63 protein-coding genes and 1 tRNA gene (1 of these 64 running past the window's edge) are annotated in these 57133 nt (G+C 40.6%); 38 read left to right on the top strand and 26 right to left on the bottom strand.

The window, feature by feature from the left end; genetic code table 11:
• Nucleotides 1-60: the 5' portion of a nickel-dependent lactate racemase family protein gene (gene larA, locus BLP52_RS05710; protein WP_238380737.1), read on the bottom strand. It extends 1215 nt beyond the left edge of the window; only the first 60 of its 1275 coding nucleotides appear in the window; it begins with the start codon at nt 58-60; the stop codon falls past the left edge of the window.
• Nucleotides 61-243: 183 nt separating this feature from the next.
• Between larA and BLP52_RS05705 the strand changes: the two genes are divergently transcribed.
• The 5 genes from BLP52_RS05705 to BLP52_RS05685 all read left to right on the top strand — a co-directional run bounded on the left by BLP52_RS05705 (nt 244) and on the right by BLP52_RS05685 (nt 4301).
• Complete coding sequence (locus BLP52_RS05705; protein WP_091709492.1) at nt 244-795, top strand: hemerythrin domain-containing protein; 552 nt, start codon at nt 244-246, stop codon at nt 793-795.
• Nucleotides 796-915: 120 nt separating this feature from the next.
• Nucleotides 916-1575: a LysE family translocator gene (locus BLP52_RS05700; RefSeq protein ID WP_238380736.1), complete on the top strand. Its 660-nt coding sequence runs from the start codon at nt 916-918 to the stop codon at nt 1573-1575.
• A 174-nt stretch (nt 1576-1749) separates the two neighbouring features.
• Nucleotides 1750-2403 carry a hypothetical protein gene (locus BLP52_RS05695; RefSeq protein WP_154717795.1) on the top strand — a complete coding sequence of 218 codons (654 nt, stop codon included), beginning with the start codon at nt 1750-1752 and terminating at the stop codon, nt 2401-2403.
• 94 nt (nt 2404-2497) lie between these two features.
• Nucleotides 2498-3673: an ABC transporter permease gene (locus tag BLP52_RS05690; protein ID WP_091709486.1), complete on the top strand. Its 1176-nt coding sequence runs from the start codon at nt 2498-2500 to the stop codon at nt 3671-3673.
• Nucleotides 3674-3884: 211 nt separating this feature from the next.
• On the top strand, nt 3885-4301 hold the full coding sequence (locus tag BLP52_RS05685; RefSeq protein ID WP_091709485.1) for an inorganic diphosphatase: 417 nt from the start codon (nt 3885-3887) through the stop codon (nt 4299-4301).
• A gap of 8 nt (nt 4302-4309) precedes the next feature.
• Here BLP52_RS05685 and BLP52_RS05680 read toward each other — a convergent pair whose 3' ends face one another.
• The 7 genes from BLP52_RS05680 to BLP52_RS14770 form a co-directional block, all read right to left on the bottom strand.
• Entirely contained in the window at nt 4310-5467 is a 1158-nt protein-coding gene (locus BLP52_RS05680) for an ABC transporter permease (RefSeq protein ID WP_091709483.1), read from the bottom strand.
• 12 nt (nt 5468-5479) lie between these two features.
• The gene (locus BLP52_RS05675) at nt 5480-6595 is read right to left on the bottom strand and encodes a hypothetical protein (protein WP_091709481.1); all 1116 of its coding nucleotides are present in this window, start codon (nt 6593-6595) and stop codon (nt 5480-5482) included.
• A 255-nt stretch (nt 6596-6850) separates the two neighbouring features.
• A complete protein-coding gene (locus tag BLP52_RS05670; RefSeq protein ID WP_238380735.1) occupies nt 6851-8038 on the bottom strand; it encodes an ABC transporter permease in 1188 nt (395 codons plus the stop codon).
• Nucleotides 8038-8805, bottom strand: a complete 768-nt coding sequence (locus BLP52_RS05665) for an ABC transporter ATP-binding protein (RefSeq protein ID WP_091709479.1) — start codon at nt 8803-8805, stop codon at nt 8038-8040. The genes BLP52_RS05670 and BLP52_RS05665 overlap by 1 nt, the downstream gene beginning before the upstream one ends.
• Nucleotides 8806-8816: 11 nt before the next feature.
• On the bottom strand, nt 8817-10112 hold the full coding sequence (locus BLP52_RS05660) for a COG1361 S-layer family protein (RefSeq protein WP_202905732.1): 1296 nt from the start codon (nt 10110-10112) through the stop codon (nt 8817-8819).
• A 9-nt stretch (nt 10113-10121) separates the two neighbouring features.
• Nucleotides 10122-10442, bottom strand: coding sequence for a YIP1 family protein (locus tag BLP52_RS14775; RefSeq protein WP_091709478.1), 321 nt, complete (start codon nt 10440-10442; stop codon nt 10122-10124).
• Between the two features lie 25 nt (nt 10443-10467).
• Nucleotides 10468-10752, bottom strand: a complete 285-nt coding sequence (locus tag BLP52_RS14770; protein ID WP_091709476.1) for a YIP1 family protein — start codon at nt 10750-10752, stop codon at nt 10468-10470.
• A 291-nt stretch (nt 10753-11043) separates the two neighbouring features.
• Here BLP52_RS14770 and BLP52_RS05645 point away from each other — a divergent pair, with 291 nt between their 5' ends.
• The 9 genes from BLP52_RS05645 (at nt 11044) to BLP52_RS05605 (ending at nt 19867) form a co-directional block, all read left to right on the top strand.
• The gene (locus tag BLP52_RS05645) at nt 11044-11757 is read left to right on the top strand and encodes an ABC transporter ATP-binding protein (protein WP_091709474.1); all 714 of its coding nucleotides are present in this window, start codon (nt 11044-11046) and stop codon (nt 11755-11757) included.
• A gap of 16 nt (nt 11758-11773) precedes the next feature.
• The gene (locus BLP52_RS05640) at nt 11774-13036 is read left to right on the top strand and encodes a COG1361 S-layer family protein (protein ID WP_238380734.1); all 1263 of its coding nucleotides are present in this window, start codon (nt 11774-11776) and stop codon (nt 13034-13036) included.
• A gap of 26 nt (nt 13037-13062) precedes the next feature.
• Nucleotides 13063-14277: an ABC transporter permease gene (locus BLP52_RS05635; protein WP_091709473.1), complete on the top strand. Its 1215-nt coding sequence runs from the start codon at nt 13063-13065 to the stop codon at nt 14275-14277.
• Nucleotides 14278-14279: 2 nt separating this feature from the next.
• Nucleotides 14280-15494 carry an ABC transporter permease gene (locus BLP52_RS05630; RefSeq protein WP_091709471.1) on the top strand — a complete coding sequence of 405 codons (1215 nt, stop codon included), beginning with the start codon at nt 14280-14282 and terminating at the stop codon, nt 15492-15494.
• A 171-nt stretch (nt 15495-15665) separates the two neighbouring features.
• Nucleotides 15666-16370 carry an ABC transporter ATP-binding protein gene (locus BLP52_RS05625; RefSeq protein WP_091709469.1) on the top strand — a complete coding sequence of 235 codons (705 nt, stop codon included), beginning with the start codon at nt 15666-15668 and terminating at the stop codon, nt 16368-16370.
• A gap of 12 nt (nt 16371-16382) precedes the next feature.
• Nucleotides 16383-17639, top strand: a complete 1257-nt coding sequence (locus BLP52_RS05620; protein ID WP_091709467.1) for a COG1361 S-layer family protein — start codon at nt 16383-16385, stop codon at nt 17637-17639.
• Between the two features lie 17 nt (nt 17640-17656).
• On the top strand, nt 17657-18871 hold the full coding sequence (locus BLP52_RS05615; RefSeq protein ID WP_091709465.1) for an ABC transporter permease: 1215 nt from the start codon (nt 17657-17659) through the stop codon (nt 18869-18871).
• A 41-nt stretch (nt 18872-18912) separates the two neighbouring features.
• Nucleotides 18913-19149 (top strand): PLDc N-terminal domain-containing protein, encoded by a 237-nt coding sequence (locus tag BLP52_RS05610; RefSeq protein ID WP_202905731.1) that lies wholly within the window; start codon nt 18913-18915, stop codon nt 19147-19149.
• Nucleotides 19150-19255: 106 nt separating this feature from the next.
• Complete coding sequence (locus BLP52_RS05605) at nt 19256-19867, top strand: sensor domain-containing protein (protein WP_162272942.1); 612 nt, start codon at nt 19256-19258, stop codon at nt 19865-19867.
• 48 nt (nt 19868-19915) lie between these two features.
• Here the strand turns inward: BLP52_RS05605 and BLP52_RS05600 are convergent, their stop codons facing one another.
• Nucleotides 19916-20194 carry a hypothetical protein gene (locus BLP52_RS05600; protein ID WP_091709461.1) on the bottom strand — a complete coding sequence of 93 codons (279 nt, stop codon included), beginning with the start codon at nt 20192-20194 and terminating at the stop codon, nt 19916-19918.
• Nucleotides 20195-20343: 149 nt separating this feature from the next.
• Between BLP52_RS05600 and BLP52_RS05595 the strand changes: the two genes are divergently transcribed.
• The 3 genes from BLP52_RS05595 to BLP52_RS05585 are packed head-to-tail and all read left to right on the top strand — an operon-like array spanning nt 20344 to nt 22959.
• The gene (locus tag BLP52_RS05595) at nt 20344-20856 is read left to right on the top strand and encodes a response regulator (protein ID WP_091709459.1); all 513 of its coding nucleotides are present in this window, start codon (nt 20344-20346) and stop codon (nt 20854-20856) included.
• Between the two features lie 17 nt (nt 20857-20873).
• Nucleotides 20874-22616 carry a sensor histidine kinase gene (locus tag BLP52_RS05590; RefSeq protein WP_091709457.1) on the top strand — a complete coding sequence of 581 codons (1743 nt, stop codon included), beginning with the start codon at nt 20874-20876 and terminating at the stop codon, nt 22614-22616.
• Nucleotides 22617-22635: 19 nt separating this feature from the next.
• Nucleotides 22636-22959: a YbjQ family protein gene (locus tag BLP52_RS05585; protein ID WP_091709455.1), complete on the top strand. Its 324-nt coding sequence runs from the start codon at nt 22636-22638 to the stop codon at nt 22957-22959.
• Between the two features lie 20 nt (nt 22960-22979).
• Here the strand turns inward: BLP52_RS05585 and BLP52_RS05580 are convergent, their stop codons facing one another.
• The 11 genes from BLP52_RS05580 to priS all read right to left on the bottom strand — a co-directional run bounded on the left by BLP52_RS05580 (nt 22980) and on the right by priS (nt 31286).
• Nucleotides 22980-24590 carry a PAS domain-containing sensor histidine kinase gene (locus tag BLP52_RS05580; RefSeq protein WP_162272941.1) on the bottom strand — a complete coding sequence of 537 codons (1611 nt, stop codon included), beginning with the start codon at nt 24588-24590 and terminating at the stop codon, nt 22980-22982.
• 384 nt (nt 24591-24974) lie between these two features.
• A complete protein-coding gene (locus tag BLP52_RS05575; protein ID WP_091709451.1) occupies nt 24975-25481 on the bottom strand; it encodes a PH domain-containing protein in 507 nt (168 codons plus the stop codon).
• A 303-nt stretch (nt 25482-25784) separates the two neighbouring features.
• Nucleotides 25785-25901, bottom strand: a tRNA-Ser gene (locus BLP52_RS05570).
• Between the two features lie 49 nt (nt 25902-25950).
• Nucleotides 25951-27171 (bottom strand): TIGR00375 family protein, encoded by a 1221-nt coding sequence (locus BLP52_RS05565; RefSeq protein ID WP_091709449.1) that lies wholly within the window; start codon nt 27169-27171, stop codon nt 25951-25953.
• A gap of 5 nt (nt 27172-27176) precedes the next feature.
• Nucleotides 27177-27953: a proteasome assembly chaperone family protein gene (locus BLP52_RS05560; protein WP_091709447.1), complete on the bottom strand. Its 777-nt coding sequence runs from the start codon at nt 27951-27953 to the stop codon at nt 27177-27179.
• Nucleotides 27950-28114 (bottom strand): RNA-protein complex protein Nop10, encoded by a 165-nt coding sequence (locus BLP52_RS05555; RefSeq protein WP_091709445.1) that lies wholly within the window; start codon nt 28112-28114, stop codon nt 27950-27952. Before BLP52_RS05555 ends, BLP52_RS05560 begins: the two co-directional genes overlap by 4 nt.
• Before the next feature lie 6 nt (nt 28115-28120).
• Nucleotides 28121-28918, bottom strand: a complete 798-nt coding sequence (locus BLP52_RS05550; RefSeq protein WP_091709443.1) for a translation initiation factor IF-2 subunit alpha — start codon at nt 28916-28918, stop codon at nt 28121-28123.
• Nucleotides 28919-28934: 16 nt separating this feature from the next.
• The gene (locus BLP52_RS05545; protein WP_023845697.1) at nt 28935-29114 is read right to left on the bottom strand and encodes a 30S ribosomal protein S27e; all 180 of its coding nucleotides are present in this window, start codon (nt 29112-29114) and stop codon (nt 28935-28937) included.
• Nucleotides 29115-29119: 5 nt separating this feature from the next.
• Complete coding sequence (locus BLP52_RS05540) at nt 29120-29398, bottom strand: 50S ribosomal protein L44e (protein ID WP_091709441.1); 279 nt, start codon at nt 29396-29398, stop codon at nt 29120-29122.
• 27 nt (nt 29399-29425) lie between these two features.
• The gene (locus BLP52_RS05535; protein WP_091709439.1) at nt 29426-30124 is read right to left on the bottom strand and encodes a hypothetical protein; all 699 of its coding nucleotides are present in this window, start codon (nt 30122-30124) and stop codon (nt 29426-29428) included.
• Nucleotides 30114-31286, bottom strand: a complete 1173-nt coding sequence (priS, locus tag BLP52_RS05530) for a DNA primase catalytic subunit PriS (protein WP_091709438.1) — start codon at nt 31284-31286, stop codon at nt 30114-30116. The genes BLP52_RS05535 and priS overlap by 11 nt, the downstream gene beginning before the upstream one ends.
• A gap of 98 nt (nt 31287-31384) precedes the next feature.
• On the opposite strand from priS, the gene rqcH reads away from it, so the two are divergent.
• The 3 genes from rqcH (at nt 31385) to BLP52_RS05515 (ending at nt 35503) form a co-directional block, all read left to right on the top strand.
• On the top strand, nt 31385-33376 hold the full coding sequence (rqcH, locus tag BLP52_RS05525; RefSeq protein WP_091709436.1) for a ribosome rescue protein RqcH: 1992 nt from the start codon (nt 31385-31387) through the stop codon (nt 33374-33376).
• A 16-nt stretch (nt 33377-33392) separates the two neighbouring features.
• Nucleotides 33393-34436, top strand: coding sequence for an mRNA surveillance protein pelota (locus tag BLP52_RS05520; protein ID WP_091709434.1), 1044 nt, complete (start codon nt 33393-33395; stop codon nt 34434-34436).
• Nucleotides 34437-34930: 494 nt separating this feature from the next.
• A complete protein-coding gene (locus BLP52_RS05515; RefSeq protein ID WP_091709432.1) occupies nt 34931-35503 on the top strand; it encodes an acetate uptake transporter in 573 nt (190 codons plus the stop codon).
• A gap of 182 nt (nt 35504-35685) precedes the next feature.
• Here the strand turns inward: BLP52_RS05515 and BLP52_RS05510 are convergent, their stop codons facing one another.
• Nucleotides 35686-36558, bottom strand: a complete 873-nt coding sequence (locus BLP52_RS05510) for a DNA integrity scanning protein DisA nucleotide-binding domain protein (protein WP_091709430.1) — start codon at nt 36556-36558, stop codon at nt 35686-35688.
• Nucleotides 36559-36697: 139 nt separating this feature from the next.
• Between BLP52_RS05510 and thpR the strand changes: the two genes are divergently transcribed.
• Entirely contained in the window at nt 36698-37240 is a 543-nt protein-coding gene (gene thpR, locus BLP52_RS05505; protein ID WP_091709428.1) for an RNA 2',3'-cyclic phosphodiesterase, read from the top strand.
• Nucleotides 37241-37259: 19 nt separating this feature from the next.
• On the opposite strand, the gene BLP52_RS05500 is transcribed toward thpR, so the two are convergent.
• Complete coding sequence (locus BLP52_RS05500) at nt 37260-38279, bottom strand: FAD:protein FMN transferase (RefSeq protein ID WP_091709426.1); 1020 nt, start codon at nt 38277-38279, stop codon at nt 37260-37262.
• Between the two features lie 107 nt (nt 38280-38386).
• Here BLP52_RS05500 and BLP52_RS05495 point away from each other — a divergent pair, with 107 nt between their 5' ends.
• The 11 genes from BLP52_RS05495 to BLP52_RS05445 all read left to right on the top strand — a co-directional run bounded on the left by BLP52_RS05495 (nt 38387) and on the right by BLP52_RS05445 (nt 47175).
• Entirely contained in the window at nt 38387-38791 is a 405-nt protein-coding gene (locus BLP52_RS05495; protein WP_091709423.1) for a hypothetical protein, read from the top strand.
• Between the two features lie 13 nt (nt 38792-38804).
• A complete protein-coding gene (gene mmcA, locus BLP52_RS05490; protein ID WP_091709422.1) occupies nt 38805-40292 on the top strand; it encodes a methanogenesis multiheme c-type cytochrome in 1488 nt (495 codons plus the stop codon).
• Nucleotides 40293-40304: 12 nt separating this feature from the next.
• A complete protein-coding gene (gene rnfC, locus BLP52_RS05485; protein ID WP_091709420.1) occupies nt 40305-41648 on the top strand; it encodes an Rnf electron transport complex subunit RnfC in 1344 nt (447 codons plus the stop codon).
• 6 nt (nt 41649-41654) lie between these two features.
• A complete protein-coding gene (gene rnfD / locus BLP52_RS05480; RefSeq protein WP_091709418.1) occupies nt 41655-42671 on the top strand; it encodes an Rnf electron transport complex subunit RnfD in 1017 nt (338 codons plus the stop codon).
• The gene (rnfG, locus tag BLP52_RS05475) at nt 42664-43239 is read left to right on the top strand and encodes an Rnf electron transport complex subunit RnfG (protein ID WP_091709416.1); all 576 of its coding nucleotides are present in this window, start codon (nt 42664-42666) and stop codon (nt 43237-43239) included. The genes rnfD and rnfG overlap by 8 nt, the downstream gene beginning before the upstream one ends.
• Before the next feature lie 7 nt (nt 43240-43246).
• Complete coding sequence (gene rnfE / locus BLP52_RS05470; RefSeq protein WP_091709414.1) at nt 43247-43861, top strand: Rnf electron transport complex subunit RnfE; 615 nt, start codon at nt 43247-43249, stop codon at nt 43859-43861.
• A 1-nt stretch (nt 43862) separates the two neighbouring features.
• A complete protein-coding gene (rnfA, locus tag BLP52_RS05465; RefSeq protein ID WP_091709413.1) occupies nt 43863-44450 on the top strand; it encodes an Rnf electron transport complex subunit RnfA in 588 nt (195 codons plus the stop codon).
• On the top strand, nt 44447-45250 hold the full coding sequence (gene rnfB / locus BLP52_RS05460; RefSeq protein ID WP_091709411.1) for an Rnf electron transport complex subunit RnfB: 804 nt from the start codon (nt 44447-44449) through the stop codon (nt 45248-45250). Before rnfA ends, rnfB begins: the two co-directional genes overlap by 4 nt.
• Nucleotides 45251-45254: 4 nt before the next feature.
• On the top strand, nt 45255-45587 hold the full coding sequence (locus BLP52_RS05455) for a DUF4870 domain-containing protein (RefSeq protein WP_091709410.1): 333 nt from the start codon (nt 45255-45257) through the stop codon (nt 45585-45587).
• A gap of 122 nt (nt 45588-45709) precedes the next feature.
• Complete coding sequence (locus BLP52_RS05450; protein ID WP_091709677.1) at nt 45710-46672, top strand: replication factor C small subunit; 963 nt, start codon at nt 45710-45712, stop codon at nt 46670-46672.
• Nucleotides 46669-47175 carry a COG2426 family protein gene (locus BLP52_RS05445; protein WP_091709408.1) on the top strand — a complete coding sequence of 169 codons (507 nt, stop codon included), beginning with the start codon at nt 46669-46671 and terminating at the stop codon, nt 47173-47175. Before BLP52_RS05450 ends, BLP52_RS05445 begins: the two co-directional genes overlap by 4 nt.
• Nucleotides 47176-47247: 72 nt before the next feature.
• Here BLP52_RS05445 and BLP52_RS05440 read toward each other — a convergent pair whose 3' ends face one another.
• Nucleotides 47248-47460, bottom strand: a complete 213-nt coding sequence (locus BLP52_RS05440; RefSeq protein ID WP_091709407.1) for a histone family protein — start codon at nt 47458-47460, stop codon at nt 47248-47250.
• Nucleotides 47461-47623: 163 nt separating this feature from the next.
• Nucleotides 47624-48061, bottom strand: coding sequence for a flavodoxin domain-containing protein (locus BLP52_RS05435; protein WP_091709405.1), 438 nt, complete (start codon nt 48059-48061; stop codon nt 47624-47626).
• A 161-nt stretch (nt 48062-48222) separates the two neighbouring features.
• Here BLP52_RS05435 and BLP52_RS05430 point away from each other — a divergent pair, with 161 nt between their 5' ends.
• From BLP52_RS05430 to BLP52_RS05420, 3 genes are all read left to right on the top strand, one after another.
• Entirely contained in the window at nt 48223-49530 is a 1308-nt protein-coding gene (locus BLP52_RS05430; protein ID WP_091709403.1) for a Single-stranded DNA binding protein, read from the top strand.
• Nucleotides 49527-50402: an RPA family protein gene (locus tag BLP52_RS05425; RefSeq protein WP_091709401.1), complete on the top strand. Its 876-nt coding sequence runs from the start codon at nt 49527-49529 to the stop codon at nt 50400-50402. The genes BLP52_RS05430 and BLP52_RS05425 overlap by 4 nt, the downstream gene beginning before the upstream one ends.
• 130 nt (nt 50403-50532) lie before the next feature.
• A complete protein-coding gene (locus tag BLP52_RS05420; RefSeq protein ID WP_091709399.1) occupies nt 50533-51120 on the top strand; it encodes a hypothetical protein in 588 nt (195 codons plus the stop codon).
• Between the two features lie 45 nt (nt 51121-51165).
• Here BLP52_RS05420 and BLP52_RS05415 read toward each other — a convergent pair whose 3' ends face one another.
• Together BLP52_RS05415 and BLP52_RS05410 are read right to left on the bottom strand one after the other, a co-directional pair.
• Nucleotides 51166-52143, bottom strand: a complete 978-nt coding sequence (locus BLP52_RS05415; protein ID WP_091709397.1) for a sensor histidine kinase — start codon at nt 52141-52143, stop codon at nt 51166-51168.
• Nucleotides 52144-52341: 198 nt separating this feature from the next.
• Nucleotides 52342-53265 carry a beta/alpha barrel domain-containing protein gene (locus BLP52_RS05410; protein WP_091709395.1) on the bottom strand — a complete coding sequence of 308 codons (924 nt, stop codon included), beginning with the start codon at nt 53263-53265 and terminating at the stop codon, nt 52342-52344.
• 316 nt (nt 53266-53581) lie between these two features.
• On the opposite strand from BLP52_RS05410, the gene BLP52_RS05405 reads away from it, so the two are divergent.
• The 3 genes from BLP52_RS05405 (at nt 53582) to BLP52_RS05395 (ending at nt 57107) form a co-directional block, all read left to right on the top strand.
• On the top strand, nt 53582-55417 hold the full coding sequence (locus BLP52_RS05405) for a cation:proton antiporter domain-containing protein (protein WP_091709394.1): 1836 nt from the start codon (nt 53582-53584) through the stop codon (nt 55415-55417).
• Nucleotides 55418-55612: 195 nt separating this feature from the next.
• Entirely contained in the window at nt 55613-56539 is a 927-nt protein-coding gene (locus tag BLP52_RS05400; RefSeq protein WP_091709392.1) for a replication factor A, read from the top strand.
• 1 nt (nt 56540) lies between these two features.
• Nucleotides 56541-57107: an RPA family protein gene (locus BLP52_RS05395; protein ID WP_091709391.1), complete on the top strand. Its 567-nt coding sequence runs from the start codon at nt 56541-56543 to the stop codon at nt 57105-57107.
• The last annotated feature ends 26 nt before the right edge of the window (nt 57108-57133 follow it).

The raw sequence follows: 57133 nt of genomic DNA, 5'->3' as shown, positions 1-57133 counted from the left end.
TACAAATTCTTTTCCATAAGGTATCGGTATTTTGATACAAATTCCTCCAAATAAGGTCAATAACTGGATAGTTCATAATAAGAAGCTTTATTTATAGTTTAGTTTTGCAAATGGAGTTTTATTTTTACACATGTCTAATGTTTTCCTGAAGTATCTGATACAGATACCGGATATTGTTGAAAATAGATACGTTTAACATGAAATTGCACATATGGATGAAGTAACGAATCGGGAGTGATAATAATGATGGGTATTGAGGATTTGAGACATGAGCACGATGAAATAAGTTTGATGCTCGATGTACTGGGAAGGATTTGTGAACGACTTGATTCTGGGGAAAATGTTGACCCTGTACACATTAAACAATTAAATGACTTTATGGTTGTTTTTGTGGATGGCTGCCATCATGGGAAGGAAGAAGAATTTTTGTTCCCTAAACTGGAATCTATAAACGGTGAGGAATCTAAGAAATTAATAGAGGTGCTAATAGCCGAGCATAAAGTTGGGCGTGAATACGCAAGTGCAATAGGTGAAGCTCTTTCCCATCATGAAAATATAGGTTCTGGGGATCGTTCAAAGATAATTAAGTATGGGGAGAACTATATCAAGCTCCTGGCTCAGCACTTTGATAAAGAAAATAAAGTGCTTTTCACAATGGCTGAAAAGAAACTTTCAGCTAAGGAAAACCAGGAGTTATTTGAAGAATTTGAGGTTCTGGTAAAGGAAAAGGTTGGAATGGACAAATATAAGCAATTAGATGAAATGCTTCACCAACTGGCTGATATTTATCTATGAACAAAGTTCGGTTCTGTCAAAGACATCCCGGTTTATTGGAATTTCATTCAATAGCAGAGGCTGGACGCTACAAAAAGAGCTCCTTATACCTTATACATTCAGGCATCAGCAATTTAACATTTGAGTTCCAACTTCCTGACAACAGGTGACAAATTGATAGACTCCACTCAATTATTCTACTTCATCGCAGCCTCGTTAGCTCTCACACTCCTGCCTGGCCCTGATATTCTCTTCGTGCTCACCCAGAGCATATCTCAGGGAAAGACCGCAGGCATGACAATTGCAACCGGTCTTTGCACCGGTCTTTTGTTCCATACAACTGCGGCAGCACTTGGAGTCTCTGCGATATTATACAGTTCTGCTGTGGCGTTCTCTCTTCTGAAATATGCAGGAGCAATTTATCTTCTCTACCTTGCCTACAAGGCAATACGTGAAAGAGGCAGCCTCACATCACTTGAATCTGTAAGAGAAAAGAACCTGCCACGACTTTACAGAAGAGGTATTTTCATGAATATTTTAAATCCTAAAGTTTCCCTGTTCTTCCTTGCATTCCTGCCTCAGTTCATAAATGCAGATTCCGGCAGCATCCCTCTGCAAATGATATTCCTGGGTGCAGTGTTCTTTGCGCAGGCGATTGTGGTCTTTTTCATAGTATCATTCTTTGCCGGAATGATAGGAACTAAGATTATGGAAAAGCCGGGTTTGGGTAAGAAGATCAACTGGGCGAAGGCTGGCATTTATTCTGTAATTGGGATCGAGCTTGCATTTGCACATCAGTGATTTCAATCTCTCTCCTATTTTTGGTTTTGAGTTATCGTTTATTTTCTTCAGTGCCGTTATCTGGATATTTGGAACATTAAACATTAATATGTATTTTAACTGCAAAAATTATATGTAGTGAATTCATATTTTAGAATGTTAAAAATATTTTGAAGGATTATGGAATGGGAATTTATGATCAAATGTAAACTTAAACTGGTATCGGGCATATTCGTAACAGTGTTCTTATTGGTTAATTTGGTAGTTGCCGCATCTGCAGTTTCAAACATGAGTGCGGATCAAACAGAATCGGATATTGATACAAAACCGGAACTTCCTGATTTCACTCCGCAGATATTCAAACAACTTGAAGAACAGGATGATAATTACATATTAGGTAAGGGTGAAGTTCCTTTAATAACAAGTGATTCCGGAAAAAGAAACTGGCTTAACTATTTAAGCACTGTTAAAGCAGGCATAAGAGAAGAAATGACGGCAGGATATATGAGACCAAATGGTTCTGTAATGTCATATGGCTATAATTATCAAGGTTATTTGTCAGTTCAATTTCCGGAAGGCACTGAAGTAAATGAATCTCTGATCAATGAAATTTATTCAATTTTCGACCAGGAAGCTATGAAGGATAATATCAGTGATGTTCCTGTCCTGTTTGAGTACAGCCCGGAAATAACAGTTGGTGAATCATTTAGCACAGTAGATTATGAGATTGATGATGAACCGGAAATTATCAATGAAAGTGTCAATAATACCGAACCATCTCATGATATTCCAGGTTTCAAGTTTTTTATTTCAGTATTGGCTTTCCTGATTGCCTCAGGAAAACGCTAATTTCTTTTTTTATTGTTGTTTGTCTTTTTATCTTATAGCTTCATAAATAGTTATATAATAACAGTCAAATCATTTCTATATTGGAAGCTGGTCAATGTTCGAACTGAGAATAGCCCTGAGGCATATAAGCGCACGAAAGCGACTCACGTTCTTTGCGGTATTTGCGGTAGCTTTGGCCATAGCTGTTATTGTAGTTCTCATGTCAATGATGACAGGGTTTACTGATGAGCTTATTTCAACCACTGTGGAAAACTCGCCTCATATTGTAGTGAGTTCTCCGATTCAGAAACAGAATGAGAACTATGTTCACTTTTACAGCTATTACTCTGAGCAGATAGCTGGCATGGATGGTGTCATGGCAGTATCTCCTGTTTTTGTCGGACAGGCGGCCATCAGTCACAAGGACAATGCAAAAGGTGTAAGTCTTAACGGTATAGATCCGGTTGCAGAGGATGCTGTAATGCATGTATCCGATCATATCGTATCTGGGAATTTCTTTGCCCTTGGCAGAAGCAACAATGGGATTGTCATAGGCTACAAGCTTGCCGATGATCTGAAAGTGAAAACAGGGGACACAGTGGATGTTGTTATGCCGGGTTTTGGTTCTTCTTCATTTAAGATTATAGGGATATTCAACACCGGAACACCGAAAGACGAAAGTCTTGCATACGTGCGTTTTGACTCTGCCCTTAGTTTCTTCCAAAAGAATGGTGTTGCCAGTGAGATTGATGTCAGAGTAATGGATCCTTTCCAGGCGGATGTCATAGCCAATTCAATTGAACAGGAAACAGGACTTAAGGCCGTAAGCTGGATAAAGGCAAACAGTGATATCCTTAACCTTCTCAATAGTCAGGTATTGATCGTATGGCTCTATTATGGCCTTATATACATGATAGCCGGATTTGGAATCGCAAATACCCTTTTTACAGTTGTCATGGACAAGAAAAAAGAGATAGGTATGTTAATGGCAATGGGAGCTTCAAAGCGAAATATAACAATGATATTCCTTTTCGAGTCACTGATACTGGGCACCATGGGTGTGTTGGTCGGATGTGTTCTGGGGTATTTGGCTTCCACAGCTCTTGCCTCCTACCAAATATCTCTGCCTCAGGACATGTACTTCGGACTGTCGACACTTCCGCTGAAGGCAGATGCCATGAACTATATCTACGCTATCATCTTCTCTTTCTTTATTAATATAGTTGCAGGTGTCTATCCGGCAAGGCGTGCGGCTTCACTTGATCCTGTAGAAGCTATCGAAAATGATTGAGGAATCAGATTTCTGACCTTCAGGCCAGATCATAGATTTCGTTCGTAACAATGCGAAAAGTATATATTCTGTAATATCGTTTGTATGTTTGCGAACGGGTCTGTTACTTAGTACCTCTCCAACCACTCCAATGTCACATACCTGTGCATTCAACCCCCTTTGCCCGTTCGCACCCCCTATGTTCTTTTATCAAGCGTGCCAATATGAGTGCATGAAGATTGTGATCGAGACTCCCAAATACAGTTTCATCAAATACAATAAGAAAGGCTCTTGTTTTGTCCGGGAATTTTTGTCTCCCATACCCACAATATTCAACTACGGTTTTATTGAAGGCAGCTTTGCTGCTGATGGTATGGAAAAAGATGTATTGGTAATAGGCTCTCGTATGCCTCAGGGCACTGTTATGGATGTGCCGGGAACAGATGGTGTTGTGAGATTCATCGATGATTCTATGGAGGATAATAAAGAGATCATCTATCAGGAGGGTTTCTTTTCAAAAACTGTATTCTACTTATATTTTCATCTCTACGCGATCTTCAAGGTAAGCTATTATCTCATTATCAAAAGAAAGATAGCAATTTGCAGGTTCGAAGGAATAGTATGGTATAACGCCGAACCGGAAAATTGAATAGAAGTTTATCTTGTTGATATGGCTTCCACCGGGTCAAGGCTGGCTGCCCTCTGTGCAGGATAAATACCAGCTATGAGATTCAACAGGAAGACGATCGTTATTATTATTATCACATCATTGGTTCTTACAAGAACCGGTATGTATGTAAGGCCGTACACTCCCTGGGGAAGCGGATATCCGCCAATAGAGAGTGCCAGTACAACACCTGCGGCGGTTCCCAGTAAAGCTCCTGCAAGGCCAAGCAGGCCGCTTTCGATAAGGAATATCAACCTGATATTGGATTTTCTGGCTCCCATTGCCAGCAGTATACCTATCTCTTTTATTTTTGCCATGACCACCATGTTCAGTGTACTTACAACCCCAAAAGATGCTATGAGAAGTATGAAGCCTATCGTAATATTGTTCGAGACACTTTCTATAGCAATGGTCCGCAATATCTCGGGGTTTGTATCCGACCAACCTGCGGCATTGTAACCATCATTCTTGATCATTTGTGCTATCTCTCTGTCCCTGTTAAAGTCGGCAAGTCTCAGAGATATGCCATTTATCACATCTCCTGTATCGTAGAAATCCTGTGCTGTCTGGAGTGAAGTATATGTGATACTTTCATCGAGTGCTGTTCCTGTGTCATATATGGCTATAACTTTTAGTGACATCGGATTTGCGTTAGGGAATGATATCTCCACACGGTCTCCCAGTTCAAGCTGCATATCATCTGCGAATTTCTGACCTATGACGATGCTTTTATCTGAATAGGCCAGCTCATCGAAGTTGCCCTTTACAATATCTTTCTTTATATGGGCTACAGCATCCTCCTGTGCGGGTATTATCCCCTTCAGGACAGCATTCTTCGTATTATCCTTGAATTTGAACGAAGCCTCTCCGGTAAGATGGGGGGATGATGCAATGACACCATCTATGTTATTGACCCTCAGGATTATATTCTTATAAAGATGTATATAGTCGTCACCGGTCTGTGGTGAAACTACGACATGGGGCAGATTGTTGACAGTCTTATCGTAAAGTTCCTGTGTGAAACCTGCCATAAAAGCCTGGGATACCATGAGGATCATGACGGCTATCCCAATGGCTGCAACCGAGAGAATTGTCTGTCTTTTTCTTGCTTTAATATGGCGCAGTGCAATGAACAATTCATATCGCATCGAACACACCTTTCAGTGTTCTCTCTTCCTGCCTGATATGAGGGCAGCGATTCCAATGGTGGCCAGCGCACCTGGGAGTATGAATCCAGGTGACTGGTTTGAGGTCTGTGATGTCGTTGTATTTGTCTGATTTACCACAGGCTGGTAACTCGATTCTATTACACTTTCTTCAACATCCAGTATATTTCCTTCATTTCCGATGACCTCAATGACAAGCATGTACATTCCTTCAGGAAGTCGTTCCTTCCATATTGTTTCTACAGTTTCGTCCTTCCCGTTGAGAATCACAGGGGATTTCTGTGTGGCAGATTCCACCGGAGTTGTAATATTTCCAATCTGTTTTGATACAATGAATCTTACAGATCCAGTGAAAGGTACCTGTGATAATCCGTAAATAGTAGCACTCGCCCCAACATCATCTTCATATGTATCACTTATGTAAACATCATCATGTGCCACGAAATCCTCTGTAAGGGCAATGTAGCTCACAGACGGAGAATATAATTTGACTTTTACCCTTGCGCTATATTTCTTATTGTTCTCAAGCAACACGTTCCAGTCTTTGCTCACTTCCAGAGGCAATGTACTTACAGGGACCTTTTTCTCTGTGCCTGAATATATCACGTTTGAACCATCTATTAGCATATATTCAACATCTACTACCACTGCTTGTTGTGGAGTTATCATCACACTGAATCCCTGTGAATTTGGTACAAGGTCATCAACGGTAATTCTTGGAAGGGTCTGTCTTCCGTTAACAAAATTGTATGTGTTTTCATAGATTGTGCATCCATCTTTTGATATGCTGCTTGTCACCGTATATCTTCCATCACTCTTGTCATCGGTATTCCATCTGAATGCCTTTGTAATATCAGAGTCTGGTGTGATGCTATCAATAGTAAAAGTCCTGCTGTCCAGCACAGTTCCATCATGTTTTAGAACCATATCAAGTTCCAGTCCACTTACATTTTCTGAGCTGTGAAGTGTGATATCACAGGTTTCCAGGTCAGAGTAGACATCTGTGACAGTCACATTATATTCATTTGATGAACAATCAAGTGCTGAACTAGGGATTATTAAAAAAACTACCATTACTATGGCTGTAAGTGACAAAAAAGCAGATCTCATATCAGGGCTCCTGTATTTTATTAAGTTATTTTTGATACTATTTATAGCAATCTGTAAATTCAATTAATATCTTCATACTGACTACAGAATATGATCACTGAAAATAAGAAGCAGGGATATGATATTTTCAGTTTCAGAACTATATGTTGGCATTATTTGTGAATTGGCTTCTAATTAAAGATCAGATTTAATTAAAGGAATGGAATAATAATATACAACTTCTGGAAAAAGCATGCATGTGAGTGATAAAAGATATCACTCATATCTCAGTGCATCCAGTGGTTTCATTCTTGAAGCCTTCCATGCAGGATACATGCCTCCCACAAGGCTTGTGGCAATTCCGAAAAAGAATCCTTCTGCAACATATAACATACTAGAAAAGGTAAACAGATATGATGCGTTCTTAACCAGCAGTTCCATAATAAGATAACTTCCGCCTATCGTGAGTATCGCGCCTGCTGTACTGGCAATGATGCCAAGGAACAATGCTTCAAGCAGGAACATCTTAAGAATATCTTTTCTTGAAGCTCCCACGGCTTTCATGATACCTATCTCTTTTGTACGCTCCATTGTTGACATGAGCATCACGTTCAGTATGCTCACACCTGCAACAAGCAACGAAATAGAGCCAATCCCCATGAGGAAAAGCGATATTGAGCTGAAAACACTGTCAAGGCTTTCAGTAATCATATTCGTGGCAAAGACCGTTACAAGTTCGTCCTTCTTGTTGATGCGTTCATCTATCTCATCAGAAACAGCATCTATCTCATTGAGGTCTTTGACAATGACTATTACCTGATTATACCCTTCATCTTCATCCGGATAGAGTTTATGGTACATTTCCGAGGACGTAAAAACACCGCTATCAGTGCTGATATCAAATCCCATTCCTCTTTCCTTTAAGATTCCAACTACCCTGAGTTTAGTATCATCTATTTCGATCTTCTGTCCAAGGGTTAGTTCCATATTTTCAGCAACACTATATCCAACAACACAATCGGTTGATCCGGGTTTGAAAAAGCGTCCATCTTCAAGTTCTACAAGTTTCTCCAGATCTTCCTTTTTTATATCATAGACCGAAACGTACGACTGGTAGGTAGTCCCACCTTCTTTATACTCAATAACTTCACCACTGGCAGAAACAGGTATTATGCTCTCAATGTTGCTTACTTTTCTAATCTGGTCTACCTGCTTGTCGGTGATGTAATCTTCACCGGGTGCAGGCGAGACTATAAGCTTGTCTCCGATGTCCGCAAAAGAGTCTGTAACAGAGAGTTTCAGGCTGTTACCGAGGATTCCCATGGAGGATATTGCAATAACTCCAATGATAATTCCGATAGCTGCAAGTACAGTACGCACAGATTGGCGTTTCAGGTTCCGTTTCGCCAACTCTGCGTACATATTATTGCTAATCATTGCGGAGAGTTTCTTCGTAAATTTCATTATATGATCTCTCCATCCTGTATCCTGATGGTCGTATGTGCATACTCTTCCAGCTTCGGATCGTGTGTGACAACAATAACTGTAGTTCCGGCAGCATTCAATTCCTTAAGCAGCTCCATTATATTATGACCGGTTCTAGTGTCAAGGTTTCCGGTAGGCTCATCTGCAAGTAATATTGGAGGATTGTTTGCCAGTGCCCTTGCAATCGCAACCCTCTGCTGCTGTCCACCTGACATCTCATTTGGTTTATGGTCAGCATATTCAAGAGGAAGGTCCGCTTTTTTAAGCATAGCAAGAGCTTTTTTCCTTCTTCTGACAGGGGACTCACCGTTGAATATCATTGGAATTTCCACGTTTTCCAGTGCTGTTAGTGTAGGAATGAGGTTGAACTGCTGGAAAATGAATCCTATATTGTTCCTGCGTATTTCAGTGAGCCCGTCATCATCAAGTTTTGAAAGGTCTACATTGTTGACTTTAACTTTGCCCGATGTTGGCAGATCAAGGCAACCGATCATGTTGAGAAGTGTACTCTTTCCGGAACCCGATGAACCCATGATGGTTACAAAATCACCTTTCTTAATTGCAAAGCTGACACCGTTCAGTGCATAGATCTTGTTTTCTCCAAGGGTATAAATGCGCTTTACATTCTGCAACTGTACAATGGGATATGTCGAAGTTTCGGCTTTCTTTGATATTTTACCGGAACCTGCAGTTGATGTTCTTCTTTTCTTCTTAATGATATCCGGGGAAGATTTTGACTGCTGCATGCAAGCACCGGTTATTCTATAATTTCATCATCTTCTTCGTCGACATACACATCGTCTGGTAACTCGTCCTCTTCATCAGCACCCTGATCATCTTCGTTCTCGTCATCCTTTCGCTTTTTCCAGGAATATCCAATGACTACCAGGATTGCAATAACAATAATGCTGGCACCAAGCCAGAGTCCAAGTGAACTACCTTCGTCATTATTACTGGAATATGAGACTCCTGATGTTGTATCAAGTGATATTTCCTGGGTAATTGCAGTGTATGCATTATCCGGGTCCCTGAATTCAATAATGATTGGAATTGATGTCACATTCTGTGATGTCACACGTGCACTCAGCTCAAAACTACTGAAATCATCTGCTTCCAGTGTTCCTATGAAGTAATTTGCATAAGGTTGCAAAGGTTCGATGCCTTCTGTGTCTTCGATTGAGACCATCACATTCTTTGCATCAGTTATGCCAAAGTTGTTCAGGTCACCTGAAAGAGTGTATTTGTTACCGGAACTTTCAATCTCTATTCCGGTAAAAACAAGCGGAGATTGTTTGATGATCCGTACTTCCTTGGATGCTGTGTTGGAATAGTGGAGGTTATCACCGTTAAAATATGAGGATGTGAATGTTACCTCTGTATTGCCTTCTTCACTGGACATGGTATTGAACGTGAAGGTTGCTGTGGATTTATTTCCTTTAGGTATGCTTCCTACAAAATAATCGGAAGGACTGAATGTCATGCCTTCGGCATAAGGAGTTACAATGACACTGGTGACATCGTTAGGTCTTCTGTTAACGACATCCACACTGATGGTAGATACCTCGTTCATCAGGGTTGACGGGAAATTGGACATTATGACCTTTACATTCCTGTCATCAACTTTTATGGGAATGCGGTAGTTGAGATCATACATATTACTGCCACCAACTATTGTCAGATCTACGAAATGCACTCCTGTTGTGGCATTGTCAAGCACTTTTACATTGAATGTGAGTTTTAGTGAATCTCCTGGACCGAGAAGACCGATGTCAGTATAGCTTGTATCAAGTATTTCCAGTTCACTGTTCCCATTTAGGCTAGCGCTGGCAATATATGCATTCATGTCAAGAGTCTCATCATCCTCTTTGACATATATCTCGCCGGTTGCCATATTGGACAGAGTGACGGCTATTGTTCCCACGTCTCCGGGCATGAAAACTCCCGGTTCAATACTGTAATCAAGAGTAAGTGTAGGTCTGATTTCCGTTGTTGCAGAACCTGTAAATGAAAATGTGGCCAAAAGAATCATGGCCACAGCAATTAATTTTATCATGTTTTTGCCTTATCTGAGTACGAACACTGTCAGTATGGTATAAAGTAAACCCAATCCGATTGGAATTCCCACAGTTATAACGGCATTTCTCAGACTAAGATCACGTGCATACTTGACTCCGAATATCCAGATGTTTGCACTCCAGAGCGTAAAGATTATTCCCAGTATACTTGCTATTTTCATTGAAGGGTCTGCAAATATCATATCCTGTACTGCCTGCGGATCTGCAACAGATGCAAAGTCTATGTTTGAAAATACTTTGTTTGTATAATATGCAGATATTAATGAACTTGCAATGTTTGGTATGAATCCATAGGATGTAAACTCCATAAGTCTTTTGAAGTCTCCTTCCCCGCTAAATATTTGAGATTATGTAAAATATGACTGTATACAGTAACCATGAAAATAATACTCCGATCATTGAACCAATGATCATGAAAATGATCACTATTATTTTACCGGTACCTTCAAGAAAATCCAGGCTCATTACCGATTGAAGAGTGCTCATCATTGTGGTATAGATCGTGACAGCTCCTACTATTGCCATCAATACCATAATTATAAGTGGATTTTTCCACTCGATATCTTCTTTAATCCTTTTTTTGAAAAACCCGTTAGGGTCAGTTAATACTTGTAACATCCTTTCCACATCCAGTATTATATCATCAAGACCACTTGTCAATATTCAAATTTGACGATATTTAGTCAATAGAGCATAGGATTGAGATTATTTATACTTTTTTACTTTTATGGCCAGAATCTTTTTGCATTATACATTTAGCAACCTGATTATATTCTACCTGTTCATATTTTTATAATAGTCTGTAAATAAGCTTTTTATAAGTTAAACCCCGAATTATTTAGAGTGCTGGATAATTTCTCCATCGATGAGAAAGTATGTCTTCTCAAGTGCGCTTTATAGGGGACTAATATGGATGCAAAAGCTGCCTATGATGAGAAAAACAGAGAATACACACCTGTAATTGAGCTTGTCAACATTTGTAAGAGCTATCATGTTGGGGATATGGATGTACCCATCCTCAAAAGTATTGATCTAAAGGTCATGCCGGGAGAATTTGTTGCAATCATGGGCCCTTCTGGATCTGGAAAAAGCACATTGATGAATATGATCGGCTGTCTTGACAGGCCAAACTGCGGACAGGTCCTTTTGATGGGAAAAGATGTTGACACACTTTCTGATCCTGAACTTGCAAAGTTGAGAGGAATGGAGATTGGTTTTGTATTCCAGAACTTCAACCTTGTTCCAAGACTCACAACACTCCAGAATGTGGAACTTCCTACTTATGCTAATAAAAAAGCCGGAGTAGATACCAGAAAAAAAGCAAAGGAGCTCGTGGAAATGGTTGGTTTGAAGGATCGCATGAATTACAAACCTTCGGAAATGTCGGGTGGGCAGCAGCAGAGGGTTGCAATTGCAAGGGCTTTGATAAACGATCCATCACTCATACTTGCCGATGAACCCACAGGTAACCTGGATTCAAAAACCGGTGATGAGATCATGAAGATATTTTCTAATCTTCATGAAAAGGGAAGGACAATAGTTATGATCACACACGACCCTGATCTTACAGAATATGCAGACAGGGTTGTCCATCTTAAAGACGGAATTATTGACAACAATTAAAAATGAGGGAATTATTATGTTGGTGTTGGGGAAGAATAAAAAAGGACTAAAAGTTGCTGCATCACTTATGTTGCGAGTATCGCTGATTCTGGTTTTGTTTATATCATTATCATCCGTTGGGTCTGCCGCAGAAGGTGCCGATCTTAAAGTAAGTGTACTCAGGTATGAGCCGGTACCAGCAGAGATCGGTGAATATGTGAGTGTCTGGGTCAAGGTGGAAAATCTGGGTTATGCAAAAGCCGATGATCTTACAATTAAAATAGTGCCGGATTATCCATTCTCAGTTGACAGTACTGAGAATGCTATTGTGAATGTCGGGATACTAACACCAGATAATGCGGCTGTCCACGAATACAGGCTTTACACGGATTCTGCTGCAAAGCAGGGAATAGGCACATTTGAAGTATGGTATCAGGAAGAATCTGGTGGTACCTGGTTCAAGAAAGAATTTGAATTGAGGGTTGGTTCAGAATCCTTTGACAGCAAAGGAACAATACAACTTCTAGGTGAGCCGGTAAAAGAACCGGAAGTTTTCATGCCAGGTGATAAAGGTACAATTTTATTTACACTCCAGAACAGTGCTACAGATTATAGTATAACTATTGATGGCGTGCAGTATGACACAAATGCCAGGATACAGTCTGCTTCTCTTGAAGGAACTGAGGGAATTAAAGTCACAACAGGTACTTACTATGGAAATGGTGTGATCGGTCCGGGAGAATCAGTTTATCTTACCTACAATATAGAGGTTGCAGAAGGTACTCCTGATGGTACCTATTATCTTGATTTCTCAATAGTTGGCAGTTCTCATTCTTATAATAGTAACTGGAGAATACCTCTCAAGGTAGATTCATCTTCTGTAAGGGTCATACCTTCAAAGCCATTAACACTTGAAAATGGAGAAGGAACATTGGAATTCGATGTCGCTAACATTCACCCCAATGCGCTTTCCTCTGTGAGTGTGAAACTTGAGGCAGAAGGTATTGAGTTCTCACCTTCTGAATACTTCATTGGTTCAATGGACTCAGATGAGCTGTTCACCATTGAGATCAATGCAAAAGCAGTTTCCAAAGACATCATCTTCCCTCTTGATCTTGTGGTTGTCGCAGATTACAGGAATGGCCTGAATGAACACACAGAAGAGATCACTACACGTCAGCTACAGCATCATGTTGTGGAATCCGGCGGCAGTTCTGGAATATATCTGGTAGTTCTCTTACTGGTAGTCGTAGGAGCCGGAGCTTACTATCTTTATAAGAAAAAGCAGGTGAAAGAATAAAGTAAGCAGTCCAGGATGGACATTTCATGTTAAGTCCGGCTCAGGCTATCAATATCGCATTGGGAAGTATTGGCAGTGCAAAGCTAAGGTCTGCCCTTACAACCCTTGGAATTATCATTGGTGTAGCGGCAGTTATAGCTAATGTGTCCCTTGGTGCTAGTTTTAACCAGTACTTCAATGATGAGATCGGAGCAGTTGGTTCGAATTTCATAGTGGTTTACAGTCAGAATATTGACGTTTTTTTTGACAAGGAACTTGAAATTATCAGGAATACTCCAGGTGTTGATGGTGTTTCCCCTATCAATCAGCAGATGGCGAAAGTCACCTATATGTCAACTTCCCGGCAGATAGACATTCAGGGTGTAACTCAGGACTATGATGAAGTTGCAAACTTCAAGATGGATTCAGGTACTTTTCTTACTGACAAGGACCGCTATGTTGCAGTAATAGGTGCTGAAGTCGCCTATGATAAATTCGATAAGAAAATATCAATAAAAAATCCAATCGACATTACATTTAGGCGTAAGGATGGTGGCGTTGTCACACAGACATTCATTGTAAAAGGCGTGATCCAGGACCCGAACACAACATTTGCTCAGACGGGAGTTGAACCTGAGATCCGTATCTTCATCCCAATAGATACAATGAACGAGATTCTTGGAAAAGATGACTATGGTGGCTTTTTCATAAAAGCAGAGAGTCTTGATGTTGTCCGCGAGACCTCAAATGAGATCGATAAAAGACTTGCACGCAGCCTGGGGGTTCCAAGCAGGGATCTAGAAAACGATGATGCAAAGCCCTATGTGGTCTTTGACCAAATCGAGATATTGGAAGAAACTAACCAGCTTTCTGCAGCTTTAACATCACTGCTGACATCAGTAGCTCTTATCTCTCTTATAGTTGGTTCCATTGGAATAATGAACATCATGCTTGTGACAGTTGCTGAAAGGACACCGGAAATTGGTCTTCTCAAATCCCTTGGTTATAATGAGCGTGACATCCTGTTACTTTTCATAATTGAATCAATGATCGTAGGTCTGATTGGTGGCATAATAGGAACGGTTGCAGGAATTGGAGCTGCATCAATTGCTAATGATCTTCTTGATGTACCGGATGTTTTTCCTGTAAGTTTGATTTTCCTTGGATTTTTTGTATCATTAATGGTAGGACTTGTAGCAGGTGTCTACCCCGCAAGAAAAGCTGCACGTATGAATCCAGTTGAAGCTTTGAGGAAGGAGTGAACATGATAGACCTTAGATATGCTTTTGTTCTGGCATTTGGAAGCATACGCAGTGCAAAGCTTCGCTCCACCTTAACGGCTCTGGGTATCATCATAGGTGTTGCTGCTGTTGTTGCAAACGTATCTGTCGGTGCAAGTTTCAACCAGTATTTCACCGATGAGCTTGGTTCTCTTGGTTCGAATTTCATAATTATCTACAGTCAGGATGTCAACATATTCTATGACAATGAACTTGAAATCATCAGAAACACTCCCGGAATAGAAGGGGCTTCAGCATTCAACCAGCAAACTGCACCCGTAACTTATCTTTCAGCTACCCGGCAGATAGATGTCCAGGGTGTGTCGGAAGATGCCCAGTATATTTCTAATCTCGGGGTTGAAAAGGGAAGTTTTCTCACAGACAAGGATAAGTACGTGGCCGTTATTGGTAAAGAGGTTGCAACTGAAAAGTTTGACAAGAATATCTCTGTGAAAAATTATATAGATATCACTATCAAACGTGATGATGGTACAAGCGTGACCCGCAAGTTCCGTGTAAAAGGTATTCTTGCAAGTGAGGATAATACTTTCGTAACTGGTGGTCCTGACCGTGATGTCACAATATATGTGCCAATTGTAACACTAAATGAGATGCTCAACGTTACTGATTATGGTGGTTTCTCTGCAAAGACCGGCTCTGCGGAATCTGTACAGGAAGTTTCAGATGAAGTTGATAAAAGACTTGCGAGGGATCTTGGTGTTCCAACAAGAGACCTTGATAATGATGATGCAAAACCTTACCGGATATTTAACCAGGCAGAAATTATTGAACAGCTTGATTCCCTGACAAATGCTTTTACCATACTTATCACGATGATTGCTGCTGTGGCACTTTTAGTAGGTTCAATAGGAATTATGAATATCATGCTCGTTACGGTGACTGAACGGACCAGTGAGATTGGTCTTTTGAAATCACTGGGTTACACCAAACCGGACATTATCGTACTTTTCATCATGGAATCCATCATTGTAGGTGTGATAGGTGGTATAATGGGAACTGTTCTTGGTATTGTGGGTTCCTATATTGTAGAAGTATATCTGGGTATTACTCCTGTGTTCCCGTTCTATCTGATAATTCTGGGTTTCTTCATATCGGTGTTTGTAGGACTTGTGGCTGGTGTGTATCCTGCAAACAAAGCTGCAAAACTGAATCCTGTGGAAGCACTTCGTCATGAATGAACTGAATTATCAGTTGTTGAATTCCTTTTTTCTGTTTTCTCATCCTGTCAATTCAGAGTTAAATATTCTACATAATCAAACTTGACTATTTATGGAAAGGTTTAAGTATTTTCTTCGCATTGACTGACTTGTCGATAAATAGTCGAGTTGGATGTACAAAGGTGAATTGCTATGGCTGGTTGTAATGTGCAAAACCCTGAAACTAACAATGTAATAGATATTCAGGGGCTGAAGAAGAGTTATTTCCTGGGAAATATGGAAGTGCCCATACTTCATGGAATAGACCTGTGTATCAAAAAAGGTGAATTTGTTGCGATCATGGGTCCGTCCGGTTCCGGGAAAAGTACTCTGATGAATATGATTGGCTGTCTTGACAGGCCTACAAGCGGAAAGGTGATGCTTATGGGTAAGGATACAAACGCCATCACAGACAACGAGCTTGCAGAGCTCAGAGGTTTTGAGATTGGTTTTGTTTTCCAGAATTTTAACCTCATACCACGACTCAGTGCTTATGAGAACGTGCTGCTTCCAACTTATTCCAATACAAAAAAAGGTATGGACACGTCAGGTCGGGCACAAGACCTGCTGAAACTGGTAGGTCTTGATGACCGTACAGAACACAAACCTACAGAATTATCAGGTGGGCAAAGACAGAGGGTTGCAATTGCAAGGTCTTTGATAAACGATCCTTCACTGATCCTTGCAGATGAACCTACGGGCAATCTTGATTCCAAGACAAGTGTTGAGATCATGGACATTTTTTCTGATCTACATCAGAAAGGACGCACTATCGTGATGATAACTCACGATCCTGAAATGGAGCAGTATGTTGACAGAGTTGTCCACATAAGGGACGGAAATATCGGCAACAATTGAGGGTGGTTTTACATGAATCTTATTAATTTTTCAGATATTGAAGAAATGATTAAAAGATCATTTTACATTTTACTCTGCATAGCTTTATTAGGTACTTCTTCCATTATGCCGGTCTCAGCAGATTCGGCACCTAACATGAAAATCGATATAATCGACTATGAGCCTTTCCCGGCTCAGATAGGTGAGTATGTAGATGTTAGTGTCAAAATTGAGAATACAGGTTTCGGACGTGCAGATGCAGTTTCCATTAAGATGGACCCTGAATATCCGTTCTCACTGGATTCCCAGAACAATGCTGTGGAATTCATAGGAATATTATCTCCTGATGATGCGGCGGTACACGAATACCGTCTATATGTGGACGAGAACGCAAAGGTGGGCACAGGCTCAGTTGATGTCTATTACCAGATCTATGAGGGTGGATCATGGTATAAGTCCTCCTTTGACCTAAACGTCGGTTCCAGCACATTTGACAGCAAAGGAACCATTGAACTAACCGATATCTCCTGTGATCCTGTAGTATTTATGCCGGGAGATATCGGAACAGTCAGTTTCACTCTTACCAATACAGCAACAGAAAGCTCTGTAACCATTGACGGTACAGACTATGATACAAATGCACGTGTTCAGTCTGCAATACTTCATGGTGACAACCATATTGATGTCATAAGTGAAAGTTATACAGGTTCAGGTGTAATGGGTCCGGGTGATTCTATTACTTTGAGCTACAACGTTGAAGTTGCAGATGATGCTGCCGATGGCACTTATTATCTGGACCTTTCTATGGTGGGAAATTCTCACTCATATAATAACAACTGGAGAATTCCTGTAAAAGTTGATTCAGCTTCTGTCAAGGTCATTCCTTCAAAACCAATGGAACTTACTAACGGAGAAGGGACTCTTGAGTTCGATGTTGCCAATATGCACCCAAACTCACTCAGTTCTGTAAGTGTAAAGCTGAGTGCTGATGGGGTTGATTTCTCTCCAGAGGAATACTTTGTTGGAGCAATGGATTCTGACGAGCTTTTCACCATTGAGGTAGACGCAAAAACAGATCTTAATGAAGAAGTTGTTCCTGTAACCATCACCGTGGAATACAGAAACGGAATTAATGAACACGATACTGAAGTTGCTGTCCGTGATGTGAAACTTAATACTGAAGAGAAAGGCAGCGGTGCAGGTATCGCCACTGCAGCAGTTGCAATTCTGTTGATGCTGGGTGTTCCTGCTGTTGTGTTCATGAAACGCAGAAAGCAGAACAATAACTAAGGCTTACAGGTGGAACAATGCTGAGTCTGAAACATTCATTCAGAATGGCTGTAGGAAGCATCAGCAGCTCAAAACTTAGGTCTGCTCTGACAACACTGGGAATTGTCATAGGTGTTGCTGCGGTTATTGCGAACGTATCACTGGGAGCCAGTTTCAACCAGTATTTCACACAAGAGATCGGCTCTGTAGGTAACAATTTCATTATAATTGAGGGTAAGACCTCAAACTTATTTCATGACCATGAAATGGAGATCATAAAAAATACTCCTGGTATTGTTGGAGTTTCTCCCTTGAGTCAGGAAGTTGCTGAGGTTACGTATCTCTCAACTGCAAGACAGATTACAGTGCAGGGAGTTTCCGAAGACTATGAGCAGGTTGGCAATATTCAGATGGAAAGTGGCACTTTCATTGACGACAAGGACAAGTACATGGCTGTCATAGGTCATGATGTTGCATATGATAAGTTTGACCGCAAGATATCTGACAAAAATACCATCGAGCTTAGTTTTACAAGACCTGATGGGGAAGTTATAACTCAGAAGTTCAAGGTAAAAGGTATTGTTGATAGTCCAGAAACAACATTCGTACAGAGTGGCATAGAGCCTGACAACAGGATATTCATTCCAATAGCAACTATGAATGAGATCATGGGTCAGGACTATTACTGGGGTTATTTTGCAGCCGCAACAAGTCTTGAATCTATAAATGATGTTACCGATGAGCTTGATAAGAGGCTTGCAAGGGATCTTGGAGTTCCTTTCAGGGATCTGGACAACGAGGATGCTAAACCATATTCACTTACAAATCAGGGAGAGATATTGGAACAGGTTAACCAGTTATCCGATGCACTTGGTTCACTCCTGACATCGGTTGCACTGATATCACTTATAGTTGGTTCCATTGGTATCATGAATATAATGCTTGTTACAGTAACTGAAAGAACAGGTGAGATAGGTATCATGAAGTCCCTTGGTTTCAAGAACCATGAGGTTCTGTCACTGTTCATGGTGGAATCTATAGTTGTAGGACTATTTGGTGGTGTGCTGGGTATTGTGCTTGGTGTGATCGGTGCATATGCTGCGGATACTGCAATGGGACTGCCATACGTGTTCCCGATTGATATGATCCTTATTGGAATGCTGGTTTCAGTAATAGTTGGTTTGCTTGCAGGTATTTATCCTGCCAATAAAGCAGCAAGGATGAATCCGGTAGATGCACTGCGTCATGAATAAAGGTTTTGTTGATCAAAAGGAGAAGCAAAGGAGATATTAAGATGTTCGATATGTTTGGAATAGCATTTTCATTCTTTATTTTAATCTTTTTCTTCGGATTTGGGATAATCGGAACTTTGTTCTGGTTGTGGATGCTCATTGATTGTGCCACAAAAGAACCATCCGAGGGAAATGACAAACTGATCTGGATCATAGTTATAGTTTTCACACATGTGATCGGTGCTCTTGTGTACTTTGTTGTCAGGAGACCAAAACGCATTCAGGAGTATGGGAAGTAAATCGGGATTAGTAACTCTGAAAGCTGGCAGTATTCAGGAATCATTAAATATTAATAAATTTCAGAGGACGCATGATTAGTTTAACAGATGTATGAGGAATAGAAAAATGGCGGAGGTAGATGGTGCTATTCGTGAATTTTTGATGGTTGCTTTTAAGAAGCAGACTTATCTTAATATCCTGTATCTGCTATTTTCTTTCCCACTGGGTACTGCTTATTTTATATTCCTTGTTACAGGTCTCTCATTTGGTTTCGGTCTGTTGCTTATTTGGGTCGGTATTCCTATTCTCATACTAATCTTCCTGGCATGGTGGGAGATTGCTTCATTTGAACGACAGATGGCTATATGGTTATTAGGGACTGAGATTGTTCCTATGAATACGCAGTCGGTTTCTGATAGTAGCATACTTCAAAGGTTCATGCGGAGGGTGAAAAGTCCTGTTACCTGGAAAGCCCTTGTATTTCTGCTGGTAAAGTTCCCACTGGGAATTTTTTCACTGGTGCTAATGACGCTGCTATTGTGCCTGACCATTGCAATGCTGTTTACTCCAGTACTCTATGTATTGGGTCTTAGTGAAGTAAGTTCACTCCTTGAAGCAATTATTGTTTCAATAGCAGGCATATTTACAGGCTTTTTGTCTTTGCATGTACTGAATGTACTGGCAGGCCTGTCAGGTGCTTTTGCAAAAAGGATGCTAAGTAGTTCTGAAAACAGATGAAATTAAGGTAGAAATCCCATATTTTTTTAAAAATTAAATCTGTGAATATTAATCCATATTATTCAGGCGGTCATAGAAATCAAGAATTAGCTTTGTTTTCTCATTATTCAGATTGAGCCTGAAAGTCCTTATTTGCTTACCAAGGGGTTTTTCAATTACAATATCACTTTTGATAAGTGGAGTTATGACCCTTGCAACACTGGAGTGTGATAATCCGGTTTCGTCTGCAATGCCGGAAAGATAGGTTGATTCTTCCTTATGTTCAATGAGGTTCTTTAATACCGTCATCTGGGCAGTTTTTCCAAATATCTCTTCCAGCGCGTCCATTGATATCCTAATTAAATATTCCGTTATGGCTTATAAGATTTTCTTTTATCGGACAGATTGTTCACAAAAACAGAAACCCTTTCATATTTAGAAAGGTTTTAATAATATCATCCAGCTATATTTTATGAGCTCATTCAGGTAGAATTATCATGCAAGCAGAAAATATTGGCGGAAAGATACTTTCACTCATGGAAGAGAATCCAGGGATAACTGCAAAGGAGATCGCAGATAAGTTATCAATGCCAGTGAACAAGGTTGAAAATGCACTGGAAAGTATGTCTGATACAAGGCAGAAGGTTCTCATTGTTGATGATGAGATGGATGCCCTGCTATCCCTGAAAGTTGTCCTTGAAGCTGAAGGTTATAATGTTGCTGAAGCAAAGGATGGTCATGAAGCTATAGATAAAGTACATTCTGAAAAACCGGATGTGATCCTGCTTGACCTGATGATACCTGGAATCGATGGTTTTGAGGTTTGCAACCAGTTAAAATCCGATGATATGTATCGTCATATTCCAATCATCATGCTTACAGCGCGTGGGGAGATCGATGATAAGGTAGAAGGTATTGAACTTGGTGCTGATGATTACGTTACCAAGCCTTTTAACCTGAAAGAACTGAAAGCACGTGTAAAAATGGTCCTGCGAAGGCAGGACATCTGAATATCTTAAAATGATCTATGTGGAACCGTAAAAGCAAATGGAACCTCATAATCTTTGCTGTAGTAGTTTTGCTTCTGATAAGTTCCATCTTTTTTCTCTGGATGAGGACCAACATAGAGGTCAGGTCTGTTGTTGAGGAACAATATCAGAATCAGCAGTTGTTACTTACAAGGCATGTTGCTGGTGGTATACAACAAACACTTAATGAAAGAGTATCTCTTCTGGAGGTCATCGCTAAAAAAGATTCAGGAGTTCCCGATGACAATTTCGAATCGGATCTAAAGAGTGTCTATGAAATTGCTAGATTGTTCTATGTGGTAGAATATGTTGCAGAGAATGGGACAATAGTTTCAGGTTATCCGGAAGAATCCGTTCCTTTAGGTTTCAACCTCTATGAGAATGATCAATCACGTGCTTTTGAATATGTGAAAACGAACAATGAAGTTTATATCACAGATCCTTTGAAACTCATGGAAGGAAATTATGGAGCTTTTATCTGGATTCCTGTTTATGAGGGAGATGAGTTCAGGGGAGCTTTTATTGCTATTATCAAAGAGTCTGATCTGAAAGACCGGTATGTAGTTGAATCCAATTCATCAAGTTATGCATATCTTATTGATGATCGTGGCAGGATACTTTATGAAGGTGACCATAACTATAAGCGAGGCGCCCTTTATGTTGATATTTTTGGTTCCAATGCATCCGGTTTACAGGAAATTGTAGCAGACCAGGTCAATGGTTCTGAAGGCAATGGTAAGTATTTACTGCTTGAAAATGGAACTATCTATGAAGAAAGACTCGTTTCCTATTCTCCGATTGAATGGTACAACCAGAAGTGGTCACTTGCACTGACAAGCCCCTCCTCTGAAGTTGACCGACTGATTGTTTCAGTTTACCTTAAGCTTTTCATTGTGGCAATGGTTTCAGTTCTTTTCATTATTTTTGTAAGTTCCTTTTTAGTGATCATTCTCTATAACTGGAGTAAAAGTCTTGAAAAGGAAGTAGGAGAAAAAACTCAGGAACTAAAAGAATCCAATGAATCCCTGAGGGCTGCAAATAAGAAACTCAAAGAACTGGACCGTCTTAAAACTGAGTTCCTGTCCATTGTATCACATGAACTTAAAACTCCTCTTACAGCCATGAGGACATCCAGTGAATTTTTGCGGGAAAGTGATGAATGTAGTATTCCTGTTAGAAGGCAGATGCTCGATATTATTATCAGGAATATAGACCGACAATCCAGAATGGTGGATGATCTTCTGGATATATCAAGGATCGAATCCAACCGCATGAAATTTCATAAAGAATCTCTGGATATTGAGGAAACAGTTAATACTTCTCTAGAGATGCTTTCCGCTGTCATCAAAGAGAAAAGTATGAATATACTGGTGGAAATTCCGGATGATCTTCCCCAGGTCTATACTGACAGGGACAAACTGGTTCAGGTTTTTGTTAATCTACTGAACAATGCCGCAAAATTCAGCAAAAAGAATGGTAATATCCGGATAACAGCGCAGGATGATTCTGATCTGGTGAGGATAAGTGTTAGTGACGATGGTATAGGCATGAGTCCGGAAGAGCTGGAGAAGATATTTGATAAATTCTACCAGATAGACAGTACTTCTACCCGCAAGGTAGGAGGAAGTGGCCTTGGTCTTTCCATAGTGAAAGGTATAATAGAAGGTCAGGGTGGAAGTATAGTTGCCACCAGTGAGCAAGGAAAAGGCAGTACTTTTATTTTTACATTGACTAAAGCATAATTCATGGAGAGTTGAATGTATGATAGTAACTACAACAGATGGGATTGATGGAAAAGAACTTGAGATTATTTCCGTGGTTTTTGGAAACACTGTTCGTGCCAAGCATATTGGCAGTGACATTGCAGCAGGCTTGAAGAATATTGTAGGTGGCGAGCTTAAAGGATATTCTGATATGCTAACCCAGGCCAGAAAGGAAGCATATGACCGCATGATAGAAAATGCAGAGCAGTTAAATGCTGATGCTATTGTGAATGTGAGGTTCACAACTTCACAGACAATGGCAGGAGCAGCAGAATTACTTGCATATGGAACTGCTGTGAAGATCCACGAAGTCGATCTATGATATTATGGATCTTGTGAGTTTCAGTTATTCTCGTTTAACAGCGGGATTGTAAAGCTGAAATTACTTCCTTTATTTATTTCGCTTTCAACATTTACATTCCCGCCATGCATTTCTACGAACTCCTTAACAATACTGAGTCCAAGCCCTGCTCCTTCAAATTTACGGTTAAGTGAAGAATCGATCTGCGAAAATGGCTGGAATAACTTCTCGATATTCTCTTGTTTGATCCCAATGCCGTCATCTTTGACTGAAACATTTATCATCTGCCTGTCTTTTGTAATATCTACTTTAATGTTTCCGCATTCGTTAGTGAATTTAATGGCATTATTTATGAGATTGTAAAGTACAGTTTTGAACTTGTTCTTATCTGCTTTTATTGTCTTTATATTTTCATCAATACAGAACTGCAGATCTATATGTTTTTTCTTTGCCATTGGAAGCGTAGAGTTCTTGATATCTTTGAGTATAACAGGTACTGAGAAATCTTTTAAATTCAGTTCGACTTTTCCTTCTTCAATGGCTGAGAGTTCTATCATTGAATTTAGCAAAAGAAGTAATCTGTTCCCACTTCTTTTGACGACTTCCAGGTACTCTTTTTGTTCTTTAGTTGTCGTACCCACATAGTCTTCGTATAAAAGATCAGAGTATCCAATTATAAGATTCAGGGGAGTTCTCAGTTCATGACTTATATTTGAAAGGAACTGTCTTTTAGTACGGTTTGCATTTTCAGATATTAGTTTGGCAAAAACAAGTGCTTGCTCTGCTTTCTTTCTTTCAGTAATGTCATTTCCAGATGATAGTACTCCTGTTATATTTCCATCTTTATCATTGATGCATCTGTTATGCCATGCAAATATCCTTTCTCCATCTTTTGTTTGTATGGTTGCTTCAAAATAAGGTTTGAATGCCTCTTTTCCCTGAATAAAACTGTTATAATCTTTTTTCCATACTTCTTTTTCTTCATCGGGATATGCGAGGTCAAACCAGTTACTTGATATGAGGTGGCATTCTTCCTTGCCGAATATTTCGCATCCTTTCTTATTTATAAGTTTGATATTGCCTTCAGTATCAATTGCAAGTATAATTACTCCTACAATATCGAGATAATTCTGTGCACGGTCTCTTTCTTCTTTGAGTCTGACCTCAACCTGTTTGAGTCGTGCAATATCAACCATTAAACCGTTGATTCCTTTGAGTTCTCCATTTATTACTATTGGTCTGGATGTGGTATGCACGTAACTTATGGCACCATCTTTTTTTACAATTCTGAACATATAGGGTTTATGTTTACCAGAAACAGTTTTTTCGATGTCATCCAGAAGGCCACAGATGTCATCAGGATGTACATGTTTTGTAAAATGAGTTCCCAGAACTTCTTCTATTGAATAACCTGTTATGTTTTCGATGGCCGGATTTATATAAGTGAAAAAACCTTCTGTATCTACTGAAAAAAGGACATCGTTAAGGTTATTGAGTCTTTCACAGTAGAACTCTTCTGTGTCTTTGAGTTTTGATTCGGCAACTTCTAATCTTGCAGTAAGATCAGCAATTTTTCCATTGAGCTCTTTTACTAACTCATGGTGATTTTGCTCCCTGTTTTTTTTCCCCAATGTGTTTTCTTTTGCTATCATCTGCCTAGAAACCGCCATAATTAGTAATTGTATCTGGGATGCTCAACCACCTAGTTATCATTAATTCAGTGGACGAATTATAGGGCATAGACATTGAATCAATTATAAAAGTATGTCTACTTTCCAGTCATACTACCCCCTGCACAGAACATATAAATTAATTACCTACTTCTTTGTAACCCATCAATCCCAGCTAATTAATATGCCTACAAAGTTCCCTTTAGTTCTTCGAACTCAGCCATCCCTCCATAATTAATTATCTTCTCTTTTATCTTGGAGCTATCTATATAAATATTTATGTGCAGCTTACGTATTTTGTAAAATGAGTTAATAAAAAAGAGGCAGACATTTAGTATTTAGCTTTTATTATATCATAATTTTATGTTATATTCCAAGGAGTTGCTTTTTCTTTGCGCTAAATTCTTCATTTGTTATAACTCCCTGTTTGTTCAGGCTGGATAACTTCTTGATCTGTTCTATTATGTCATGGCTACCTGTAACCTGGCATGTTTTATTGTGGATTATTTCATTTATGTATAATTTTGTCTTCCTGACAAATTCTTCGGCATTCTCATTTAAAGGTATAAGTGTGACCTTGAGGCTACTAATGCTGTTCTGCATTTGTATGTCCGCTCCAAGGATTCCTTTTTCAAAGTTGATATTACTGATCTCAACCAGTGGGTATATCTTAGATCGATAATAACCACTCTCTCGTTTATAATGGAATAGTACTCTTTGGGGTGTAAGTGCAAGTACACCACCAAGCTTTTCAGTTTTTTCTCCAAACAGTTTCCCATTGACAATACCGGACACTGCATCAATGATCTCTTCATTATTATCCAGTATTCTCTCTATTTTCCTCATCCTTCCTTCTGTACATTTGCTTATCATTTTGTATCCCACACAATAGAAGTCACTTCACAATATCATAGTAAGTTTATCAGTTCATCTGTTGACAATTTACACATTTAACATTCTTTTTATGTATAATCCCAATAATATAAAAAAATACTCTAATGTTTTTTTGAGCGTGTTATCGCCGTGAAGTGCAGCATACATATGTTTTTTTATAATCTTTGTTCACATCTAATTCAAAAAATGTCATAATCTCATGTATTCTGAATAATCAAAAAAGTAACATCTTATCTGGTAATACTCAATATTTAGATTCTCTGATTTTAAAAAAGCAAATGACGCCGAGGTTGGGATTCGAACCCAAGCACTCCTTCCGGAGAAACCGGTCTCGAGCCGGTCGCGTTTGGACTCCGGGGCTCTTCAGCCGGCCGGATTAGTCCGCTCTGCCACCTCGGCACATTGGATTTGAAGGCTGTAATATCTTAAAAAGCTATCGAGGAAAACTCTAAAAGTCAAAAAGGGAACTCTGGTTCTTTTTAGGAGCGATCTCTTCTTTATTATCAGTTTCCTTCGGAATCTCAATATGGCCGTATTGTCCACCGCCACCCGGATGGATTATAAGTCTCTTTTCCCGGAAGGCAAGTATTGCACTTGAAATACGTCCATCAAGAAATTCCATGTCATTGATCTCTGCATTAAGAAGAACGTTGAGTTCATTTCCATATCGTTCCATCAGGCCGTTCCATGCAGTGTGAACACCTTTCGTATTAATACTGGCATGCCCAAGTGCAGTCATAATAATTTCAGAAAGAGGCATCAAGTGAACATAAGGAGGCCTGTATTGTGGGTGTTTTGGAGTATCAAAATTAGCCAGCTCATTGACTCTATCCTTTACGCCTTTTTTGATAAGACCGCCACAATTACTGCACTTCCATTTCAAACTATGGCATTGTTCCAGTGTGTAATGTGTGTAGCACTTGATACATGCAGATTCGTTGTATTTTCCTTCCTGTGGATAGAAACCCGCATTGTATGTTACACCGTATCCTTCTTCTCTGAGTATGGCTGTTCGCAGTCCGTCAAAGGATATCTCCGGGACACTTATCTGGTTGAATTCCCGCGCCAGTTTGTTGGACCATGGTGAATGTGCATCTGAATTTGAGAGAAAAGTAAGTCGGTGAAGTTCCTCTATCCTGTCTGCATAGTCACTATCAGCACTTAGTCCGAGTTCAAGGAATGAAATATAGCCTGTCATGTCTCCATAGCAGCTTTCCAGTGAATCGTGGTAAGCATAAAGTGCGGTCCACGGAGTGAATGCATGGCATGGGCCGACGAGTGCTTCTACATCCTTTGCTATCTCAGCTATCTCGCAGCCGTTGAGCCTTACAGTGGGACGGCCATCCGCTGCAAGATTACAGTATTTGCCAATTCTTTCTGCAAGTTCTTCTGCCTTGGATATCGAGGGTAGCAATAAAAGATGGTGAACGCGGCTGCTATCCTCTATTTCAGTAGTGATTATAAAATTAGTTTTCCCGATGGCTATGGTCTCATCATCTATTGAGGCTTTTTTTATTTCCTTGAGCCACTGTGGATGGGTACAATCCCCTGTTGCAACCAGATCTATGCCTTTTTTTGCTGCTTCTTCTGCCATTACTGGCAGTTCCATTTTATTCGAGCAAGCCATCGAATATTTGGAATGCAGGTGAAGGTCGGCATTGATCAGCATTTTTATTAGCCAATGTATCTTAAGTCATCGTCTTTAACGGGGCTCACTTCCGGCATGCCTTTCTGTTGCTGCTCAACTTCCTTGAGCCTTGCAACTATCTTTTCCATTTCCTTGGCACGCTCTTCAAGTGGACCTACATCGATGTCAATGTTAAATATCTTGCATATGACCTTAAGAAGTGACTGTGCACTCTTTGGGTCTACGAGATATCCTGAAGTAAGTCCCATGAGGCAGGCAGCATCTATATTCTTGAACTTACAGAGTCCCAGCAGAAGGCCGGACGCTCCAACGATACCCCCTCCGGGTTCGTTCTCTTTGAAGTTGACCCCATATTCTTTTAGCTCTTCAACAAGTTCGATGTTATTGACAGCTCCAAGAACTTCGTCAGAATAAGTAAGTTGTCCTGTTGGGAATCCGCCCAAGGTGTATATTCTCTCAATTCCGAATTCCATTGCAAGATCAAGGTAAAGTGTGCAAAGTTTATAATGACCTTCAGTTGAAGAACTTTGATGGTCACCGATCAGTGCAACAATGTCGTGTTTTTCCGTGTGGCAGACAAACATCTCGTTGTTCACAAGCTGTATCTCACTGTTCTCATCAACAAGAACCTGAGGTGGGAAATGATGGGAATATATTTCCAGAAGTTTCTCTGCTTCAAGCTCTTCCACCAGATGCTCAGCAACAAGTTTTCCGACGTGTCCTACACCCGGTAGTCCAACAATAAGAACCGGATTGTTAAGCTGCACATCCTCTTTTATGCGTATTACTTCTATTTCCTTCACAGGTCTCCCTCTCTTCTTGCTATCCTGCGATATTTGCCATAAGGGTCCAGTGGGGAAAATCTTGCAGGTTGTGGCCTAAATGTGTTCGAACCACATTTCGGGCAGACAGTCTCCAATGTATATCTGCCGCAATTCCTGCATTTGAAGATCTTCTGTCCCAAAGGGTCTCACGCCTTAACGGTGTCGTTATGCCTGTGGAATTCGCCTTTTCCACCAAGCTTTTCAATAGTATCAATGGCTGCTTTTGCAGACTTTTTCAGCACGGACTCTGCTTTTTTGTAATCCGGGGCAATTACCTTGATTCTATATCTTGGTGCACCAGTGTAACTGATGTCTACTTTTACCCCTTCTTCCTCTATTTCATTTCCTGCTTCCAGAGCCATTTTTATGATCTCTATTCCGTCAGGCAGGTAACAATTGAGGTCTATGTATCCGGCAATGTCTACAAATGGCAGTTTTATATTGCTTTGAGCAACCTTTACAATGCTTGTGACAATCTTCTTCTTCATCTTAACATCGTTAAAAGCATCCTCGCCATTCATGGCTGCTTCTTCGAATGCAGAATAAAGACTGCCAAAACTATCCAGCAATTTGAGCTTGACCTTGTCCATCTCATCTTCACCGGTTCCAGTTTCCTCTGAAACGAACTGAAGCCATTTGAATGCCTTCTGCTCATTCTTCCAATCCTGGATCTTTGCACGTTTCTGGTGCTCATTGACATCTTTAAGGGACAGGTCGATGTGGCGACGTGAAGGGTCCACATTCAGAACTTTGCAGACTACCTTCTGCCCTTCGCGAACATGGTCTCTTACGTATTTGACCCATCCGGCCTTAATCTCGGATATGTGGATAAAACCTTCTTTTCCACCGAATTCTTCAAGGGTTGTGTATGCACCGAAATCAGTTACGTTCTTTACGGTACAAACAACAAAGTCCCCGCTTTCAGGCCAGTTGTTATCATCCATTATAAATCACTTTGATCTACTCAAGTACTTCGAGTATGTGTGTTGTGATTGTTGACTTGCCGCCGGTAGGTTCTGCGAGTGTCCTTCCGCATACAAGGCATGTTACCTTGCGGCTTGCACTGCCGAAAATTACCTGCTCGTTCTCACAATCATTGCATTTTACGCGTAAGAATCTGCTTTTTGGTTTGTTAATCATGATAATCACTCTGCGAAGTCGAATTTCTTTGCTCTGAAGCATGGTCTCTGGTGTGCCTTGTTACATTCTGTGCACCTGTACCTGAGCCATATTCTCTTTGTTGGTTTGTCTCCACCAGGAACCTTAGAGAACTTTCCACTGTTTCCAATTCCGGTCTGGCGTTTCTTCTGTCTCTCGATGTGTGTAAGTGTTGATGCCTTACCCTTCTTTACTCTCTCAACAACATGCTCTGTGTGTTTTTTGCATGAAGGGCAGTGTGTTCTGAATCTCTTTGGAATCTTCAATATCTTCACCTTGATAAGTTATTAATTTTACAGGATTATTTGTGCCACGTTGCGTTTGATCAGTCCCTTTGCATTCAGGGCAGGCAAAACAACAACATCTTCGGCATGTAATGTGTAATTGCGATTATCCATAGCCTTGAAAGTAGGCAGGTCCTCCAGTATTCGCACAACAACGAATTCTTTATTTATATTACTTTTGCCTATTTCATCTTTATTGCTGGTCTTAGATGGCATGTCCGCATTCATATGTTCTGAGCTTTCGGCATTGAATGTGTCTGGTATTTTTTCAGTAGCATCAGCTTTAATCTTTCTTGATGTCTCTTTTTCAACCTTATTGATTGCTGCCTGCGGATCAAGGATTGGTATCAGCAATTCTGAGCGTGCTGAATTTATTGCGGTGAGCACCGAATCATATACTTTTTTCTCTTCCGGAAGTAATTTGCTCATGTCCTGGGTAGGTGGCATGCTGGAAAAGGCGTTCGTTCTTGCATAGTCTATTATTTTACGGATACGACGCATGAAAATAATCTCAATGTCAGTAATGGCACTTTGTAACTCGTTGTCAAGCATTTTAAACTCAACTGAGCGAGGATTGTCTATTTTGGACAGTTCTTCTTCCAGCTCCTTGAGATACTTCTCAACATCCCTGTAAAAACCCGGGTGCAGTGATTTGAGTGTAGAACTACCTTCGTCTCTCAGTACATTCTTAAGCTCATTACCGTCCATATTCTGCAACACCTCTGCACATAAGGTATATTGCGGCGTATTCAGGAACTTCCTGTACGCCTTCCTCGACCATAAGGTCCTTCCCTTTCATTTGCACAGCAAACGGCTTTATTACTTTTATTTTTACCGACTTGTCGCTAAAGACAACTGCATCGTTCAGCGGTTCAAAAGTTTCAAGTTCATCAATTGAAAGAGCTGTGACTTTCATTCCAGATTTCCCGTGAAGCGAACCAGGAAGCCTGATAAGTCTCTTTATATCTGCAGTGACAGGTTCATCAACGCATGCTGCCATCTGCTCAACACCCTGACCTATAAAGGTCATAAGAATATCTTTCTTAATTCCACCAAGTGCATCCATTTTTCCTTTTTTCAATGCAGCAACTCTTGATTCATCCTGAAATGTATCCACAAGTTTCTCTGCAGTGGTCTTTCCAATTCCTTTGAATCCGCTTAGTATCTTAACAGCATTTTCGTCTTTTGCAATTGAACTGAGATATGATATTAGATAACGATTGATACGTCCCCCCCAACCTCCATCATCTTCAGATGGGAAAACTGACATCTTGGCAGATTCTGCACCAGCGTCACCGGATATGTCTTTCTTGGAAAATATCCTTTCAAGATTTAGTCCTTTTGAACTGACATAATCAACTATCTCCCTTCTTTCCGCACTTCCAAGTGACAGTACTGAATCCTCACTGATGTGGAAGTGATATCCTCTGCCTCCTGAGAACACTGCATGCACCTGTTCTTCCCTGAACCCGAAATCATCCATAAGGAACTCCAGAAGTTTCAATGTTTCTTTTTTTCCTTTCTCAAGCATATCAGCGTAGGAATTAATTCCTCCGGGCAGGTGGTCAGAATCAATATCAAAAATAAGGTCGGCTTTAAGCCAGTTCTTTTCCTTCATTTTAGGAGCGCCCGGATACTTGTAGTATGCAACAGAATAGTATGCATGTGCAGGTCCGATCCCGCGCAGGTAATCGTGAAGTTCTCCCTCGGAACCAAAAGCACGGTGTCTTTTCATGAAAGTATCCTGTCTGCTGGTAAACTCAATGAAACCCCATTCTCTTGAAGTGAATTCGGGTGGTAACTTTATGTCTGCCGTAGAATAATAGTTCTGGAAAGCAGATACCACGAACTGTCTTGTCCTTTCATCCATCTTATGCCTGTAGCTCCTATTTTGCAATCGCGCTTTGATATTAAATCTGCTTTATGCGTCATAAACCTTATAGTCACCGTCTACATTATAGTCCACGCATGAAGAAGGAAATGACGAGTGCTGATGTAGCTGCCCTTGCCCTTGAGCTAAGCTCAGGTGAGACATCTATAATAGATGCTAAGATCGCTAAGATTTACCAGCCTGCACCTGACGAGATAAGGATAAATCTCTTTGTCTACGAAAAAGGCAGGCATAACCTTGTGATCGAGGCAGGAAAGCGTGCTCATATGAGCCAGCATATCCGTCCAAGCCCAAAAATACCGCAATCATTCCCCATGATGCTCAGAAAACACATCATGGCAGGGCGCATCACTTTTGTTAAACAGTATGACTTTGACAGGATTCTTGAGATAGGTGTTGTACGTGGCGGAGTAGACACTGTTCTTGTTGTGGAACTGTTCTCCCCGGGAAATATTGTCCTTCTTGATTCCGAGAGAAAGATTATCCTTCCGATGAAGCCTGTGACCTTCAAGGGAAGAAGAATACGAAGCGGTGAAGTTTACCAGTACCCTGAAGCCCAGATCAGCCCGGTTGATGCCACCGCAAACGATCTTGAAAATGTATTCGCAGCATCGGATGCTGATGTTGTAAGGACCATTGCAACAAGGTTCAACCTTGGTGGAGTGCTTGCGGAAGAAGTATGTGCAAGGTCAGGAGTTAACAAGTCCGAGCCAGCAAAGGAAATAGGTTCCGATGGAATAGAGGCTATCATTTCTGCTCTTCAGAAATTATTCAAACCACTGTTATCAGGTGATTTGCAACCCTGTCTTGTGAAAAAAGAGGATAAGGGTGAGATGAAGCCATTTGATGTGCTTCCGCTTGAGTTATCTATATACAAGGATTCTGAAAAAGAATCATTTCCTACATTTAACGCTGCTCTTGATGAGTTCTTCGGAAAAGCTGCTGCAGAATCAGTGCAGGAAGCGGTCACAGCGGTCAAGAAAGAGAAGGTTGACATATTTGCCCGCCGTCTGCAAAAGCAGGAAGATGCCATTGATAAATTCGGAAAGGATGCAGATAAACAAACTCGAATTGCAGAAGTTATCTATGCAAATTATGTTGAGATAGAACAGATAATCAACGTCCTGAAACAGGCTCGTGACAAGGGCTATTCATGGGATGAGATCAAATCCATTGTGAAAAAGGCAAAGGATACTGTTCCTGCTGCAAAATGGATCGAGAATATCAATTCAGCAGAAGGGAATATTGTTCTGAATCTTGACGGCACAAGAGCTACTATAGATATTAAACTTACAATTCCTCAGAATGCACAGGTCTATTATGATAAGGCCAAGAAGCTCACCAAAAAGAAGGATGGTGCCCTGAAAGCCATAGAAGATACTAAACTTGCCATGCAGAAACGTGAAAAGAAAGTTTCTAACAGGCGCAAGGTCAGTAATAAGAAGTACTGGTACGAACGTTTCAGGTGGTTCATGTCCTCTGATGGATTCCTCGTGGTTGCAGGCAGGGATGCCGACACTAATGAGGAAATTGTTAAGAAATATATGGAAAAACGTGATATCGTATTCCATACACAGGACCCCGGAGCTCCTATTACAGTTATCAAGACAATAGGCAAGGATGTGCCTGAATCAACACTGCAGGAGACTGCTCAATTTGTGGTTTCTTATTCAAGTGTGTGGAAGTCAGGCCAGTTTAGCGGTGATTGTTACTGGATAAAACCTGAACAGGTTTCCAAGACCCCTGAAACCGGAGAATACCTTAAGAAAGGTTCCTTCGTAATACGTGGTGAGAGGAACTATTTCAGGGATGTTCAGGTTGCTGCAGCTATTGGCCTTGAACTTGAAGGAAGTACAAGGGTCATTGGCGGCCCGACATCTGCTGTCCGTAAACATGGTCAGCATGTGGTGGAAGTTGTTCCGGGTAAGTATAACCAGAATGATGTTGCTAAAAAGATATACAAGATATATGTCGAGAAATTAAAAGATACAAATTTTGTAAAGCAGATCGCATCACCTGATAAGATAGCAATGATGCTTCCACCAGGTGAATCTGATATCAAGGTGTGAAATTTAAGGTGTGAATATGCGGGTCGTAAAGAGAAATTTGAAAGGCAGAGAAGGTGAGATTAAGATAGTTCCTGAGACTCTGGATGATCTATGGCACCTGAAGTATATTATAGAGAAAGGTGACCTCATATTTGCTCTTACTAAAAGAAAGGCAGATACCTCTGCTGATAAACTACGACCTGAAAAAGTTGAGAAAAAAACAGTAAGACTGGGTATCCGTGTAGAAGAACTTGAATTCCATAAATTCTCAAATCGATTGAGGATACATGGTCTGATAGAACAGGGTATGGATGCAGGTCACTATCATACTTTTAATGTAGAGGAAGGACTTGATCTTTCAATAATCAAAACCTGGAAAAAAGACCAGATCGAACGTATAAATGAGGCTGAGGCTTCTTCCAAGCGTCCGAAGGTTGTTATCCTTGCTATTGAGGAAGGAGATGCTGATATTGGCCTGGTGCGTCATTATGGTATTGAGTTATATTCTCACATAAGCCAGTCTTCAGGAAAAAGGAGTGAAGGTACTTTAAGGGAAGTCTTTTTCCAGGAAATTATTGATCAGTTGCTGCATGCAGCATCAGAGTCTGAAGCTGTTGTTGTTGCAGGTCCGGGATTCATAAAAGATGATTTCATGAAGTACCTGAGAGCAAAAGAAGCGGATTTCTCGACCCGTGTTGTTACAGAGGATACTTCTTCCATAGGAATGTCCGGTTTCCAGGAAGTATTGAAGCGTGGGGCTGTGGACCGGATCATGGAGGAGTCCCGCATTGCCCGCGAGTCACGCTTAATGGATGACCTGTTAAAGGAAATTTCTGTGGACGGCAAGGTTGCCTACGGACTTGAGGAAGTAAAGATGGCTCTGGATTATGGCTCCATTGATACACTTCTGGTTGCTGATGAGATGTTGAGGATGGAACGTGAAAAAGGTGATATTGATTCATTTTTGCAAGCAGTAGAGCACTCGCAGGGTAAAATAGTTGTTTTCAGCACAATATTTGAACCTGGCCAGAAGCTGCTAGCCCTTGGTGGTATCGCTGCTTTGCTGCGTTTTAAAATTTAAGATCGCTGAATCTGCAATGTTTCTCTTATTTAAAAAAGCAAAAAGTATGCTATATTTTAATATTTAAACTTTTCGTGTTGATGTTGTATGTATTGTGCATAACATACAAACAGCAAACCTCTTCAAATAATATATTTTTTATTTTATATTTGAGTTTAGTTTTGCAGGTTTTTTTTAGTGTTTTATAGCAAAAAAAAGCTTTATTCTATTTTAAACTGGTTTTTAATCGATTATCTTTCTTTATTCATGAAAAAAACATCTAGTATCTAGTATTCTATTTTGTCATAATCAAAAATGATATATACTTCTATTTTAAAGTCATTAGCAGGAGGTGAAATAGGTAACACTTGATGGAGGTAGCAAGCAGTTACGTATTACAAGAATTGATGGTAAAGACTTTCTGACATTTAATTTTAAGGTCAGCATAAACAGTTATAATAATTTGAATATTATTTGATATTTATCCAATATTTATCTTAGGGAAGTGATAAACTATGGAAGGAGAAATTACAATTAAAGATTTGTCTGCAGCAAGTCCGGCAGCAGTAGGTTTCTACGGTCTTGGTTTTGCAGCAACATTTGCAGGATTATTGAACTCAGGCATGTTTTCAGATGCCCTTATGGTTATTTCAATGGCAATAACACTTGGTGGTGTCGCAGAAGTATTGGCAGGATGGCAACTCTGGCAGAAAGGTGACACCTTTGCTGCAACAGCATTCACAATATTCGGTCTCTGGTGGTTCGCATTCTCATACATCAACCTTGCACCAGCAGGACTTTTCAGTGCACCAGTAGAGGCAGCAAGTGCCTCATCAATGGGATTCTTCACACTCGTATGGGGTCTCATCGCAACCACACTCACAATTGCTACACTCAAGATCGGTGTGAAGATGATCACTCTGGTCTTCATAGTGCTTGACCTCACATTCTTCAGTCTTGCACTTGTATTCTTCGGAATGTTCCCACTGGCAATTGCAGGAATTATTACCCTGATCACAGGCATTGCAGCACTTTACCTTGCAACTGCACTTGTATTTGACTCAGTTGGAATAAAGTTGCCAATTTAAGTTTGAGTAGAAATAACAAGACTTACGTAAATGATCGGTAGTTTCTGCCGGTCAATTTATTTTTTTTTCAAAAAATCCAACCGATTTTTCTGAAATGTTGTTCTCGGATTAAGGAAATCGAATTAAAAAAGAGTTTAAGTAAAAAGTCCTATCATTTTTGTGATCTGTAACTCTTTAAGCTATTAGCGAAGGCGCACAGCCCTTTCAGTTGATTCTATATACATGAGCTCTTTCCCATCCATATAAATGTGAATGACTCCGCCTGATTGTGAAACAGTAATTGCAATGGACACGGTATCTCTGGTTATTGCCGCTGCTGATACATGACGTCCGCCAAGACCTTTTTCAACGGCTATCTCTCTTGCATCAACATCCAGGTATCTTCCGGCAGCTTCGACAATACCTTCTTCTGATATAACAAAAACACCATCAAGCTGGGCAAACTCTTTAACAGATTCCCAGTTCTTCCTATCTTTCAGGTCGCAATCTGAGTTTTCCTGGCCAGCGTAGGGATTTAAGATCATCTGGTGTGAGCGCATCATGACCTCTTCCACATCACCTATAATAAAAGCCGTACCAATCTGTTTACCTTCACGACCGGTGTTGGATATATCAAAAGCGATTTTCAGGACAGCGCGCAGAACATCCGGAGCAACCCTCTCTTCACATTCCTTCATTTTCTTCACAATAACATTATCTTCAAGGTTATGGACAACAATGGCATAAGAGTCCTTACTTTCTATTATGCCTATAATGGTTCCTTCGTTGATCTCTTCCATTATGAGTTCGATTGCAGAGACATTCTCCACCTGTTCGATCTTTCCGGCAGCCTGCTGACCTATCTTATCAAGGATCTCTTTTGTTTTTTCTTCCTTTGTTTTGCTGCTTGCCACCAGGTGATCTATTATATTCTTTTGTTTGCTGCTTGCAAAATATACAGGTATGCTTGTCTCAGGCTTCTCAAAATTAGCTTCTCCTGATATGATTATCGCCGTTGACTTAAGCTCTTCTGCAAGCTTGACAGCAGTGTTGACAACTACCTGTGCACTGTCCAAATTATCCCCTCTGTTTTTATATCAACAATAGAACTACTGAAACATAAGATATTATATATGCTCATTTTATAAATAACACATGTTTAGCAGCGATATTAATTTATGTCCTCAGTATAAATGGTAATTGGTGATATGTGTGGTGAGAGCTTTTGTTGCGGTAGATCTCCCTGTGGAGTTGCATGAAAAGATTACCGAAATTCAATTGAAGTTCAATGAATTCAAATTCAAGTTTGTCGATCCTGGTCTGGTGCATGTTACCATGAAATTCCTTGGTGAAGTGCCAGAAAATCAGCTTCCTGATATATCAAAGGCTCTTGACAATGTGAAATGTGAAGCATTCAGTTCTAATGTAAAAGGTATTGGTGTTTTCCCCAAACCAAAATTTGCCAAGGTCATCTGGCTTGGATGTGAAGGTAATTTTGATGCGCTTTATGAGCAGATAGAAAGTAGTCTCTCATCTTTTGAATTTGAGCCTACTCTTCACCGATTTAGTGCTCACGCCACTCTGGCAAGAGTAAAATATCTCCCTAAAAAGAAAAAAGCAGAATTCCTTGAACTGCTTGATGAGTTGAAGGATTTTGAGATCGGCTCTATGGATGTAACGTCCATCAAGTTAAAAAAGAGTACATTGACCCCTAAAGGGCCTATTTATGAAACCCTTCATGAGGTCAGCCTGCAATAATGCAGGCAAAACTTATTTTCTAATTGCTTTCGTAGGATGAGAATCCCGAAGACCTTATTATCTTTTTGTCATTAGTTATGATAAGACATTCCACACCGTCCAGTTTCTCAATCATCGCAAGTCCATCCTTTTCTCCAAGTATGAATACGGAAGTTGCAAGAGCATCTGCATCCATTGCAGTTTTAGCAATGACAGTACTGCTTATCAGGTTACTTGAAGGATATCCTGTTCTGGGATCTGCTATGTGTGAAACCTTTGCTTCATCGCTGAAATATCTTTCATAATTTCCGCTTGTTGCCACTGCAACATCCCGGATGTTCATGATAGTTACTGCGTCTCCACTCTTATCTGGGTTCTGCAAACCTACTCTCCACAGACTGCCGTCCGGCTTTGTACCAATGTATCTTCCGTCACCGCCTGCATTTACAAATCCTGAACTTATTCCGTCACTTTTCAAAGACTCTATAGCAACATCAACCGCATATCCTTTTGCGACACCACCCAGAGTTATTTTCATTCCTTCATTCATGGAAACATTGTTTCCTTCTACAATTATTGCTGAATAATTGACAAGTTTCAGTGTTTGATTGATTTCATCAGATGTAGGAGGCTGGTTTGTTCCACCTGGCGCATACTTGCTGGCCCAGAGGTCAAGAATCGGCTGAATTGATATGTCAAAGGCTCCATTGCTTTTTTCAGAATAATATATAGAGCGATCTATCACACTGACAAGTTCGGGATCAGCATCAGTTACTTTGTCATCTTTGTTGAGAATGCTGATCTCACTACTATTATCGTAGTTGTTCATTAATTCGTCAATATATTTTATTTTTTCAAAAGCATTATCGATTATCTCTATAGCAGATGTTTCGTTGGAACTTACTACCGTGATAGTTACCGTAGTGTCCATCAGGCTTCTGGTTTGTGAGTAAATTTGTTGTTCTGGAAGGCTATGTGAACCCATGTCCTGAACATAATTTATCATTAATAATCCTGTGAAAACCGCTATCAGTACAATGGCAACAGTTTTATACCTCATGTAGTATGAAAAGATATAACTAAATATTAAACCTATGTACCGCGGATAGGAAGGAAGCTAATTTCCTTCTGTTGTAATTATTATATTCATCCAAAGGAAGTAATAGAATGAGCAATCCCAGCACAGGATCAGGTACGGGAACAAGTTCAAGCAAGGATAAGTACCTTGTTGTCGCTCTTCATCAATTAATGGAAGAATACGGCTGGAGAGGTATAGAGAAGCACTTTGGTTTTGTGAAACATCATATTATTTACATAAAACCAGGTTCTCCTCTTGATAAAATTGAACTGAAAGCCAATGTACTTGGCAATCATATGGATGTAGACTTTTTAGGTGTAACTCCTCAAAAAGGTCTTCTTGATAAGGTTTTTGACTTTAATGTCAGAGTAGTGCGAAAGTCGTTCGAGATAAGCAAATACGTTTCTAATGACTTGAAAATAACAAATGAGCAGGACTTGAGAAACAACATTGTGGTTGTAATCAAACAACTTGAAGAAGTTGCAGAGGAATGACACGGGGTAAATTATGGCAAAATTAAATGTAATTCTTATAGGTATCCTCGTTGTGATGTTCGCTGCAGCCGGTGTGTATGCATATGTAGGAAGCACCGGAAACGAAGCTATGTCTGCTCACTATATGACCGAGCAGAAATGGTCTGACAGCTCATGCAGTGGTTGTCACGCAGGTGTATACGAGGAAGTGTCACAATCATCCCATGTTCAGCAGGATCTGAAAAAATGGACCTCACTCATGGATTATGGTGTTGATGTTGATAGCATTGATAAAAACACAATGGCTGTGACATACGGACAGGTTCAACCCGGCGGTGGCTACATGGCAGATTATGGTGTGGACATTGACTGTATGGCCTGCCACAATCAGGTGGGTTATGACTTCGAAGCACGCGCAGAAAGCATAGCTTCAGGTGATTTCGAGAATGCAAACAAGGCTGCAGTTGCAGAATCAAGTAAAGAAATACAGAGTGATACACTCCATATGGCAAGTTACATGCTTGATGTTCTGGCACCACTTCCACTTGTAACCGAAGTTCACGATGAAGTGAACGGTGCACCAAGCAAGGCACTTTGTGGTAGCAACTGTCACTCTGCTGACATAGAGACAACTGCTGTTGCATGGACCCTTGAAGATTCAGCATCTTACGATGTTCATTCTTCAGTGGACTGTCAGGACTGTCACGTGACAGAGAATCACAATATCAGCAGCCGTGAATACCTGTACACTTCCGGAACCTCACACATGGACTCTGAAGTTGGTGTAAAGGCATGTGATTCATCAGGATGTCACGAGGGTATCTCACACGGTGCGGTTGTAGACGGTCACCTTGAAACAGTAAGCTGTGAAACATGTCACATCCCGGCATTACCAGGATCTGATGCTACAGGAACTCCTGTAGTGCAATCATTCAGCTGGCAGAATGGTGTTCGTGAAGATGTAACGTATGATTCCGAGTTTACTCCGACAATCTCATGGTCATCGGGTGTAAATTATGATGCATTGCCAACAGCTCAGGAGCAGATCAACGGTTCCATGCTTAAACCATTCAATGTGATCACAGGTACCTGGTGGGACGAAGGAATTGATGCAGCAGTTGTTGCAGATCCGGATAACAGTTCATCAATCGGCAATCCGATAGCTCCGGCAGAAGTCCTGAAGGCAGATGCAAATGGTGACGGTATTGTTACAGAAGAGGAGATCCATTCATATGACGGAAATGCAGATGGAAATGCAGATTATCCAAATGCAGTCCTCAGGAATGTTGACATGTATTACCAGGTTAGCCACAATATTGTAAGTTCAAGTGTAGGTCTTGAAGCTCCTCTTGTATGTGCAGATTGTCACGGCAGCACTGCAACAGCTATCAACTGGACAGCTCTCGGATATGAGAAGGATCCGGCAGTGAGCGATCCTCAAACTGATTTCAGTACAAAGACAATTGAAGTGACCCTGACAAATGCGAAACCAACTGAAGTCGAAAGGGAGCCTGCATTCTAAGGAGTTGATAATGTGGAAATCAAAAAATTAGATACATTACCGGAAAAGATGATCATTCCGCTCAGGCAGCACAGGGGTGCTGTCTGTGAACCCCTTGTGAAGAAAGGCGACAGGGTTCTCATTGGACAGAAAATAGGTGAAAGTGCTGAATATCAGTCTTCTGCAGTTCATTCAAGCGTCTGTGGTGAGGTCATTGCCATAGAAGAGGCACCTCATCCGGACGGCAACAAGGTGATGAGTGTTATCATCCAGCCGGAAGACAGTAATGAAAGTGTTGAATTCTCAGCATGCAAGGATGTAAAATCCGACCAGCTTGCCCAGTTCATTAAGGAATCAGGTATAGTAGAACACTATGGAATGCCAACTCATGCAGTCTTAAGGCCAAAGGGTAAGAAGATTGACACTGTACTTATCAATGCAACCTCATCCGAATGGATTGGTGGTACTTTCAAGACTCCGGGAGATTATGCTTCCCAGATGATCGATGCATTAAAACTCTTGATGAAGGCAGCCGGCGCTAAAAAGGGTGCAATTGTTCTAAGAACCGATGATAAAGAGTCAATAAATGCTTTTGAAGGCATTGAAGTTGATAATAAAAAGCTGAAAGTCTCTCCTCTCATTGGAAGCCGAAATGTAGGCTATTATTTCAATGAACATAATTCTGATATTGTTATTGTTTCCCAGGAACGTATCTTCGGTAAGAAGATCCTTAATTTCTTCACTTACAGAGTGACAGGAAGAAATGTCAACATTGGATGTAGCCCAACGGATGTAGGAGTTGCAGTTTGTGGAATAAAATCTGCAAAAGCACTTTATGATGCTGTTCATGAAGGTGTTCCATTCTATGATACTGTTGTTTCAGTTGAAGGTGTTTCTAACAAGATGGAATATATTCTTGTGAGAATCGGTACGCCATTTAAGGATGTAATAGATTCATTCGGTTACACCGGTGCTATTGGCAAGATCATTGCCAATGGTGTAAGAACTGGTGTAGCACAATATACTGATCAGGTTCCTGTGACAAAGGGAACTACCAGAATAACCATCCAGAAACCTGAAGAGGTTATCAGAGATGAAGCAATAGAATGCATCCACTGTGCACGTTGTGTGGATGTCTGTCCTGTAGAACTTATACCAAGCCGTCTTGCTGTCATGGCAGATCAGGGTCGTTTTGACGAATGCAGGCAGATACACATTGAGAACTGCATTGAATGTGGTGATTGTGCAGCGGTCTGTCCTTCCAAGATACCAATATTACAGCTTATCAGGTATGCAAAGGATGCAATTGAGATGGCATACGAAGACTTGCCTGAAAAAGAATCATCCAATCTTAAAGTTGGATGTGGCTGTGGGTGAGTAAAAATGACATATACAATTTCAGCTCCTCCTCATAAGAAAACAAAATTTGATTTCAAGACATTAAACTATAGTAAAATAATTGCTCTGCTTCCACTTTGTCTTGCAGCAATATACTTCTTTGGCATCCCTGCCCTTGGTATTATTGTTGTATCAGTGGTGTCTGCTGTGGTAACCGAATTTGCTATACAGGGCATCTTTAAGCAGAAAGTGACAATTACAGATGGACATGCGGCCATGATGGGACTCATGCTGGCATTACTTATTCCGCCGGAAGCTCCATTATGGATTCCTGCCTTTGCAGCTTTCTTTTCAATATCTGTTGGTAAACACGTGTTTGGTGGAATTGGTTCTTACATATTCAATCCTGTTCTTGTGGGATGGATCTTTACCAGAAGCGCCTGGTCTGGATATATGACTGCCGCATCTATTCCTCACATAGGCCAGTTCTCTGATCTTATACTTGAGCATGGCGCAGGTCTTATGGTAGGTGTTTCTCCAATATTGCTTATTGGCGGTGTTTATCTTATCTACAAGAGATACATCGACTGGAGAGTTCCATTTTCATTCTTTGCAACAATGATTATACTGCCGCAAGCATTGCTTTTCATATCAGGTGTAATGGATCTGGTACATAAAGGCAGTCTGAACCCACTGATGTACATGTCACAGATGTTCGCACTTTTCAGTCCAAGCCCTGAGTTGTCTTATTCAATGATAGGGATTGTATTCTTTGGAATACTCTTCATGGCAACTGACACTGCAACGTCTCCGGTGACCAAAAAAGGAAGAATTATTTATGGAATAACATGCGGAGTACTAGTTTTCATCTATGGTCATTTTGCAAACTACGTTGATGGAGTTCTGTATGGTATATTCCTTGCAAACTGTGTAGCATCATTTATTGAGATCAACACAATGCCTGCTTCATTCGGAACAATGTCATGTGCCGAAAATGCATACAGACGTGTTATGGATAAGATTCCTTCATCCCTGAAATTCGAGGTGATCAACAATGAGTGAATCTGAATCGAATAAAGATACTATGATGGTCATAGCAAAAATTGTTATCATATCAGTTGTTGCAGCTTTGTTGCTGGGGATTACCTATGTTCCGACAAGTGAACAACTAAAAGTAAATGAGGCTAATGCAAAGACAGAGATTTTGGCTAAACTCATACCCGGTGATGTCACCTTTGAAGCGGTTGAAGGAACTGCTGTAGATGCTGAAGGAAACCCTGAGATCCTTTACTATCGTGCAACAGATGCTTCAGGTAATATCGTGGGATATGCTTTCTTCAAGGAACAGGCAGGTGCCCAGGGACCAATAGTCGTTGCTGGAGCCGTTGATCCGACGTTTACAACTCTTCTTGGTATGAGTGTGCTTAGTAATGAAGAGACTCCGGGTCTTGGTGCAAAGATCGTACAACCGGAGTTCCAGAACCAGTTCTTAAACCTTCCAATGGCTTCTCTTGCGCTTTCTAAGTCAGGCGGTTCAATTGATGCAATTACAGGTGCAACGATTTCCTCTACAGCGGTTGTAGATGCTCTTAATATTAAGATCGATGAAATAAAACAGGCGGAGGAGTAGTGGTAAAATGGATCCTTTAAGTGAATTTATACGTGGTATTACAAGGGACAACCCGACCTTCGGACTTGTCCTGGGTCTTTGTCCTACACTGGCAGTTACCACATCGGTGGAAAATGCCATAGGTATGGCCGCTGGTACTGCATTTGTACTGGTGTGTTCGAATATGCTTGTCTCGTCCCTGAGAAAACAGATTCCTTCAACAGTAAGACTTCCTATCTTCATCATAATTATTGCTACTTTTGTATCAATAGTAGATATGATAATGGAAGCTTATTCGCCGTCGATGTATGCGGCTCTGGGTGTTTTCATTCCCCTTATTGTAGTAAACTGTATCATCATCGGACGTGCTGAAGCATATGCAAACAAGAATAATGTCTTCTACTCATTCATTGATGGTCTTGGTACCTCAACAGGTTTCCTGCTGGTACTGATGCTTATAGGGGGCATAAGGGAACTTCTCGGTACAGGCCAGATAGTGACCTTTGGTTACACTCTGGTAAACCTGCCGATCAATCCTTCAATAACTACAATGATATTGCCTCCGGGCGCTTTCCTCACTATAGGAGCACTGATGGCAATTGTGAATTATCAGAAAGAAAAGAAGATGGCAAAGGGTGGTTAAGATGGCAGAAGATGCATTATTCTCAATTTTCATGGATGGTATTTTCATCAAGAACTTCCTGCTGATCCAGTTCCTTGGACTGTGCTCCTTTGTGGGTGTAACCAAGGATGTGAAAAGTGCGGCCGGAATGTCTGGAGCGGTGGTGTTTGTCATGGCTATGGCCTCCACTGTTTCATATATGATCTATACATACATCCTTGTGCCTACAAATATGCAATTCCTTGACCTTATCAGCTTTATTGTCGTTATTGCGGCACTTGTACAGCTGGTAGAATTTGTTGTAAGAAAGAACATACCTTCCCTTTACAGGTCACTTGGTATCTATCTCCCGCTTATCACTACAAACTGTGCGGTGCTAGGTGCTGTATTACTGAATGAGAATGCTGGTTACAACTTTATACAGAGTGTTGTTTTCGGTATCGCAGCAGGTCTTGGATATACTATTGTAATGCTAATGATGTCCGGTATCAGAGAACGTTCTACATTTGTGAACGTGCCATCTGCGATAAGAGGACTCCCGCAGGCATTTTTCATAGCACTGATGCTTTCTATGGCTTTTGTTAACTACTTCTGGGTGATTCCAATATGAGTGTAGGATTAAGCACTTTACTTATTGAAGCAGTGGCAATTCTTGGTGGTCTTGGACTGGCTGTTGGTGTCATGCTTGTCGTGGCATCCAAGAAATTTAAGGTAGAGACCAATCCTCTGGTAGATGAGATCGTTGAAGTTCTCCCAGGAGCAAACTGTGGTGCATGTGGTTACGCAGGTTGTTCAGACTTTGCAGAGCGTGTGGTTAACGAAGGTGCACCAATTAACGGTTGTCCTGTCGGAGGTTTTGATGTTGCCAAGGAAATTGGTGGCATTGTCGGGCAGGAAGTTGCAGAAGGTGAAGAGCAGTACCCATTCGTCAGATGTAACGGTGGTCTTAACTGTGTAGACCGTTTCGAGTATGTAGGCTTTGAGGACTGTAAGGCAGTTATGATGCTGTCAGACGGTGAAAAAGGCTGTAATTACGGCTGTATGGGCAGAGGTACCTGTGTACGTGCATGTCCTTTTGGTGCTCTTTCCATTGGTGAGGATCGCCTGCCACATGTGAACAAGAACCTTTGTACAAGTTGTGGACTTTGTATTGCATCCTGTCCAAATGATATACTTGTGTTTGCAAAGGAATCTGAAAATGTGCATGTACTTTGTATGTCACATGACAAAGGTAAGGCAGTTAAGGAATCCTGTACCGTTGGTTGCATTGGATGTAAGATATGTGAAAAGAACTGTCCGGAAGAAGCTATCACAGTAACCAAGTTCCTTGCGGAGATAGATCAGGAGAAATGTACTGCATGTGGAATATGCGTGGAGAAATGCCCACAGAACACAATTGCTATCAGGTGATCATATGACATATAAGACAAAGATTGGTCTGGACGAAAATATCGTGGCAGCCATTAGTTATGTAGGATTCTGGATCACAGGGATAATCTTCCTGCTCATAGAGCCGGACAACAAGTTTGTCAGGTTCCATGCGATGCAGTCATTATTGATATTCCTCCCACTTTCCCTTATTATCTTCATTCTGGGATGGATACCATACGTTGGCTGGATTATAGCTGATTTCCTTGGATTTGCTGCATTATTCTTCATATTGGTGCTTGTCGTAATGGCATACAAGGGTTTAATGCTCAAGATCCCTTTTGTGGGCAGTTACGCTTACAAGCTGATCTATCAGTAAATATGAATTTAGCAGGGTGCTGTGAGGCTAAATCCTGCTCATCTTTTTTTATCTACGAAAACTTAAAAAACTACATCTTCCTATTATTGCAGGCATGTACACTTTTATGCGGAGGGTTTGAAATTAAAGAAGAGATATGGATTGAAAAGTATAGGCCCTTTAAGCTTGACGACGTGGTCGGCCAGAAAGAGACTGTAGAAAGGCTCAAATCGTACATTAAAACGAGAAACCTTCCACATCTTTTGTTCTCAGGTCCTCCCGGAGTTGGAAAAACTGCAACTTCCGTGTCTATTGCACGTGAGCTTTTCGGGGAATCATGGCGTGAGAATTTCACCGAGCTTAATGCTTCTGATGAACGTGGTATCGATGTTGTAAGAACAAAGATCAAAAACTTTGCAAAAACAACACCAATTGGTGGTGCAGATTTCAAGATAATCTTCCTTGATGAGGCAGATGCTTTAACCTCTGACGCACAATCTGCGCTCAGACGTACCATGGAACGTTACACTAACAACTGTCGTTTCATTCTTTCGTGTAATTATTCATCCAAGATCATTGAGCCTATCCAGTCAAGATGTGCGGTCTACAGGTTCCGTCCGTTATCTGATGATGCAGTGGCAGAACGTGTGAGATTTGTAGCAAATAACGAGAATCTGGATATCGCAGACGATGGAGTGGATGCTATAAAATATGTTGCACAAGGCGATATGCGAAAAGCTATCAATGCTCTTCAGGCTGCAGCTCTTATTGCTGACACGATCCACAAGGATGCAATATACAAGATAACCGCAACAGCACGCCCTGAACAGGTGAAAGAACTAATCACAACTGCTCTGGAAGGAAGTTTCAGTGCTGCAAGAAAACATCTGGACAGTCTTCTGCTGGAGCAGGGTCTTTCCGGAGAGGACGTTGTGGGCCAGATATACAGGGCTATGTTTGACGTTGATATTCCTGAAAAGAAGATGGTCGAACTGATAGATGTCATCGGTGAGATCGATTTCAGGTTAACTGAAGGTGCCAATGAGAGAATACAGCTTGAATGCCTGCTGGCACACTTTGCATTATCAGGAAAGGAATGTAATTGAGTCTTGAAGCAACGGTACTGGAATTACTTTCCTCTTTTCCCCACTGGCTTGCAACCATTATAATTGGTGCTTTGCCGATATTTGAATTGAGGGGTGCAATTCCGATTGCACTTGGAATATATGGGATGAGTCCGTCTTCGGCATTCATTTTTGCAGTTTTGGGTAACATGCTTCCTGTTGTTCCTTTACTCTTGTTCCTCGATCCAGTTTCCACTTATCTTCGCCGTTATTCCATATTTGACAAATTCTTTTCATGGCTTTTTGGAAGAACACAACGTAACCATTCGGAAAGCTTTGAGAAATATGGTACACTTGCCCTTACTCTCTTTGTAGCAGTACCACTGCCAGTAACAGGTGCTTGGACCGGATGTGCAGCAGCATTTGTTTTCGGGATAAAGTTCCGTCATGCTTTTCCGGCAATATTTGCAGGAGTGCTGATCGCAGGGATAATTGTAAGCAGTATCACATTAGGTGGAATAAGTCTGGTAGACCTCATCAGCTAAAACACACTCTGCTGATGTTTGCAAAAATAGAATTAATAAGAAAATAAATCTAAAAAGTAGGGATTTTTGGGATTATTTTCCCAACATCTCTTTTGCAAGGTTTATATCTTCAGCCTTTACTGTTTTTCGTCCTGCGTGCTCAGCGAGTTTGATAGCTTCCCTGGAGATTTCAAGGCCGTATTCTTCAAGTATGGCGGTGAGTGCCATTCCTGCGGATTCGCTTACTCTCTGTGCTCCGGCATTTCTTATAACTCTCTCAATAGGTGCAAATGGAATTATTGTCATAAATATCCTCTTATATGAATTATATTTTGAATCTGGTTTAGTATTCTCTAACAACTAGCAAAATAACCTATATATAGTTTTTTAAAGAAAATTCCAAATCAAATCAAGCCTATTTGTCTTTTCAGGGTTATTTGGATATTTTTCCTGTAAGACTGATATGAATTTATTCTCTCTTTTTCATCTTTATGGCCAGATCTTTTCCAAGTCTGATACATTCGGCCAGATCTTTTTCATTGGGTACGTATTGTATTCTTAATACCGGATCGATGACCTCTACCCCAGCTTTTCTGAGCTTTTCAGCAATCATGACAGGTGCTTCTCCGCTCCATCCATAAGATCCAAATGCAGCACCCAGTTTACCTTCTATTCCTATATCTATTAATTTATCCAGGAATTTAGCTATGGGTTCCAGCATTGTGTAATAGAATGTTGATGAGCCTATGCATATGGCATCGTATTTTGCAACTTCTGCCGGGTCCCATTCATAAAAATTATCAATATCGACATCTATATGCTTTTCACGTGCACCCTCTGCGATGGCTTCAGCCATCATTTTTGTACTTCCTTGGGTGCTAAGGTATACTATAGCTAGTTTTGGCATTTTTTTGACCCCCATGATTTATGACAGTTTCCACTGCCATTTTAAAAATATGTGGTCTACACGTTCATAAACATTCCTGATTAATATAATTGTACATTTGGTTATCTTTATTGCCAATCAGAGAATACAATTATGGAGACTTCAATTAAAGGAGAATCCCTATGGACGAGAAAATCGCGCCACATATAGATGAATTAACCATGGCGCTTGGAAACATTAGCAGGGAAGAGATCAGCAGAGAGCTTGGTAAACTTTTGAAATATCGGGTTCCTCTGGATGAAGCCAAACGGATGATAAAAAGCAAATATCTTTCTGTATCTTCTAATACAGTAAGTGTCAAAGACCTTTCTCCGGGATTAAATGGCATCGAAATTAGTGGACGTATTATTGATATTGTTGAAAAAAACGTATCAATACAGGGTGAGCAGAAAATCATATTCTCAGGAACTCTTGGTGATGGGACAGGCATCTGTTCTTTTACATGCTGGGATGACATGTCCTTAAAACCTGGAGATGCGATACATATCAAAAATGCTTATACACGTCTCTGGAATAACAGGCCGGAACTCTATTTTGGAAAGAGGTCAACAATAACATACCTTCAGAATGATGAATTTCCTGAATCTGAAGAGATATCGCATTCAAATTTAAAGAAACTGGGTGAAATTGTTCCTGCAGATGTACTTGCGAGTTCTGTGGTATTGATAGTGGAGATGTATCATCGAGATATCATGCTTAAAGGCGAAGAAGTGACTGTTGTTGAAGGTGTCCTGGCAGATGAGACTGGAAAACTGCCGTTCACTTCATGGGTACCTCTGGGAGGGCCTGACATTGGTGATTATATTCGTTTTGAAGGTGCTTCGGTGAGAATATTCAGGGGTCTTCCATCCATTAATTTCACAGAGGCAACATCCATCGAAAAAATACTTGATACATCTGAATTGCCATTTACAATGGAATCGGTAAGCCTGGCAAGTTCTTCTATTGCCATTGAAAAACTCCTGGAGAAAGAAGGAATGTTCGATGTAACTGTCAGTGGCAATATAATATCTATCAGGTCAGGTTCAGGACTTATAGAGCGCTGTCCACAATGTAATCGTGTGACACAGAAATCTTCCTGTCGTTCTCATGGGGAAGTGGAGTGTCTTACGGACATGCGCATAAAAGCTATTCTTGATGATGGAACAGGTGCAGTTCACCTTATGCTTAACAGGGAACTTTCAGAGGCAGTTTATGGTAAAAGCATGCATGATGCTGAAAAGCTTGCACAGAGTTCACTCTCTTCTGAAGCTGTGTTCGAAGATATGAAAAAAGTGCTTAATGGTAAATATCTTGCAGCCAGGGGTAATTCATCCCGAAATGAGTTTGGGGTTTCGCTTGTTGCCAGATCAGTATGGGTTCCTGAGAATAATGTTGAGAAACGTATTGAAGAACTTCTTGAAAGAATGGGTGCAGGATGTGATGAATGATGGTCGAAAGAGAAGTTGCATACAGAATGTTTGCCAGGGAGTTCAACGATTCACGCTTCCATTTATATTCCTCATCTTCACCATCAGATCAGGATGTGTATTCGCCTAATTTTCTCATAAGTCCTACAGGGCTTAAAGTCAACAGGGTGCTTATTGTTGGTGTTGTTACGGAAGTTGACCGACTATCCGAACAGAAGGGCAGTGAACGTGAGTTATGGAGAGCACGCATTTCCGATCCAACCGGGGCATTCACCATTTATGCAGGAAGTTACCAGCCAGAGGCATCTGTATTCCTGTCAACGATACAGGTTCCATCTTATGTGATGGTACTTGGAAAAGTTCGTTCATACGAGCCGGGTGATGGCTCAGTATTTGTATCCCTGAGACCTGAGGAAATTAATTATGTTGATGAATCCATACGGGACAGATGGATCGTAGATACTGCCGAAATGACACTTGATCGCCTGGATGAATTTGGAAAGTTCTTCGCAGTTAATACAGGGGATGGAAAACTTATGGACCGTATACTGGGAAGTGGTGTTTGTGAATCATCTGCAGGTGGCATGTGTCTTTCACTAGATTACTATCACAAGGATGCAGAGTATTATGATTCATTGAAGGATGATGTCAAAAAAGCTCTTTGTTCGATAAGGGCGTCTGGCAATAAGACAGATGATATCGATTATGAGGCTGAGGTCCAATTGATTGCCGAGGAACTTGATGATGGCAGTGGATTTGAGTATATTGTCTTTATTAACAAAGCAATTTCCAGAAATGTCCCGGAAAAAATTGCAGATTCCAAATTGAAGATACTTCTTTCAAAAGGCCATCTTTATGAACCCAGAGCTGGAATTTTTAAAGTTATACACTAGTATCTCGGACTATATGTTCACTACAGGCGTTAGAGGTTTAATGCGATATGCTTAAATACGGAGGAATATTACTCCTGAAGAGTTATTGATACATCTGCTTTGCTTACTCATATATTATGAAGGGGTATTTATGGAACACGATGAGATCATAGAGAATGTAAAAAACAGTATAATTCAGATGCAGGGTGTAGGAAATACTCTTCTGCTTAACGAAGAGGACAGAGAGATAATCAGAGAACTCGAGAAGAAAGCTGATGAAATGACTCTTATGGGACTTGGCAGAGGTGATAATAAGGGTGTGAAGGCAGTTCTAAAGAATAATGTTATATTTGCTTTTACTACCAACATGGATTTCTGCTGGCCTGAAGGTCCGAATGTCATTCTTATGCATGATGGTTGTGTTGTTGGTCAGGATGTCGACGATGAGGCCAAACTCGAAGAAGTAAAATCATGCAAGGACAAGCTCGTTATCGGTAATATTGTTATATATGACACAAGCGTCCTCAAAAAGATGGATGTGAAAAACAATCCATTAATTGTAGTATTACCTCCAAAACCATGTGCAGACGTAGAGGCAGTGGATAAGGTTTGTAATGTAATACTTGCTTCCCCCTCTCCACCAAGTGATGAGTATCTTAAGGAGAAGATGGGACTTGAAAATCTTCACGGCACAGGCACATTTCTGTTGGGATTCGATTTTGACTGTTCCTGCGGTTGATTTCTAAATAGCTGCATAGGCAGCTATTTCTCTTACATTTAACTCTTATTTTTTGACTCCGTGATTAGGAGTAGGTAATCTAACATGGACTGTGGTTCCAATTTCAGGTTCACTTTCAATCCATATGTTTCCCCTGTGAGCTTCCACTATGGTTCTGGCAATGTGCAGTCCAAGCCCATTCCCTCCATAACGTCTTGTTTTTGAACCGTCTATCTGATAGAACCTTGCAAATATGTTATCCAGTTCTTCTTCAGGTATTCCAATTCCTCTGTCAATCACCTTTATGTGAAGACTTTTGTAACCTTCGTGGATTATCAATTGAATCTTCTGCCCGTTTGGACTGAACTTGCTTGCATTTTCCAGTATCTGGATCAATGCTTCCTTAAGATATTTCCTGTCACCTTCAATATATGGAAGATCTGATCTGATATCAATATCTATTTCCTGCTCTCTCTGGCTGAGCTGGTCAGCTATATCAACAATAGCTCCTGTTGCAACATCATTTATTTTGAGTGTTGTAAATGTGTATTCGATATCTCCGGACCTTGCAACACTTATAAAAATAAGAGAATCAATGAGTCTTTCCAGCTTTTCAGAGGAATCAAACATCTTTTTGAGAGCTTCTTTTTGTTTCTTGTTAATCTCACCAAGGCTTCCATCATACAGGATCTCAGAGTAACCTCTTATTGGTACAAGTGGAGTTTTGAGTTCGTGCCGAAGATTTGCAATGAACTCCTCTTTTATAGCGTTAATAGAATTGAATTCTTTAATTGCATCCTTAATATCATGGTATCGCCTGTATGCAAAAATCAAGGATGCTATCATAATAAGTGAGATCGTTATCAATATCTGGCCCATTGTCCAGTCTTCAAGTGGACATGTAGTGTCTGAAAAAATACTTGAAAGGTCTGTTATCAATGAAAGAAATACTATACAGATGATGCCTGTAATAAGCAGGATCGTGTCAGTGACCATCCTTTTAGTATATGTTTCTTTTCTCAGATTGAGCGATTTTTCATCCATTGTAGGCCCGTTTTATTTATCAGGAAGTTTATTTCCTCTCAATCTATATATAATTATTCTTGTATAATTCTGTGTTGTAATTTTTATCAATACTCATAGACCTGTTTATTTTGAAATCTAAATGCAAAAAGAAAGTAAACACTGGTCACTATCAAAATTAAAAAAGTATGCACGGTTTACACCATGCAATAAAATGAATTATTCGCCGTTGTATATCTTGAGAGCATCTTCAACGGATGCATCCTCGACAGTTATAGCATAGATTGCATTACACATTCTGACTGCCTCATCGAGGGATTTCTGGTGTACATTCCTTCCTGTTGCATTGCCGCATGCGCCACTTACATGGATCTGTGCATAAAGCTTTTCAAGGAATGATTTTGGATCATCGCTGGAGCCGCCTGCACAAACAACCTTTGTCCTGCCGGCTGCCAGAACTGCTTCTTTGAATGCTTCTTCAGTTGGCATTCCCTCGGCTTTTGGATAGTTCACCTTCACAAAGTCTGCATTAAGACATGCACCTACACCGGTTGCACCTGCAATAAGGTGTGGGTCCTTCTCGTTAGCAACTGCTTCTCCTCTTGGGTATATCCAGAGGACAGTTACCATTCCGTACTGGTGTGCCTCATAGATGAGTTGTGCAGCCTGGTGGAACATTTCAGCTTCATATTTGCTTCCGAGATATATTGTATAGCCAATACCAAGAATGTTGAGACCACTGTTTTCGCGGAATTGGGCGATCTGGTCCATGTCATACCACTGGCCGCTGTATGGGTCATCCTGCTTTGTCTTCACAAGATGTGATTTTGAGTTGACTTTGACAAGATATGGTACATCTGCATAGTCCATTCCGTATCTTGCGATCATTCCAAGTTGTGTAGCAAAAACACCGATCTTTGAATTTGCAGCTATCTTGAAAAGATGTTCCGGATCATTATCATCTGCAGGTACACCCTCTCCAAAAAAGTCATCGTTTAGGTGTTCAACTTTCTGGTCACCTGCAAAGAGCATCATGTTCCCGCTGTTTGATGTTATCTTCATATAGTTCTTAATATATGTTTCACGTGCATCCCGTGGTACATCCAGTGGAACTTTAATATCTTCTTCTTTTATTAAGGCCATTTAAATCACTCAGCTTTATTAATTGGTCTTGTCTTCTAGTACCCTAAATCACGTTTTTCTATTTTAATTGTTGTGTAGTTTACACTAAAGTGTAATTCATTTCTTAAATATATTGAAATTGAGCCGATTAATAAATTGATTTATTTAGTATAATTATTTTCCTGCTCAGTCAGATCTCACACATGAACCGGCATTTTACATTAATGCTTTGCATTAGTGTTTTATATTTATAGACCTATCAGATAATTATTACATACTTAATAATTAATGTATTTACAAAACAATCTAATATTTTGTAGACTAATGGAGTATAAGTGTGGACTCAATATTCTTCCTTGAGATCGTTGTTTCAGTCCTTTTCATGAGCATGGTTGCACAGACTCTCAGCAAGCATTTCAAAGTGCCAATAATCATGTTCCTATTGTTGGAAGGCATACTTGTGGGCCCGGAGGTTCTGAACTTTATTGATCCTTCTACATTTGGTGATGGGCTTACAGCTATTGTGTCGCTTTCAGTTGCTGTGATCGTATTTGATGGCGGTCTGCACATTGATGTGAAAAATATCCGTACAATACAGAAAACTGCCTTCAAACTTACAACCATCGGTGTTTTGATTACATTTACAGGTGCAACTCTTGTCACATATTTCATACTTGACGTTGATTTGAAGCTTGCAGCACTATTCGGTGCACTTGTAGCAGCAACCGGTCCAACTGTGATAACTCCGCTTGTCAGGAACATACATGTAAATCATAAGGTTGGAAAGATCCTTGAAATTGAAGGTGTTTTCAACGATGCGGCCAGTGTAATTCTTGCTGCTTTCATGTTCGAATGGATAGTTTCACAGCTCAATGGTTTCAGTGCAGCATCTTTTATCATACAGAGGCTTATCATTGGAATTGTCATTGGTCTTGTCAGTGGAAATATTCTCAAGCGTTTTTTATCAAGTGGTTCTCTGGTAACAGACCAGACTGCCAGGTTCTTTACTCTGACACTTGTGGTATTTTCTTACGTGCTTTCCGAGCTTCTTGGCAATGAATCCGGTATACTTGCAGTTGCGGTTTTTGGAATAGTTACAGGAACTTCCAACATCCCACATAAGAATGCGCTAAAAGAGTTCAAGTCTGATCTTGTAATGATGATGCTGTCGATAATTTTCATTCTGCTGGCAGCCATGCTGAAATTTGAGTATATCATAGGAATAGGTTTCAAGGGAATTATTGTAGTATTATTGCTTATATTTGTAGTACGTCCATTGGCGGTTTTCGGCTCTACTGCGAATTCCCGCCTGAGGACTAATGAAAAACTGTTCGTATCATTCATTGGGCCAAGGGGTGTTGTCCCGGCATCCATTGCAACTTATTTTGCTATCAAGCTTGATGCTATGAACATATTAGGCGGCCAGATGCTTGTAGGGCTGGTATTCCTTACAGTTATTATTACAGTCATAATGACCGGAACCTTTGCAAGAAGAGTTGCCAATCTTTTAGGAGTTATACCCATGGAGATTCTTATTATTGGAGGCGGAGAGGTTGGGAAGATCCTGGCCGAGAGATTTGAGAAGCGAGGCGAGAATGTTGTTGTAGTGGACAATTCCGAGGAAAAATGTCAACGCCTGTTAAAGCAGGGAATCCGTGTTGTCCATGGTGACGCAGAGGACATCAATGTCCTGAAAGAAGCAGGTATTGAGAAGGCAAAGTATGTGGTTGCCACCACAGATCAGGATAATACCAATCTGCTGGTCTCGCAGATAGCAAAGAGTAAGTTCAATTTAAAGGAAGACCAGATAGTTGCAAGGGTCAACAATGTTGAGAATCTCCATGCATTCTGGGACTTGTCTATTCGTTCTATGAGTCCTCAGATGACCACTGCACTGGTACTTGATAATATGGTAGGTAAGCCATCTATGTTCTCAATGTGTGAGGTTGGAGAAGAAGGTGAGATACTTGAGGTTAGGGTCACCAATCCTAAGGTAGCAGGTAAAGCTATTAAGGAACTGAATCTCCCGGAGAATAGTCTTCTGCTCATGATCAGAAGAGGTGAGAAATCCTATATTGCAAATGGTAACCTTGTCCTTGAATACGATGATCTTGTAACGGTCATTGGCGAAGATGATGCTGCAAGAGAGGTTGCAGACATACTTTACAGATAATGGATCACAGAATTACTGTTATCCAATCTCTTTTATTTCTATTTTTGATTTTTTTATGTTCACTTTTATTTTTACCACTAAATATACTTTTATATATTACTTTCACCTAGCTTAGAATTAGGTTATATAGGCCGGATGCATACAGAGTATTGCCTCTCCATAAGACGAAACAAACAAGAGGCTTGAGGATTTGAAATGAAACAATTAGCACAGGAAATTAGTGCCAGGTTCAGCGAACTTGGAGTGGAGATCCCAATCGGGGAAATTGAAGAGCGTCTTGACAAGATGATCAATAAGTTCAAGGTGCCAAGGGAAGAAGCACGCAGAAGTGTTGTTAACTACTTTTTAAAATCATACAACATTAAGAGGAACGAGTTCTATACAGGACAGTCCGAATCTCCTCTTATCAACATTTCTGATGTTGATGATGGCAAGTGGGCAAATATCAGGGGAAAGATCGTCCAGCTGTGGGACAATACACATGAGTCCATATCCCAGGTAGGTCTGATTGGTGATGAAACAGGAACTATCAAGTTCACAATATGGGAAAGTGCAGGAGTCTCTACTGTTGAAGAAGGAAAGAGCTATCTTCTGAAAAATGTGGTTGTGAACGAGTGGAACGGTAAGTTTCAGCTCAATGTGAATAAAAGCAGTTCTATTGAATCTCTTGATGAAGAAATAGAAGTTGGAAATGCCACAGTGGAGTTCAGGGGAGCGATGGTCGATATTCAATCAGGCTCGGGACTTATCAAGAGGTGTCCGGAATGTAACCGTGCCCTTACAAAGGGAGCATGTATGGAACATGGCAAGGTGGATGGAGTTTATGACCTTCGCATCAAGGCGGTTATGGATGATGGTAGCTCAATACAGGATGCAATTATTAAAAGAGACCTTGTGGAAGAGGTCACAGGAATGACCCTTGAAAGTGCAATAGCTCTTGCCGCAGACGCCCTGGATCAGGGAGTTGTCCTTGAGAAAATGAAAGATTCACTGGTAGGAAGATATTATAATGTAAAAGGGTCAAGGGTTGACCGGTATCTTATTGTAGAATCTATTTCCCCGATATTTGCATACGATGCGTCCGAGCTGGGTGAGCTTATTGCAGCCGCAGAGGTGATCTGAAATGGCAGGATATACAAGGGAAGTTGCCAGAAGGATATTTGCACAGGAGTTCAGGGAATCTAATCTTAGTTTCAAGGATGGTGATGACCAGTATGCCCCACAGTATCTCCTTACACCAACAGGTGCTAAAGTGAACAGGATCTTCATAGTAGGAACTCTCATAGAAAAAGAAGACATAGGTACTGATTCAGAGTATTGGCGTGGAAGAGTAAGCGATCCGACTGGTTCATTCCTCATATATGCAGGTCAGTATCAACCTGAAGCTGCACAGGTACTTGCAGAATGTGAAACACCAGCATTTGTAGCTGTTGTCGGAAAACCGAGCACTTACACTACTAACGAAGGTGATGTTCTTACATCAGTAAGGCCGGAGTCACTTCATATAGTAGATGGGCAAACAAGGGATATGTGGGTAATTGAAACAGCAAAATGTACTCTTGACAGGATAAAAGAACTGGATGGTTCATCTCCAAATGCTCAGAGAGCAAAGGAATATTACGATCCTGACACAAAGCACTATTCTTCAATGGTTTCCCAGGCATTGAAATCCCTGAAGGAAACATACTAAATTTATCAGGGAACTCTCCCCTGATT

The organism is Methanolobus vulcani (assembly GCF_900100715.1).
GTDB classification, from domain to species: domain Archaea; phylum Halobacteriota; class Methanosarcinia; order Methanosarcinales; family Methanosarcinaceae; genus Methanolobus; species Methanolobus vulcani.
This window is presented reverse-complemented; position numbering and strand designations above follow the sequence as displayed.

Excerpts from the sequence above, each read along its gene's own strand:
- BLP52_RS05705 (WP_091709492.1), top strand. The coding sequence starts at position 244 with ATGATGGGTATTGAGGATTTGAGACATGAGCACGATGAAATAAGTTTG.
- BLP52_RS05695 (WP_154717795.1), top strand. The coding sequence starts at position 1,750 with ATGATCAAATGTAAACTTAAACTGGTATCGGGCATATTCGTAACAGTG.
- BLP52_RS05690 (WP_091709486.1), top strand. The coding sequence starts at position 2,498 with ATGTTCGAACTGAGAATAGCCCTGAGGCATATAAGCGCACGAAAGCGA.
- BLP52_RS05685 (WP_091709485.1), top strand. The coding sequence starts at position 3,885 with ATGAAGATTGTGATCGAGACTCCCAAATACAGTTTCATCAAATACAAT.
- BLP52_RS05680 (WP_091709483.1), bottom strand. The coding sequence starts at position 5,467 with ATGCGATATGAATTGTTCATTGCACTGCGCCATATTAAAGCAAGAAAA.
- BLP52_RS05675 (WP_091709481.1), bottom strand. The coding sequence starts at position 6,595 with ATGAGATCTGCTTTTTTGTCACTTACAGCCATAGTAATGGTAGTTTTT.
- BLP52_RS05670 (WP_238380735.1), bottom strand. The coding sequence starts at position 8,038 with ATGAAATTTACGAAGAAACTCTCCGCAATGATTAGCAATAATATGTAC.
- BLP52_RS05665 (WP_091709479.1), bottom strand. The coding sequence starts at position 8,805 with ATGCAGCAGTCAAAATCTTCCCCGGATATCATTAAGAAGAAAAGAAGA.
- BLP52_RS05660 (WP_202905732.1), bottom strand. The coding sequence starts at position 10,112 with ATGATAAAATTAATTGCTGTGGCCATGATTCTTTTGGCCACATTTTCA.
- BLP52_RS14775 (WP_091709478.1), bottom strand. The coding sequence starts at position 10,442 with ATGGAGTTTACATCCTATGGATTCATACCAAACATTGCAAGTTCATTA.
- BLP52_RS14770 (WP_091709476.1), bottom strand. The coding sequence starts at position 10,752 with ATGTTACAAGTATTAACTGACCCTAACGGGTTTTTCAAAAAAAGGATT.
- BLP52_RS05645 (WP_091709474.1), top strand. The coding sequence starts at position 11,044 with ATGGATGCAAAAGCTGCCTATGATGAGAAAAACAGAGAATACACACCT.
- BLP52_RS05640 (WP_238380734.1), top strand. The coding sequence starts at position 11,774 with ATGTTGGTGTTGGGGAAGAATAAAAAAGGACTAAAAGTTGCTGCATCA.
- BLP52_RS05635 (WP_091709473.1), top strand. The coding sequence starts at position 13,063 with ATGTTAAGTCCGGCTCAGGCTATCAATATCGCATTGGGAAGTATTGGC.
- BLP52_RS05630 (WP_091709471.1), top strand. The coding sequence starts at position 14,280 with ATGATAGACCTTAGATATGCTTTTGTTCTGGCATTTGGAAGCATACGC.
- BLP52_RS05625 (WP_091709469.1), top strand. The coding sequence starts at position 15,666 with ATGGCTGGTTGTAATGTGCAAAACCCTGAAACTAACAATGTAATAGAT.
- BLP52_RS05620 (WP_091709467.1), top strand. The coding sequence starts at position 16,383 with ATGAATCTTATTAATTTTTCAGATATTGAAGAAATGATTAAAAGATCA.
- BLP52_RS05615 (WP_091709465.1), top strand. The coding sequence starts at position 17,657 with ATGCTGAGTCTGAAACATTCATTCAGAATGGCTGTAGGAAGCATCAGC.
- BLP52_RS05610 (WP_202905731.1), top strand. The coding sequence starts at position 18,913 with ATGTTCGATATGTTTGGAATAGCATTTTCATTCTTTATTTTAATCTTT.
- BLP52_RS05605 (WP_162272942.1), top strand. The coding sequence starts at position 19,256 with ATGGCGGAGGTAGATGGTGCTATTCGTGAATTTTTGATGGTTGCTTTT.
- BLP52_RS05600 (WP_091709461.1), bottom strand. The coding sequence starts at position 20,194 with ATGGACGCGCTGGAAGAGATATTTGGAAAAACTGCCCAGATGACGGTA.
- BLP52_RS05595 (WP_091709459.1), top strand. The coding sequence starts at position 20,344 with ATGCAAGCAGAAAATATTGGCGGAAAGATACTTTCACTCATGGAAGAG.
- BLP52_RS05590 (WP_091709457.1), top strand. The coding sequence starts at position 20,874 with ATGTGGAACCGTAAAAGCAAATGGAACCTCATAATCTTTGCTGTAGTA.
- BLP52_RS05585 (WP_091709455.1), top strand. The coding sequence starts at position 22,636 with ATGATAGTAACTACAACAGATGGGATTGATGGAAAAGAACTTGAGATT.
- BLP52_RS05580 (WP_162272941.1), bottom strand. The coding sequence starts at position 24,590 with ATGATAGCAAAAGAAAACACATTGGGGAAAAAAAACAGGGAGCAAAAT.
- BLP52_RS05575 (WP_091709451.1), bottom strand. The coding sequence starts at position 25,481 with ATGATAAGCAAATGTACAGAAGGAAGGATGAGGAAAATAGAGAGAATA.
- BLP52_RS05565 (WP_091709449.1), bottom strand. The coding sequence starts at position 27,171 with ATGCTGATCAATGCCGACCTTCACCTGCATTCCAAATATTCGATGGCT.
- BLP52_RS05550 (WP_091709443.1), bottom strand. The coding sequence starts at position 28,918 with ATGGATGATAACAACTGGCCTGAAAGCGGGGACTTTGTTGTTTGTACC.
- BLP52_RS05545 (WP_023845697.1), bottom strand. The coding sequence starts at position 29,114 with ATGATTAACAAACCAAAAAGCAGATTCTTACGCGTAAAATGCAATGAT.
- BLP52_RS05535 (WP_091709439.1), bottom strand. The coding sequence starts at position 30,124 with ATGGACGGTAATGAGCTTAAGAATGTACTGAGAGACGAAGGTAGTTCT.
- priS (WP_091709438.1), bottom strand. The coding sequence starts at position 31,286 with ATGGATGAAAGGACAAGACAGTTCGTGGTATCTGCTTTCCAGAACTAT.
- rqcH (WP_091709436.1), top strand. The coding sequence starts at position 31,385 with ATGAAGAAGGAAATGACGAGTGCTGATGTAGCTGCCCTTGCCCTTGAG.
- BLP52_RS05520 (WP_091709434.1), top strand. The coding sequence starts at position 33,393 with ATGCGGGTCGTAAAGAGAAATTTGAAAGGCAGAGAAGGTGAGATTAAG.
- BLP52_RS05515 (WP_091709432.1), top strand. The coding sequence starts at position 34,931 with ATGGAAGGAGAAATTACAATTAAAGATTTGTCTGCAGCAAGTCCGGCA.
- BLP52_RS05500 (WP_091709426.1), bottom strand. The coding sequence starts at position 38,279 with ATGAGGTATAAAACTGTTGCCATTGTACTGATAGCGGTTTTCACAGGA.
- BLP52_RS05495 (WP_091709423.1), top strand. The coding sequence starts at position 38,387 with ATGAGCAATCCCAGCACAGGATCAGGTACGGGAACAAGTTCAAGCAAG.
- mmcA (WP_091709422.1), top strand. The coding sequence starts at position 38,805 with ATGGCAAAATTAAATGTAATTCTTATAGGTATCCTCGTTGTGATGTTC.
- rnfD (WP_091709418.1), top strand. The coding sequence starts at position 41,655 with ATGACATATACAATTTCAGCTCCTCCTCATAAGAAAACAAAATTTGAT.
- rnfG (WP_091709416.1), top strand. The coding sequence starts at position 42,664 with ATGAGTGAATCTGAATCGAATAAAGATACTATGATGGTCATAGCAAAA.
- rnfE (WP_091709414.1), top strand. The coding sequence starts at position 43,247 with ATGGATCCTTTAAGTGAATTTATACGTGGTATTACAAGGGACAACCCG.
- rnfA (WP_091709413.1), top strand. The coding sequence starts at position 43,863 with ATGGCAGAAGATGCATTATTCTCAATTTTCATGGATGGTATTTTCATC.
- rnfB (WP_091709411.1), top strand. The coding sequence starts at position 44,447 with ATGAGTGTAGGATTAAGCACTTTACTTATTGAAGCAGTGGCAATTCTT.
- BLP52_RS05455 (WP_091709410.1), top strand. The coding sequence starts at position 45,255 with ATGACATATAAGACAAAGATTGGTCTGGACGAAAATATCGTGGCAGCC.
- BLP52_RS05440 (WP_091709407.1), bottom strand. The coding sequence starts at position 47,460 with ATGACAATAATTCCATTTGCACCTATTGAGAGAGTTATAAGAAATGCC.
- BLP52_RS05435 (WP_091709405.1), bottom strand. The coding sequence starts at position 48,061 with ATGCCAAAACTAGCTATAGTATACCTTAGCACCCAAGGAAGTACAAAA.
- BLP52_RS05430 (WP_091709403.1), top strand. The coding sequence starts at position 48,223 with ATGGACGAGAAAATCGCGCCACATATAGATGAATTAACCATGGCGCTT.
- BLP52_RS05425 (WP_091709401.1), top strand. The coding sequence starts at position 49,527 with ATGATGGTCGAAAGAGAAGTTGCATACAGAATGTTTGCCAGGGAGTTC.
- BLP52_RS05420 (WP_091709399.1), top strand. The coding sequence starts at position 50,533 with ATGGAACACGATGAGATCATAGAGAATGTAAAAAACAGTATAATTCAG.
- BLP52_RS05415 (WP_091709397.1), bottom strand. The coding sequence starts at position 52,143 with ATGGATGAAAAATCGCTCAATCTGAGAAAAGAAACATATACTAAAAGG.
- BLP52_RS05410 (WP_091709395.1), bottom strand. The coding sequence starts at position 53,265 with ATGGCCTTAATAAAAGAAGAAGATATTAAAGTTCCACTGGATGTACCA.
- BLP52_RS05400 (WP_091709392.1), top strand. The coding sequence starts at position 55,613 with ATGAAACAATTAGCACAGGAAATTAGTGCCAGGTTCAGCGAACTTGGA.
- BLP52_RS05395 (WP_091709391.1), top strand. The coding sequence starts at position 56,541 with ATGGCAGGATATACAAGGGAAGTTGCCAGAAGGATATTTGCACAGGAG.